Annotated in this window: 50 protein-coding genes and 1 pseudogene (1 of these 51 running past the window's edge); 27 read left to right on the top strand and 24 right to left on the bottom strand. The window is 33.8% G+C overall.

Going from position 1 to position 57,671, the window contains the following annotated elements; translation table 11 throughout:
* Together metK and FOL89_RS13535 are read right to left on the bottom strand one after the other, a co-directional pair.
* On the bottom strand, positions 1-946 hold the 5' portion of the coding sequence (gene metK / locus FOL89_RS13540) for a methionine adenosyltransferase (RefSeq protein WP_144283336.1). Its footprint begins 335 nt before the window's first position; only the first 946 of its 1,281 coding nucleotides appear in the window; the start codon lies at positions 944-946; the stop codon falls past the left edge of the window.
* A gap of 221 nt (positions 947-1,167) precedes the next feature.
* The gene (locus tag FOL89_RS13535; RefSeq protein WP_144283335.1) at positions 1,168-2,118 is read right to left on the bottom strand and encodes a LysR substrate-binding domain-containing protein; all 951 of its coding nucleotides are present in this window, start codon (positions 2,116-2,118) and stop codon (positions 1,168-1,170) included.
* Between the two features lie 106 nt (positions 2,119-2,224).
* Here FOL89_RS13535 and FOL89_RS13530 point away from each other — a divergent pair, with 106 nt between their 5' ends.
* The 5 genes from FOL89_RS13530 (at position 2,225) to FOL89_RS13510 (ending at position 6,491) form a co-directional block, all read left to right on the top strand.
* Positions 2,225-3,712: a catalase gene (locus FOL89_RS13530; RefSeq protein ID WP_144283334.1), complete on the top strand. Its 1,488-nt coding sequence runs from the start codon at positions 2,225-2,227 to the stop codon at positions 3,710-3,712.
* A gap of 103 nt (positions 3,713-3,815) precedes the next feature.
* Complete coding sequence (locus FOL89_RS13525) at positions 3,816-4,583, top strand: enoyl-CoA hydratase-related protein (protein ID WP_144283333.1); 768 nt, start codon at positions 3,816-3,818, stop codon at positions 4,581-4,583.
* A gap of 32 nt (positions 4,584-4,615) precedes the next feature.
* Positions 4,616-5,041: a deoxycytidylate deaminase gene (locus FOL89_RS13520; protein ID WP_144283332.1), complete on the top strand. Its 426-nt coding sequence runs from the start codon at positions 4,616-4,618 to the stop codon at positions 5,039-5,041.
* A gap of 20 nt (positions 5,042-5,061) precedes the next feature.
* A complete protein-coding gene (gene xerD, locus FOL89_RS13515; RefSeq protein WP_144283331.1) occupies positions 5,062-5,976 on the top strand; it encodes a site-specific tyrosine recombinase XerD in 915 nt (304 codons plus the stop codon).
* Entirely contained in the window at positions 5,973-6,491 is a 519-nt protein-coding gene (locus tag FOL89_RS13510) for an NUDIX hydrolase (RefSeq protein WP_144283330.1), read from the top strand. The genes xerD and FOL89_RS13510 overlap by 4 nt, the downstream gene beginning before the upstream one ends.
* Here the strand turns inward: FOL89_RS13510 and FOL89_RS13505 are convergent.
* The 16 genes from FOL89_RS13505 to FOL89_RS13430 all read right to left on the bottom strand — a co-directional run bounded on the left by FOL89_RS13505 (position 6,488) and on the right by FOL89_RS13430 (position 18,129).
* Positions 6,488-6,946, bottom strand: a complete 459-nt coding sequence (locus FOL89_RS13505) for a heme-binding domain-containing protein (RefSeq protein WP_144283329.1) — start codon at positions 6,944-6,946, stop codon at positions 6,488-6,490. The two genes, FOL89_RS13510 and FOL89_RS13505, sit on opposite strands and share 4 nt — an antisense overlap.
* Positions 6,946-8,721: an Ig-like domain-containing protein gene (locus FOL89_RS13500; RefSeq protein WP_144283328.1), complete on the bottom strand. Its 1,776-nt coding sequence runs from the start codon at positions 8,719-8,721 to the stop codon at positions 6,946-6,948. Before FOL89_RS13500 ends, FOL89_RS13505 begins: the two co-directional genes overlap by 1 nt.
* A 25-nt stretch (positions 8,722-8,746) precedes the next feature.
* Positions 8,747-10,006 (bottom strand): serine hydrolase domain-containing protein, encoded by a 1,260-nt coding sequence (locus tag FOL89_RS13495; protein ID WP_144283327.1) that lies wholly within the window; start codon positions 10,004-10,006, stop codon positions 8,747-8,749.
* A gap of 119 nt (positions 10,007-10,125) precedes the next feature.
* Positions 10,126-11,076 (bottom strand): 2-hydroxyacid dehydrogenase, encoded by a 951-nt coding sequence (locus tag FOL89_RS13490; protein WP_144283326.1) that lies wholly within the window; start codon positions 11,074-11,076, stop codon positions 10,126-10,128.
* 38 nt (positions 11,077-11,114) lie between these two features.
* Complete coding sequence (locus FOL89_RS13485; protein ID WP_144283325.1) at positions 11,115-11,372, bottom strand: phosphopantetheine-binding protein; 258 nt, start codon at positions 11,370-11,372, stop codon at positions 11,115-11,117.
* Between the two features lie 131 nt (positions 11,373-11,503).
* Positions 11,504-12,043: a 3-oxoacyl-ACP synthase gene (locus FOL89_RS13480; RefSeq protein WP_144283324.1), complete on the bottom strand. Its 540-nt coding sequence runs from the start codon at positions 12,041-12,043 to the stop codon at positions 11,504-11,506.
* 18 nt (positions 12,044-12,061) lie between these two features.
* Positions 12,062-12,346, bottom strand: a complete 285-nt coding sequence (locus FOL89_RS13475) for a type II toxin-antitoxin system RelE/ParE family toxin (protein WP_144283323.1) — start codon at positions 12,344-12,346, stop codon at positions 12,062-12,064.
* Positions 12,343-12,582, bottom strand: coding sequence for an addiction module protein (locus FOL89_RS13470; protein ID WP_144283322.1), 240 nt, complete (start codon positions 12,580-12,582; stop codon positions 12,343-12,345). Before FOL89_RS13470 ends, FOL89_RS13475 begins: the two co-directional genes overlap by 4 nt.
* 39 nt (positions 12,583-12,621) lie before the next feature.
* Positions 12,622-13,755: a beta-ketoacyl synthase N-terminal-like domain-containing protein gene (locus FOL89_RS13465; protein WP_144283321.1), complete on the bottom strand. Its 1,134-nt coding sequence runs from the start codon at positions 13,753-13,755 to the stop codon at positions 12,622-12,624.
* A complete protein-coding gene (locus tag FOL89_RS13460; RefSeq protein WP_144283320.1) occupies positions 13,752-14,174 on the bottom strand; it encodes an acyl-CoA thioesterase in 423 nt (140 codons plus the stop codon). Before FOL89_RS13460 ends, FOL89_RS13465 begins: the two co-directional genes overlap by 4 nt.
* On the bottom strand, positions 14,164-15,423 hold the full coding sequence (locus tag FOL89_RS13455) for an ABC transporter permease (protein WP_144283319.1): 1,260 nt from the start codon (positions 15,421-15,423) through the stop codon (positions 14,164-14,166). The genes FOL89_RS13460 and FOL89_RS13455 overlap by 11 nt, the downstream gene beginning before the upstream one ends.
* Positions 15,413-16,168 carry an ABC transporter ATP-binding protein gene (locus FOL89_RS13450; protein ID WP_144283318.1) on the bottom strand — a complete coding sequence of 252 codons (756 nt, stop codon included), beginning with the start codon at positions 16,166-16,168 and terminating at the stop codon, positions 15,413-15,415. Before FOL89_RS13450 ends, FOL89_RS13455 begins: the two co-directional genes overlap by 11 nt.
* Before the next feature lie 37 nt (positions 16,169-16,205).
* On the bottom strand, positions 16,206-16,487 hold the full coding sequence (locus FOL89_RS13445; RefSeq protein WP_144283317.1) for a Txe/YoeB family addiction module toxin: 282 nt from the start codon (positions 16,485-16,487) through the stop codon (positions 16,206-16,208).
* Positions 16,469-16,678: a DUF2683 family protein gene (locus tag FOL89_RS13440; protein ID WP_144283316.1), complete on the bottom strand. Its 210-nt coding sequence runs from the start codon at positions 16,676-16,678 to the stop codon at positions 16,469-16,471. The genes FOL89_RS13445 and FOL89_RS13440 overlap by 19 nt, the downstream gene beginning before the upstream one ends.
* 48 nt (positions 16,679-16,726) lie before the next feature.
* On the bottom strand, positions 16,727-17,722 hold the full coding sequence (locus FOL89_RS13435) for a BtrH N-terminal domain-containing protein (RefSeq protein ID WP_144283315.1): 996 nt from the start codon (positions 17,720-17,722) through the stop codon (positions 16,727-16,729).
* 2 nt (positions 17,723-17,724) lie between these two features.
* Entirely contained in the window at positions 17,725-18,129 is a 405-nt protein-coding gene (locus tag FOL89_RS13430) for a hypothetical protein (RefSeq protein WP_144283314.1), read from the bottom strand.
* 129 nt (positions 18,130-18,258) lie between these two features.
* On the opposite strand from FOL89_RS13430, the gene FOL89_RS13425 reads away from it, so the two are divergent.
* Positions 18,259-21,171: a M16 family metallopeptidase gene (locus FOL89_RS13425; protein ID WP_144283313.1), complete on the top strand. Its 2,913-nt coding sequence runs from the start codon at positions 18,259-18,261 to the stop codon at positions 21,169-21,171.
* A gap of 127 nt (positions 21,172-21,298) precedes the next feature.
* Here FOL89_RS13425 and FOL89_RS13420 read toward each other — a convergent pair whose 3' ends face one another.
* The 5 genes from FOL89_RS13420 to FOL89_RS13400 form a co-directional block, all read right to left on the bottom strand.
* The gene (locus tag FOL89_RS13420) at positions 21,299-21,739 is read right to left on the bottom strand and encodes an ABC transporter permease (protein WP_144283312.1); all 441 of its coding nucleotides are present in this window, start codon (positions 21,737-21,739) and stop codon (positions 21,299-21,301) included.
* 131 nt (positions 21,740-21,870) lie between these two features.
* Positions 21,871-22,302 (bottom strand): hypothetical protein, encoded by a 432-nt coding sequence (locus FOL89_RS13415; RefSeq protein ID WP_144283311.1) that lies wholly within the window; start codon positions 22,300-22,302, stop codon positions 21,871-21,873.
* Entirely contained in the window at positions 22,302-23,441 is a 1,140-nt protein-coding gene (locus tag FOL89_RS13410; protein ID WP_144283310.1) for a beta-ketoacyl-ACP synthase III, read from the bottom strand. The genes FOL89_RS13415 and FOL89_RS13410 overlap by 1 nt, the downstream gene beginning before the upstream one ends.
* A 1-nt stretch (position 23,442) precedes the next feature.
* Complete coding sequence (locus FOL89_RS13405) at positions 23,443-24,357, bottom strand: dialkylrecorsinol condensing enzyme DarA (RefSeq protein WP_144283309.1); 915 nt, start codon at positions 24,355-24,357, stop codon at positions 23,443-23,445.
* Positions 24,358-24,396: 39 nt separating this feature from the next.
* Positions 24,397-28,053 (bottom strand): MMPL family transporter, encoded by a 3,657-nt coding sequence (locus FOL89_RS13400; protein WP_144283308.1) that lies wholly within the window; start codon positions 28,051-28,053, stop codon positions 24,397-24,399.
* Positions 28,054-28,237: 184 nt separating this feature from the next.
* Between FOL89_RS13400 and FOL89_RS13395 the strand changes: the two genes are divergently transcribed.
* The 21 genes from FOL89_RS13395 (at position 28,238) to FOL89_RS13295 (ending at position 56,935) form a co-directional block, all read left to right on the top strand.
* On the top strand, positions 28,238-29,233 hold the full coding sequence (locus tag FOL89_RS13395) for a hypothetical protein (protein WP_144283307.1): 996 nt from the start codon (positions 28,238-28,240) through the stop codon (positions 29,231-29,233).
* Entirely contained in the window at positions 29,230-30,369 is a 1,140-nt protein-coding gene (locus FOL89_RS13390) for an EpsG family protein (RefSeq protein WP_144283306.1), read from the top strand. Before FOL89_RS13395 ends, FOL89_RS13390 begins: the two co-directional genes overlap by 4 nt.
* 249 nt (positions 30,370-30,618) lie before the next feature.
* Positions 30,619-34,047 carry a T9SS type A sorting domain-containing protein gene (locus tag FOL89_RS13385; RefSeq protein WP_144283305.1) on the top strand — a complete coding sequence of 1,143 codons (3,429 nt, stop codon included), beginning with the start codon at positions 30,619-30,621 and terminating at the stop codon, positions 34,045-34,047.
* A gap of 185 nt (positions 34,048-34,232) precedes the next feature.
* Positions 34,233-35,378 carry a hypothetical protein gene (locus FOL89_RS13380; RefSeq protein WP_144283304.1) on the top strand — a complete coding sequence of 382 codons (1,146 nt, stop codon included), beginning with the start codon at positions 34,233-34,235 and terminating at the stop codon, positions 35,376-35,378.
* Positions 35,379-35,425: 47 nt separating this feature from the next.
* A complete protein-coding gene (topA, locus tag FOL89_RS13375; protein WP_144283303.1) occupies positions 35,426-37,996 on the top strand; it encodes a type I DNA topoisomerase in 2,571 nt (856 codons plus the stop codon).
* Positions 37,997-38,147: 151 nt separating this feature from the next.
* Positions 38,148-39,212, top strand: coding sequence for a formimidoylglutamase (locus FOL89_RS13370; RefSeq protein ID WP_144283302.1), 1,065 nt, complete (start codon positions 38,148-38,150; stop codon positions 39,210-39,212).
* A gap of 14 nt (positions 39,213-39,226) precedes the next feature.
* A complete protein-coding gene (locus tag FOL89_RS13365) occupies positions 39,227-40,003 on the top strand; it encodes an SGNH/GDSL hydrolase family protein (protein ID WP_144283301.1) in 777 nt (258 codons plus the stop codon).
* Positions 40,000-40,986 carry a glycosyltransferase family 2 protein gene (locus FOL89_RS13360; RefSeq protein WP_144283300.1) on the top strand — a complete coding sequence of 329 codons (987 nt, stop codon included), beginning with the start codon at positions 40,000-40,002 and terminating at the stop codon, positions 40,984-40,986. The genes FOL89_RS13365 and FOL89_RS13360 overlap by 4 nt, the downstream gene beginning before the upstream one ends.
* A 94-nt stretch (positions 40,987-41,080) precedes the next feature.
* Entirely contained in the window at positions 41,081-42,211 is a 1,131-nt protein-coding gene (locus FOL89_RS13355; RefSeq protein ID WP_144283299.1) for a glycosyltransferase family 4 protein, read from the top strand.
* A 33-nt stretch (positions 42,212-42,244) separates the two neighbouring features.
* Positions 42,245-43,090 carry a polysaccharide biosynthesis/export family protein gene (locus tag FOL89_RS13350; protein ID WP_144283298.1) on the top strand — a complete coding sequence of 282 codons (846 nt, stop codon included), beginning with the start codon at positions 42,245-42,247 and terminating at the stop codon, positions 43,088-43,090.
* 3 nt (positions 43,091-43,093) lie between these two features.
* Positions 43,094-45,574, top strand: coding sequence for an exopolysaccharide transport family protein (locus FOL89_RS13345; protein ID WP_144283297.1), 2,481 nt, complete (start codon positions 43,094-43,096; stop codon positions 45,572-45,574).
* A 210-nt stretch (positions 45,575-45,784) separates the two neighbouring features.
* Positions 45,785-46,678 carry a type IX secretion system protein PorG gene (gene porG / locus FOL89_RS13340; RefSeq protein ID WP_144283296.1) on the top strand — a complete coding sequence of 298 codons (894 nt, stop codon included), beginning with the start codon at positions 45,785-45,787 and terminating at the stop codon, positions 46,676-46,678.
* A gap of 7 nt (positions 46,679-46,685) precedes the next feature.
* The gene (locus FOL89_RS13335; RefSeq protein ID WP_144283295.1) at positions 46,686-47,435 is read left to right on the top strand and encodes an isoprenyl transferase; all 750 of its coding nucleotides are present in this window, start codon (positions 46,686-46,688) and stop codon (positions 47,433-47,435) included.
* A gap of 29 nt (positions 47,436-47,464) precedes the next feature.
* On the top strand, positions 47,465-50,002 hold the full coding sequence (gene bamA / locus FOL89_RS13330) for an outer membrane protein assembly factor BamA (protein ID WP_144283294.1): 2,538 nt from the start codon (positions 47,465-47,467) through the stop codon (positions 50,000-50,002).
* Positions 50,003-50,006: 4 nt separating this feature from the next.
* Positions 50,007-50,555, top strand: coding sequence for an OmpH family outer membrane protein (locus FOL89_RS13325; protein ID WP_144283293.1), 549 nt, complete (start codon positions 50,007-50,009; stop codon positions 50,553-50,555).
* A 74-nt stretch (positions 50,556-50,629) separates the two neighbouring features.
* Positions 50,630-51,133 (top strand): OmpH family outer membrane protein, encoded by a 504-nt coding sequence (locus tag FOL89_RS13320; protein ID WP_144283292.1) that lies wholly within the window; start codon positions 50,630-50,632, stop codon positions 51,131-51,133.
* A gap of 65 nt (positions 51,134-51,198) precedes the next feature.
* On the top strand, positions 51,199-51,684 hold the full coding sequence (locus FOL89_RS13315; protein WP_144283291.1) for an acyl-CoA thioesterase: 486 nt from the start codon (positions 51,199-51,201) through the stop codon (positions 51,682-51,684).
* Positions 51,685-51,687: 3 nt separating this feature from the next.
* The gene (gene rfbD, locus FOL89_RS13310; protein ID WP_144283290.1) at positions 51,688-52,551 is read left to right on the top strand and encodes a dTDP-4-dehydrorhamnose reductase; all 864 of its coding nucleotides are present in this window, start codon (positions 51,688-51,690) and stop codon (positions 52,549-52,551) included.
* A 2-nt stretch (positions 52,552-52,553) separates the two neighbouring features.
* Positions 52,554-53,240, top strand: a complete 687-nt coding sequence (locus FOL89_RS13305) for a hypothetical protein (protein WP_144283289.1) — start codon at positions 52,554-52,556, stop codon at positions 53,238-53,240.
* A gap of 929 nt (positions 53,241-54,169) precedes the next feature.
* Positions 54,170-54,853 carry a hypothetical protein gene (locus tag FOL89_RS13300; RefSeq protein WP_144283288.1) on the top strand — a complete coding sequence of 228 codons (684 nt, stop codon included), beginning with the start codon at positions 54,170-54,172 and terminating at the stop codon, positions 54,851-54,853.
* A 168-nt stretch (positions 54,854-55,021) separates the two neighbouring features.
* On the top strand, positions 55,022-56,935 hold the full coding sequence (locus FOL89_RS13295) for a S8 family serine peptidase (RefSeq protein ID WP_144283287.1): 1,914 nt from the start codon (positions 55,022-55,024) through the stop codon (positions 56,933-56,935).
* Positions 56,936-57,157: 222 nt separating this feature from the next.
* Here FOL89_RS13295 and FOL89_RS17820 read toward each other — a convergent pair.
* Positions 57,158-57,671, bottom strand: a pseudogene (locus FOL89_RS17820) (IS982 family transposase); the annotation flags it as partial.

Raw genomic sequence — 57,671 nt, 5'->3', positions numbered from 1 at the left:
CCAAGACTTCGTCAGCAACACCTGCAGCAACAAGATTTTTAGCAATGTGTCTTGTAGCATACGCTGCACTTCTGTCTACTTTTGAAGGGTCTTTCCCGGAGAAAGCACCACCACCGTGAGCACCTTTACCACCGTAAGTATCTACAATGATTTTTCTTCCTGTAAGACCTGTATCTCCGTGAGGTCCTCCAATTACGAATTTTCCTGTAGGATTGATGTGATATTTGATCTGGTCATTAAATAAGGCTTTAATCTCTTCAGTCTGTAAAGCTACTACTCTGGGAATCAATATATTCTTGATGTCTTCTCTTATTTTGGTCAGCATTTCTTCCTCAGATCCAAAATCATCGTGTTGAGTAGAAACCACAATAGAATCAATTCGTATCGGTCTGTGATCATCAGAATACTCAATAGTAACCTGAGATTTTGCATCAGGACGAAGATAAGTAATCTCAGAATTCTCTCTTCTGATTGCTGAAAGTTCTTTAAGAATAGTGTGAGCTAAATCTAAAGCCAAAGGCATATAATTGGCCGTTTCGTTGGTTGCATAGCCAAACATCATTCCCTGATCTCCTGCTCCCTGAGCATTTGCTTTAGCTTCAAAAGATTCATCATTTACCGTTCTGTCAACTCCCTGGTTAATGTCCGGAGATTGCTCGTGAATGGCAGAAATAACTCCGCAAGAGTCGCCATTAAACATATATTCACCTTTTGTGTAACCAATTCCGTTGATTACTTCTCTCGCAATGGTCTGCACATCAAGATAGGCATCAGATTTTACTTCACCTGCCAACACAACCTGTCCTGTTGTAACGAGTGTTTCACAAGCTACTTTAGACGTTTTGTCGTATGCTAAAAAGTTGTCAATTAACGCATCGGAAATCTGATCGGCAATTTTATCAGGATGTCCTTCTGAAACTGATTCAGATGTAAATAAATAAGACATATTATTCTTTGTATTTTTATTAATATGTGAAGAAAAAAGTGAATAATTGCCCGTAAATAGCTAAAAAGAATTACTGTTTTAGCATTTTTTTAGAGAGGTTGCAATCAGGTCAAATTTTTCCTCGTTAATAATCGAACGCAAATTTAAGTACTATTTTTTTAATACTCAAAAGTTTTGGAGGATTATTATAAATTTCTTTAAATTAATGATTTAAATCATTTTTATTGTGGTTTGATGCTTACAAACTCCTTTGGGTTTTGATTAAAATTAAGTTTGGAATTTAATGATGCTTTAATGAAAGCTCCTAGTTCATCAATAATTTTTTGTTTAAATGTAGGCTTATAATAAATGATGCTGATTTCTCTGTAAGGAAACGGTTTTTTAAATCGGAAAACCTTGTTTTTCTGCTCTTCTGAAAGCTGGTTGAGAGCAAGTTCTGGTAAAATACTTATTCCTCCCACTTTATCAACCATGTATATTAATGTCTGAATATTTGAAGCTAAAAAATCAAGATTCTTAGGTTTAAGCGTATTCTCTTTCAGGTGACAGATATTTTCAAACTGATTTCTGAGACAATTTCCTTCCTCCAAAAGCCAAACTTTTTCTACATTAAGCTCATCGGGGACGATGAATGTATTTTTTTTATTATCTTCAGTTTCAGAACTGTAAATCATCAATTCTTCATTGAACAGGAAATCATGATAAAACTCAGAGGCATTGTCATAAGGTGTAGAGATAATTCCTGCGTCTAATTCACCGGTTTTCAAAGCTTTGATAATGTTATCCGTAGTCATTTCTTTTACATTCATCTGAATCTTTGGATTATCCTTCAGAAAATGAAAAATTTCAGTAGGTAGAATAAAAGATGAGACTGTCGGAATAATTCCGAGGTTAATGGTTCCACCTAAAATATTATTAAGAAGGTTGGCTTTGTTTTTCAGCTCATTTACAGACTCTATAATTACTTTTGCTTGGTCTATAATTTGCACACCTACATCTGTTGTCCGGATAGGGTGGGTAGTTCTGTCAAAAACTTTGACATCCAGTTCGTCTTCAAACTTTTGTATCATTGCGCTCAAAGTTGGCTGGGTAATAAAACAAGCCTGAGCCGCTTTTCCGAAATGTTTGTACTTATCTACGGCGATAAGATATTCCAATTGCTGAATGTTCATTTGATTAATATTATCTATGACAAAGATATGACGTTTTTGGCAGAAGCAATTAAAAATTCAAGTAAATTTGAAAGTTTAAAGTATAAATAAACTCAAATCATAATATATGGATAATAAAAAACTTACAGCGAGCAATGGAGCTCCATATTATGAGCATCAGGATTCTCAGACAGTAGGAGCAAGGGGACCGATTTTGTTGCAGGATTTTATCTTACAGGAAAATTTGGCTCATTTTGTAAGGGAAAGGATTCCTGAAAGAGTTGTACACGCAAAAGGAACAGGTGCTTATGGTACTTTTACTGTGACTCATGATATTTCAAAGTACACCAAAGCAAAATTATTTTCAAAAGTGGGAAATTCATGCAGAATGTTTGCCAGGTTTTCTACGGTTGGCGGGGAAAAAGGCAGTGCTGACACAGCGAGAGATCCAAGAGGGTTTGCTCTCAAGTTTTACACAGAAGACGGAAACTGGGATTTGGTTGGGAATAATACGCCTGTATTTTTTATAAAAGACGCAAAAAAATTTCCTGACTTTATTCATACTCAAAAGCGTGTGCCCAAAACCAATTTAAAAAGTGCAACCATGATGTGGGATTTCTGGAGCCATAATCCGGAATCGCTTCATCAGGTTTTGATATTGATGTCAGACAGAGGCACGCCTCACGGTTACAGACATATGCATGGCTTCGGATCTCACACATTTTCAATGATTAATGATGCAAATGAAAGAGTTTGGGTTAAGTTTCATTTTAAAACAAAACAGGGAATTAAAAATTTTACAGATCCTGAAGCGGTGAAAATGGCAGGTGAAAATCCTGATTTTGCTCAGGAAGATCTTTGTAATGCTATTGAAAATGGTGATTTCCCAAAGTGGACAATGTACATCCAGGTAATGACGGAGGAGCAGGCAAAAGAATTTCGCTGGAATCCATTTGATATTACTAAAGTTTGGTTTCAAAGTGATTTTCCTTTAATCGAAGTTGGAGAGATGCAACTGAATGAGATCCCTGTAAATTATTTTGCTCATGTTGAACAGTCTGTTTTTTCACCAAGTCACTTAATTAACGGAATCAGTTTTTCCCCGGATAAAATGCTTCAGGGAAGATTGTTTTCTTATCCGGATGCCCATCGGTATAGAGTAGGAGTCAATGCACATTATCTTGAAGTTAACAGGTGTCCTTTTGAAATTAACAATTATCAGAGAGATGGTTTTATGGCAGACTCAAGTCATTATCAGGATAAGCCGAACTATTATCCGAACAGTTTTGATGACACGAAACCTGATCCGGCGTACAAGAATTTTGAATATGAATTAGACAGCAATCAGGTGGCTAATTTCAGCAGAAATGAGAATGATGATGATCATTATACTCAGCCTGGGCTTCTTTACACAAAAGCGATGAATCAGCAGGATAGAGAAAATCTGGTTAATAATATTATCGGAAGTATGAAAGGAATTGACGGACCCAAAAGAGATGAAATCATCAATCGCCAGCTTTGCCATTTTTTCAGAGCAAATATAGAGCTGGGAATGAAGGTTGCGATGGGTTTAAATATAAATATAGACTCAAATATGATGAATCATTCGAAGTAAATAGTTAAATAATAAATGCTTATAAAAGGAAAAAATGTATATTTTTTCCTTTTTATTTATAATTTTTTTTTAATTTGCAGTTTATTTTAGATTAAAGTATATAATGAGTTACGAAAATATTCTCATCAACAAGGAAGAAAAAACCGCTGTAATTACCATCAACAGACCTGAAAGCCTCAATGCTTTGAACGCTCTAACTATCAGTGAAATCAGTACTGCATTGGATGAATTACAGGATGATCATGAGGTAAGAGTCGTTATTTTAACAGGAAGTGGAGAAAAATCTTTTGTTGCAGGTGCAGATATAAAAGAATTTAGTAACTTTAATCAAGCAAAAGCGGAGGAATTAGCAAGAACTGGTCAAAATAGTCTTTTTGATAAAATCGAAAACTTGAATAAACCTGTAATTGCTGCCGTAAACGGATTTGCGCTAGGAGGTGGTTTGGAACTTGCAATGTCTTGCCATATACGATATGCATCAGAAAATGCTAAATTAGGGTTGCCTGAAGTAACCTTAGGATTAATTCCAGGTTACGGAGGAACTCAAAGACTGCCTAAGCTTGTGGGGAAAGGTATTGCAAATGAAATGATTTTTTCGGCAAAAATGATTTCTGCCCAAAAGGCAAAAGAAATTGGCTTAGTAAACGAAGTTTTTTCTGTTGAAGAGCTTCTTGGGAAAACGAAAGAATTAGCTGCCATGATTGCAAAAAACTCACCAATGGCAATTGCTAAAGCAATCAAGGCAACCAACTTGTCAGACACTGATCAAGGTTTTGAAACTGAAATTAAATCTTTTGGAGAACTTTTTGATATGGACGACAAAAAAGAAGGGGTTTCTGCATTTCTTGAAAAAAGAAAGCCGAACTTTTGATTATACAAACGCAGATTATTTCGTAAACACCGATGCAGATGTATAGTAAGTTTGATAAAGCTTATCTGAAAATGGCTCAGGAATGGGCAAAACTTTCCTACTGTGAAAGAAAACAGGTAGGAGCGCTTATCGTAAAAGATAGGATGATTATTTCGGATGGTTATAATGGTACACCATCAGGATCTGAAAATTGCTGCGAAGATGAAAATGGTAAAACCCATTGGTACGTTCTTCACGCAGAGGCAAATGCAATTCTGAAATTAGCAGGCTCTACACAATCTGCAAGAGGAGCAACGCTTTATTTAACATTGTCTCCATGCAAAGAATGCAGTAAGCTGATTTTGCAGGCAGGAATTTCGAGAGTCGTCTATATCAATGCCTATTCAGATAACGAAGGCATAGATTTTTTAAAAAGCCACCATATTGAAATAATACAAGTGTCAGAAAATGAATTATAAATAATTAAAAACAAAACACAATGACTTGGGATGAAAAAATTAAAGATTTCGAAATTTTTTTAAGATTCGAAAGAAATTTCTCAGAAAATACACTGGATGCTTACATTCGTGACATCAAAAAGCTAAAAGATTATGCGGTAGAAGAACTCGATGGACTTGGTCCTGAGGTGATTACGTATGACAATCTTCAAGAGTATATTTTCAAATTATCCAAACAAAAATTCAGCGAACGATCTCAGGCAAGATGGATTTCTTCCATTAAGGCTTTTTTCAAATATCTGGTTGAGGAAGAAGTAAGAGATGATAATCCTTCTTCGCTGCTAGAAGGACCTAAGCTTGGATTGTATCTTCCGGATACTCTATCCCTTACTGATATTGAGAAAATTATTGATGCAATTGAGAAAAATTCAGATCTGGGTAAAAGAAATCATTGCATTATCGAAGTATTGTATGGATGCGGGCTTCGCGTTTCAGAATTGATTGATATTAAAATCTCTAATATCAATTTTAAGGAAAGATACATAAAAGTAACAGGTAAAGGTAATAAAATGCGTTTGGTGCCTTTGGCTCAATACACTGCAAAGCTGTTGAAAGAATATATCAACGAAGTGCGCTCAAAGGTTAAAGTAAATAAAAAACATGAAGATATTCTCTTTCTTAACAGCAGAGGAACTTCAATGTCAAGAGTAATTGTCTTTATTATTATTAAAGAACTTACAGATAAGGCAGGAGTAAGTAAAAAAATATCCCCACATACATTCAGACACTCTTTTGCTACCCATTTATTGCAAAACGGAGCAGATTTGCGTTTCATTCAGGAAATGCTGGGGCATTCCAGTATTACAACTACTGGTATTTATACGCATTTAAAAACAGAAGAACTTCGTGATGTGATATTGAATTTTCACCCGCGAAATGCTAACTTTGCTGGATGAAAGTATTAAAATTTTGTCCAAACTGTGGAAAACAGACCCTTCGCTGGGATCAGGAAAAAAAGTGGAGCTGTCCGGAATGCAGCTTCACTTTATATAATAATGTAGCAGGAGCTGTTGCAGTAGTCATAAGATATAAAGATGAAGTTTTTCTAACAAGAAGAAATCAGGAGCCTAAAAAAGGAAAGCTGGATTTAGCCGGAGGATTTGTAGATCCTAAAGAAATGGCAGAAAACACCTGTAAAAGAGAGCTGTTTGAAGAGCTGAAATTAGATATTAATATGGATGAACTTAAATATCTTACAAGCTTACCAAATATATATACATATAAAGAAATAGACTACAACACGATTGATCTATTCTATGAATATCAAGTTTCGGATAAGTTTGAAGTTGATATGGAACTTTCTGAAATTTCTGAAGCAATATGGATTCCCTTAAAAGAACTGAATCTTGAACACATTGCTTTTGATTCACAGAAAAAATTCTTCGAAAAATATCTTAAAAATTTTATCTAATAACTTCCTGAATTTAAAAGTTCCTGAAAATAGTTTTTCAGTATAGTTTTTTCGGCATCAGATAGATTTGCTTCATTATGATAAATGATGTAAGCGGGCATTGGCATTGTCTTGTTTTCAATAGTCTGAATTGACTTGTCAAGCATCCCTTTTTTTAAATAATCATTGTAAGTATTCCAGACAGAGAAGTTAAGGTGTTCTCTGCCTTCGTTGATGTGACTTTTTACAGACCAAGAGAAAGGAGCAATGTAAGCATAACTCGGATATTTGGTTTCATTAGAATGGCAGTCATAGCATGCATTCTTCAGTAGGGATGTAATCTTTTGCGGAGTTTTTTGTATATCTGTGAAATTTTCACTTTTTTTCACCGGCAAATTTTCTTTATCGACAGGTATTAGCTGAATCAAAATAAAGCACAGAATAACCCAGAAAACTACCTTTACAAACTTTTTCATTATCTGGTAGTTTGCAAATTGCGACCTCTTGTAGCACCTCCAGGAACTGTATTTTGAAACGGAGTATTATTTTGAGGCATATTATTTTGCGGATTGTTGTCCTTTTTATCCTGATTTGGTTTGTTGGTGTTATTATTTATGAGTTTGCTTGCATCTAAAACTCTTGTATCTTTCAAATCCCAATCTTCATTTGACTGCCACAAAGGTCTTGTAACTACCGTTTTGTAATAAATATAAGAGTCTTCTGCAAAAATTCCGTTCTCAAAATCTGCTTCGTCCCAAAACCTGTTTTCGTTGTTATCAACCAGAATTCTTACAATATATTCTGCAGGTTTTACAATGTCAAAACTAACCTTGTTTCCGTTGGTGTACTTTTGATAAACTGGTTTTTCTGATGAATCTAGAAGCTGAATCCAGTATTTTGTAGCGGGTGCATTTGTCAGGTTAAAAGTCAACTCTCCATAATTTTCAATTTTATCCACTTCAAAATCAAATCTTTTTGATTCAGGATTTTTATCGTAATAAGAAGATACAGTCGTTTTTGGAACGGTAAGCTGATATTTTTTACCTTCAGCAAAGTCAGAACTGATTAATATCTCATAAGGATTGGTCTGCGAAATTTTTGCAGTAAATGGCTGAGCTGTAAGACTGTCAATTTTAAGAGTCCATTTCTCAGTATTAAGTTTATCAATCACATAATTAGAAACCAGTCTGAAATCAGATTTTGGAGCTAACGTTCCGCCGCCGCTATCCAAAGTCATGGCATTTTTCTTATTGTATTTATAAAAAATGGTTGCAGTATCTTTTTTAGCCTCAGTTTCGTAAGCAAACTGAAGTTTTTCGTTTGCGGTTTGTCCTAAATCAGCCTTTACAGCATCAAACCATATTTTTACCGTGTCAGATTTTTTATTGTGAGTTATTTTAATATCATTCAACTTTTCGCCGATGGGAGACACTTTCACCTCTTCGGGATTTCCTTCAAAAAGCATCAGAATTCCACCCGGTATTTCTTTCAATTCGGGCTTTTTAAAAGGTTTTTTGGAAGGGTAAAGCTTTAAATTTAAACCAGAAATAGATTTCTCAATGGTTACCGTATCTTTCTGAAAAGCTATTTTTTCTTTCCCGGGATTGAAAGTTGAGTTTTCATTTTCATCATCAAAAGCAATGATTTTATATTTTCCCGGTGCAAGATAATTCAGTTCATAATATCCGTCATCATCTACTTTGGTGATGTAATATGGCTTTTTCTTATAATCAATACTGTCTTTCAGCTGATAAAGACCAACCACCATTTTGTTTTGAGCGTTAGTTTGTTTTTTTATTGCCATTGCATCTTTTACTTCTCCGCTGATGTAAAGATCATCAAGCTTTTCGCCGGTTGAGAAGGCAAAATTATAATATCGGAGAGGATTGCCTTCGCTGTTATCCACGATTGCATTACCAAAATTAAAATTGTAGGTGGTGTTTGCCTGTAAAGTATCGGTCCATTGAATAACCAGGAACTTGTTGGCAATATTAGAAGGCAAAATTCTTTTAATATTATTAATTGGAGGCGATATATTCAGATTTTTGTTGATGTCTTTCAAAGTAATGTATTCATCAAAATCTATTCTAAGTTCTCTGATGTCTCTTCTTACATTCACTCGTGAAGTATCTATATTGGATCCTACAACACTTGGAGCCAACGTATCTTTTGCGCCACCAATAGGAGAACCTACTCTTGCACAGGAGTGTACGAGCATAGAGATAATGAATAGAAGAAATAATCTTTTCATGAAAATATTTCGACAAAAATAAACATTATTCTCCAAAAACTTCAGTTCCTGCTTTTAAAGTATCTTCACTATCTTTCATCACATTGTGAAGTTTATCTTTCTGAGTCGGAAAATCTTCAAATAATCCGGATAAAGCGAGTGCAGAATATACTCTCCCGGAATATTTATTACCAATAGCAACGATCGTTACCTTTGATTTCAGAAGGTGGGCAAAAACCGAATTGCTTCCATGCCACCAACCGTTATGATAGGTAAGTTTTTCACCATTATCAAATATTTTCATTCTGAATCCTAGCCCATAATTGTTTTGTCCTGCTTTTTCGTTGCTGTAAGGTGTGAATACCATTTCCATCAGTTCTGGTTTCAGAAAATCTTTTGAAAACATCGCTTTAGAAAAATTAAGGAGATCTCTTGGAGTGGTATACACATTCTTATCACCGTAAATTAAATCTAGACGATCTAATGGGTATAAACGGTTTCCGCCAAAATAAAAAGACTGAGAAGCAGTCGGAATGTCTTTTTCCTGAAATATGAAAGTGTTTTTCATTTTCAGAGGCGTGAATACCATTTCTTTCATTGTCTGCGGAAAAGGTTTAGCGGTGATTTTTTCTATTAATAACGCTAAAAGAGCATAATTGGTATTGCAGTACATAAATCCGGTGTCGGTTTCTCTTGAAAGATCAGGTTTATATTTAATAATCATGTTCAGAATGTCCTGATTGGTTAAATATGCTTTTGAAAGCTCTGCAGGAACCGGCTGAATTTTTGTGATAAAATATTCATATTTAGGCAGACCGCTTCTCTGATCCAGAAGACTTTGAACGGTTACATTCGGATAAGGAAACTGCGGAAAAAACTGAGTGAGGTTATCTGAAAGTTTTATTTTACCTGCTTCTACCAGTTTCATCATCGCCATTGCTGTTAATGTTTTGGAAACCGAAGCTACATGAAGCGGAGTATTTTTGTCAATAGGTTTTTGGTTGTTTTCTCTTGCAAAACCTCTGTAATTTTCATAAATAATCTGATCTCCCTGTGCAACGAGAACGCTTCCGCTCAGATTACCCTGCTCCCAGATTTTTTTGTAATACTGGTCAATGTATCCCGAAAGAAATTTTTTATTGGAAATCTGAATGTTATCATTTTCAAAAACTTTATTCAGATCTACATTCCCAAAATTGGGCAGATTGGTTGCAGGCTCCTCAGTAGCAGATTCCTGTTTATCTTTTTTGCACGAAATGAAAAATATAAAAAGAACAGAAAGGAGTAGGATGGTAAGCTTCTTCATGAGTTTCAAAAATGAGTGGCAATTTAATAAAACTCAAAATAAAAGATAAAAATTGGCAGTGAATTAAGAATAATTTAACATAATGACAGGTTTTTGAAAATATTTTAAAGTATTTAAACTCATGAAAAAGATGAAAGAATTTTATCTACAATGAACTGCGCCAGTTTTTCTTTGCTTTGGTGCGTCCAGCCTGCGATATGAGGTGTTACGATTACTTTTTCGGAATTTAAAAGATATTGTAAATCATTATATTCTTCATTGTTGAGCGAAGCAGAACTGTCCAGGTTTTCAAATGATGATTTTTCGTATTCCAGAACATCAAGACAGGCACCCTTTACTTTTCCGGTTTTTAAGGCTTCTACCAGACTTTTGGTGTGTACATTTTTACCTCTTGCCGTATTAACGAAATAAAAATTATTTTTCATTTCATTAATAAATTCAGCATTGATAAGATAATGAGTATCGGATGTAAGGGGAATATGAAGACTGAGAATTTCTGCTGTTTTTTTCAATTCATCCAAACTTACCTGTTGGGCAAATTCATCAGAAAGATTCGGCAAAATATCATGGAAAATCACTTTACAGCCAAAACCCGAAAGTCTTTTTGCTGTTGCTTTTCCCATGTTTCCGTAGCCAATCAGACCGACAGTTTTTCCTAAAAGCTCATCGCCGCGGTTTTCTTCACGAAGCCAGATTCCGTTTTTTACTTCGTTGGAGGCAATAAACAATCGGTTCATGAGAATTAAAAGCATTCCGACTACATGTTCTGCAACAGAATCCCGGTTTCCTTCGGGAGAATTGATAAGCTGGATTCTCAATTTCCCAGCTGTAGAAACATCAATATTTTCCATTCCGGCACCGACTCTTGCAATAAATTTCAGATTTTTTGCTTTTTCTAAAAAGTTTTGGTCTAAAGGAATTCTGCTTCGGATGATAATCCCATCATAACGGTCAATTTTTTTGAGGACATCTTCGTAAGATGAATAAAAGTCTTCTTCAAGAATGAAATTTTTAGTCAAAAGCTGCTCGGTAATGAGCGGGTGGTTTTTATCTAATAGTAAAATACGCATATTCTGTTCTCAAAAAAGACTTTTAAATTGAAAATTAGTTATTTCGTTCTGTTTTCTTCAATATACTTTGCCATGGTTTCGATGGAAGAGAAAATTTCCTTTCCTTTTTTCGGATCTGCCAGTTTGATTCCGTATTCCTTATCCAAAAGAACGATCAATTCAAGTGCGTCAATAGAATCCAATCCAAGACCTCCCCCGAATAACGGGTCTGAATCTTTAATTTCTTCTACTGCAACATCTTCAAGGTTAAGTACTTCAATGATTTTGTTTTTTAATTCTTCTTTCAGGTTTTCCATAAAATTAATTTGAAAATATGTTAATGAGATAATTTGAAAATGGATACGTTATATCAGATATTAAATTAAAAAATTTCTGTTAATAATCGCTGTACTTACAGATAACATCTTACGTTTTCAAATTATCAAATTTATAATGTCAGCAAATATACAAAAGCTTGATAACTTTCCTGATATAGTTCTATCCAGCCACATAAGACTTTTTCCGCTTTCTCTGATTGCAGAATCTGTGCCGCATACGAGTTTAAAAATTCTTCATCAAATTCATCTAAAACAAAAAAGGCATTTTCGGTCTGCATCTTATGTCTGATGCTGATTTCGCCAACACAAATATTGGGTAAAGTGTACACAAAGACAGCTGGACTCGGGAAATAATTTTCCTGAGAATTGATGCTCTCCTGATATTTGAAATCGGTATCTAAACTTGATGATTTATTCGAAAAAACCAAAGCGGTTCTGCTGTGGTCTTCATTCTTTAAAATCATTTCGGAAGCGAGAAAAGCGAGTTTGCTTAAGTTATCCATTTTATGAAATTTCGGATAATTCAGTTCTAAACTTTTATAAGCTTTTTTTGCGAAATCTGAAAAGTTTTCAGTTGGAGTTTCAAAAATAATTTTGTTGTTGAGAATTATTTTTGAGTTTTTTATGATGCAAATGTCTGTTTTCTTCATTAATGAATTTCAAAAAGATTAAGGCTTTTTTGTTGGGTTTTGATGAGTGTTGAAAACAGAAAGTATAATAATTTTGTAATCAATAATGTCAAAAACTATGAGATATGGAAACTTTTGAATAAAAGCTTCTCGGTAATTTTTCTTAAGCCGAAAATGTTTTGGATTGTTTTGGATTCTACGGAAATATTTTTCCAGTTGTTTCATAAATTTTTCTCCCAAACCCTTTTGTACATCTTCATAATAAATGTATGATTCAAGAATTTCCAAACTTGCTTCTTCCTGTAAAATTAATTCGTAAGTCATTTTAAAGCAGATTTTGCCTTCTCTTTGACTTCTTCCCAAGTGTAAGATTTGCTTTCTCCGCTTAAATATTTTTCTCGTCTTTCATTTATTTCATCGTAATGCCAATCAGGAATTGTCGGATATTCTTCTACCTGTTCTTCAGCATTAATAATTCCGTTGATGATTCGCAAAATCCTTTCATCCGCAATGTCGATGAATTCGTGAATTCTTTTTCTGATGTCTATAGTAGATTCCATTTCCTAAAACTTTAATTTTATAAAATTACAAAATTATTTTCAGCATTTTTCCAAAACGATTGCCACATTGCACCCTCCAAAACCTGAAGCTGTCTTCAAAATATATTTGATTTCTGCAGATTGGTTTTCTTTGATAATATTCAAAGGTTGTGACGTTCCGGTTTCTTTAAAGTTTTTTGATAGAATTAATATGTTTTGCAAAGCAGATTCCATTGAAATGATACTTTCTAATAATCCTGCTGCACCCAAACAATGTCCGTAATAAGCTTTCAAACTGTTCAAAGGAACATTTTCCAGATTCATTCTGTTGAAAGCGATGGCTTCCATTTCGTCGTTATAAATTGTTGCTGTTCCGTGTGCCGAAATCAAATCAATTTGTTGTGCTGAAACATTAGCTTCTCTCATTGCGTTTTTAATGCTCGCAAATAATCCGTCACCTGTTCTTGATGGTCCTGAAATATGGTTGGCGTCATTGATGGCAGAATCTCCCAATACTTTAAAACTAGATTTTTCGTTTTGAGTTGGTTCTGAAGTAATATAAACTGCTGCTGCTGCTTCACCAATATTGATTCCGTCACGGTTTTTGTCGTAAGGTTTGCAAATTTCCGTTCCAATCGCCTGAAAAGAATTGAAACCCGAAATCACAAATTCCGAAATTTCATCTCCGGCAACTACAAAAGCATCTTTATATTTTCCTGTATGGATCATATTTTTGGCAACAGCAATTGCCATAACCCCGGAAACGCATGCATTGGAAACAACAATCGGTTTTGTTTTAAATCCGAAAAAGGCAGCGATTTTCTTAGCCATTTTTGAAAGGAAAACATCTTCCGGTAAAGTCGTCTGATTTTTTAATAAACTGATATTTCCTTTTGTTGTCGATAAGATAAAAGCGGTTTTGTCTGAAAACTGATGTTTTTCAACCAAAGATTTTAAACTTAACAAAAACATTTTTTCCAACCTTGTGAAATCCTGATTATCGAAGTTTTTTTGAAATTCTTCATTTAATTTCTCAGAATCAATCATTGAGGCGTAAAAAGGCTTCTGGTTTTCTACGATTTTATGTAAAGCTACGCCAGATTTTCCTTCTAGAAGAGCATTCCAATTCGAAGAAACATCAAAACCTAAAGGTGTGACGCAGTTATAATCTGTGATGTAAATTTCCTTCTTCACGATAATCCTACTTTATCTTTCCAAGCCTGAAAAAACTCGGGATTATACAAGCATAAATTGTTCTCAGAATCCAGAAAAACCTGAATGGTTTCTCCTGAACAAACCAATTTATTCTCTTCGTTAAAAAGTTCGTATCTGTAAATCAACTTCGCAGAATTTGAATTGACGAAAGTCGTTACGATTTTGAAAGTTTCGCCATATTTCAATGGAAGAAAATGTTCGCAGGTACTTTTTACGATTGGCGTGACGTAGCCTGCTTTCTGAATGTCAAGATAGGTCAGACCGTGCTGTCTTCCAAAGGCTTCTCTTCCGTCTTCAAAATACACGATATAATGACCGTGCCACACAATTCCCAACGGATCTGTTTCATTGAATCTTACACGTACTTCTTCGGTACAAGTTAAATCTTTAGACTGCATTCTGTTTTCTTTCGTAAAATAATGCAATGGCAACCATCGCTACATAAAATAAAAATAAGAAAATCAATTCTTTGGCAATTTCTCCAATCCCGCTGTTTCGTAAAATAATGTCATAATAAGCATTTAAACCCCAATTCATCGGAGAAAATTTAGCAATAGTCTGCATAAATTCAGGCATCAGAAAAACCGGAACCCAGATTCCGCCGACCGCTGCTAAAACCACGACCGAAGTTGCCCCAAATGGAGCAGATTGCTCCTGAGTATCGGCGATAGTTCCCAATAAAACTCCGAATCCGATGGCTGCTAATCCTGCAAACAAAGTGACGATGATGAGATTCAACATCTTTCCGGTCATGTCAAATTGCGGCAAATCCATTAATGGGAAAAGCCAGATTCCTACTGCGACCATCAATAAAAACTGGATGACGCAGATGATCAGATACGTAAATGTTTTTCCTAAAATATGAATGTAATAAGGAGTGGGACTGACACGGACTCTCACGCTCGTTCCCTGACTTTTTTCTTTAACCAAATTAATAGACAATGGCACAACAATAAAGAAAATGGCAAACAACGCCCAAGCCGGAACATTATGCTGCACCGAGTTGGGTTTGGCTTCTAAAGCTGATTTCGGAATGATTTCTTTGAAAGTAATCAAACTTTGATTGTCCAGATTTTCTGTTGTTCCAAGCTGATCCTGGAATGCTTTGTAGATTTTTTTATTCTCAATTTCAAAAACCATTTTGTTGATGGCATTCATTACTGAATTTTTGAAACCTGCATTAGTTGCGGGATCGAAATAGAGATGTATGTCTTTGGCTTTTGCGGCTACAGTTTTTACTGTAGCTGAATCTACTTCCAAACCGAAGGAGCTTACAACGGTCTGAACTTTAGAATCAATATTTGAATTGATGTCTTTCGTTAAATTTTTAGGAATGACGATCGCCATTTGATAGTCGCCGGAAAATACAGCTTTTTTAGCCGAGCTTTCGTTGTAATCAGTCAGTAACTGAAAACTTTTGCTTGCTTTTAATTCTGATTCGATTCTTTTTGAAATTTCAGAATGGTCGTTGTCGATGAAAATAATCGGAATTTTTGAACCTTCGAGATTTTTAAAAGTCGAATCCTGAATCAATGTAATGGTAATAATCAGCAACAAAGGCATTAGAAATATAATGACAATTCCTCCGATATCGCGCTTTAGTAAAAGGATCTCCTTAAAAAAACTTCTCCACAGTTTATACAACATCTCTCAGTTCTTTTCCGGTTAATGATATGAAAACGTCTTCCAGGTTTTCTGCGTTGGTCACTCTTTGTATCAGTTCTTCAGGAGTTCCTGTTGCGTGGATTTTTCCGTGGTCGATGATGGCGATTTGGGTACAAAATTCTTCCGCTTCAGATAAATGATGCGAAGTATAAATAATGCATGTTCCTTTTTTATTTAAATCTAAAAGATAATCAATAATGGCCTTCTTAGACTGAACATCAACGCCAACCGTCGGTTCGTCCAGAAACAAAACTTTAGGATTATGAAGCGTTCCTGCAATCAGGTTGCAACGACGTTTCATTCCTCCTGAAAACTGGTCGACTTTTTTATCTGCGAATTTTGATAAACCCATTAATTCTAAAGATTCATCAATTGTATTCTTTAAATTTTTATGATTTAAACCGTACAAACTTCCGAAAAACATCAGATTTTCTTTGGCTGTTAAAGTTGGGTAGAGCGCATATTCCTGCGGAACAACACCAACGATTTGTTTCAGTTTTGTGCCGTTTTTCTGAGGTGAAAATCCGTTGATCGTAAAACTTCCTGATGTTGGCTTAATTAAACCTGAAAGCATAGAAATCAAAGTGGTTTTTCCGGCTCCGTTGGGACCGAGAATTCCGTAAATTTCATTTTTATCAATATTCAACGAGATATCATTTACAGAAAAGTCTTCTGCATTTTTGTATTTCTTGTAAAGATTTTTTATTTCGATGATGAAATTTGACATTGTTAGTTCTGACTTTTATGAATAAATTTTGTAGAAATCAGTTATCGCTGTAATGTACTAAAGAACTTACTACGATTACATTTTTATCTTCTTCATAAATTTCATAAACAAATCTGTCTTTTTTATTGATTCGTCTGCTCCAAATTTCTCCATCAAAATACTTTAATTGTTCTGGATGTCCATTTCCCGTTCTTGGATGTTCTTCTATTTCTTTAAAGAAAATTTCCACTTTCTTAATGTCGGATTTATTGCCAGACTTTAAAATTTTAGCAAGGTCTTTTTCCGCTTCTTTTGTACGGACTATTTGATACCTTCCCATATGTTTTTTGTGTTAACAGCAACAACATCTCCTTCTGAATAAGCTTTTCTTGCTCTTTTTACCTTTTCAGCAAAATCCTTCGAAGGAGTTTCATCTTCCTGTATTTTTAAATCAGCAACACCTAAAGCTTTTAAAATGGCTTTAATTTTTTTACTCTCGCTGGAATCTATTTTAAAACTGAATGTTGTCATAAGTGATTGCATTTTAGTACAAATTTAGATAAATTAATCTACTGACGGTTAAATCGCTTTTCTCAGTTTCTTATAAAAATCCTCTTCCAAATCAGCAATATGTAGCATTGATTTCGATAGTTGATTATAAATATCGCTTTTCAAGTTTCTGTTTTTGTAAACTCTTGCAATATCCACCGCAAAATCTCTCCAAAGATCACCAATGGCGGTAATTTCTTTAGAAAGTTCTCTCAACTGCTCATTTTTAAGAATTTCTGCCGCTTCTTGAAGAAAGGCTCCGTAAATAAAACGGAAACCTCCACCGCCGGTTCCGATTTCTTCCTGCATTCTGATCAATTGCCCGAGATAATGATTGGTCACTTTTGTTCCTTTTTTCTCTGCCCATTTCGGGATGCTTTTCGCGACCCATCTCATAGCTTTTACCCCGATAATCGGAACGGGAGCCAACATATTTTTGCAGGTATCTTTGATTCCTTTTTTGATGGCTTCTTCCAGATTTACAGTTTCCGGAATATAGGTAGGGAAATACATATGACCTTTCGGCGGAAGAGCACCTTTTGCGTAACGAACTTTTTCAAGTTCGGCTTCGGAAAGGGAAGTAGCGAAATCCATTACAGGGTCGCTGATTAAAAATCTTCCGTTTTCTTTGCCGTAAACAACAAGATTATGAGCATTGAAGTGGAATTTATATTCTTCAGGAAAATAAGTCAGGTTGAAAACGCCAACTTGTAAACCTGTCGGGATATTTTGTTCTAAATTTTTCTCTAAAGCGGTTTGCGCATCTTTTGGATTGGAGAATTTTTGTCTTTTGATTTTGATTCCCAGTCTTTTTGCGGCTTTGCTGAAAATTGCACCCGGCATCGGACGGTAGCTGAATCCCGGCGCAAAATTCACTTTTAAGAAAGGTAAATACACGAAAAACAATCCGGAACCGATTCCGAAAATCATTGGTTCGCTAAGTTTTAAACCTTTGTTAAGTAATAGATTGGAGGCAACACCGTTTTCGCAATGTGCGGTCTGATGGTGTTCAAAGTTGATCTTCATTATTATTTACCGTCGAAGTTTTTTAATTCGTCTACCGAAATTCCGAATGCATCGGCATATTTTTTCAGGGTAGAATCGCTGAGTTTTTTGAAAATTTTTGGTTTTGTATGTCTTTTCACGGTCCACTGCCATTTGTCAACATACGCTGCAAGAACCTGCAAATCCATTTTATTAAGCTCCATAAAATAGATAATTGGACTCACCAAATTATCTGCCACTTTTTGTTTTGCTTCTGCAATTCTCTCATTGATGAGTGAAAGCGACTCTTCGAGAGCGGCTTTTTTAGCATCCCAGCCAATACTGTTGGCGGTGGTATAATTATCATTTTCATCAGTAACGTATAACACTTCGGTCATATTTGCTGATTTCAGATTACTTTCGTCTTGTGGCAGATCTTGTTTTTTCACAAAAAATCTATTAAATAATTGTGTTATTAATTGGCTAAAATAAGAAAATTTACTTAAAATAACTTTCTGATATAATGTAACAATGCAATTATTATGAATACTAATCTGTTTTGAAATTTTAAATTCAATATGAAGAAATTTTTTATCTCAGTTTCTCTTTTCTGTACCATTATTGCAATGGCTCAAAAGTTTGAAACGCAAAAACAAACTGATCCACAAGGTTACAGCTACGAAACCGTAAAAAATGATCTTGCCGGAGTAAGAGTGTATACTTTGAAAAATGGACTTAAAGTGTATCTGGCTAAAAATGATGATGCACCAAGAATTCAAACCTATATTCCGGTAAGAACGGGATCTAATAATGATCCTTCAGATAACACAGGTCTCGCTCATTATCTGGAGCACATGGTTTTTAAAGGGACTTCTCATCTAGGAACTTCTGACTGGACAAAAGAAAAAGCTTTATTGGCTCAGATTTCAGATCTTTATGAGCAACACAAGGCAGAAAAAGACCCTGAAAAAAAGAAAGCTTTATACAAAAAGATAGATGAGGTTTCTCAGGAAGCATCAAAATATGCTATCGCCAATGAATATGATAAGGCTATCTCATCTTTGGGAGCAACCGGAACCAATGCTCATACGTGGCTGGATGAAACAGTTTATAAAAACAATATCCCATCAAACGAGCTTGAAAAATGGCTTAAAGTTGAAAAAGAACGTTTTTCTGAACTGGTTTTGAGACTTTTCCATACTGAGTTGGAAGCAGTTTATGAAGAATTCAACAGAGCGCAGGATAATGACGGACGTTTGGTAAACTATGCATTAATGGATGCGCTCTTTCCGAAACATCCGAATGGTCAGCAAACAACAATCGGAACTTCTGAGCATTTAAAAAGTCCTTCAATGAAGGCAATCCATAAATATTTTGATACGTATTATGTGCCTAATAATATGGCGGTAGTTTTGGTTGGGGATTTAGATTTCGACAAAACGATAAAATTAGTCGACCAATATTTCGGCACATTTAAGTATAAGGAATTGCCGATGAAGAAAATGGTTTCCGAAGAGCCTATGACCAAGATTGTAGAAAGAACGGTAAAAAGTCCGTCAACACAAAGAATGACGATGGCTTGGCGTACAGATTCTTACGGAACCCAAGAGGCAAGACTTGCGAATATGGTTGCAGAAATTTTAAGCAATAATGGGGATGCGGGTTTAATTGATCTGAATGTCAATCAAAAACAAAAAACATTAGGAGCAGGAGCCTACACAAACCCCTTGAAGACTTATGGTTCTTTCAATTTATCGGTTACTCCTAAAGAAGGGCAGAGCTTTGATGAGGCTAAAAAACTTCTTTTAGCACAGATAGATCTTGTAAAGAAAGGTGAGTTCCCGGACTGGATGATGAAAGCGATCGTAAATGACATGAAAGTTCAGCGTATGAAATCTTGGGAAACAGCAGATGGATTGGCAACAGAGCTTTATGGAAATTATATTAACGAAAGAACCTGGGAACAGGAGCTTGATGAGATCAACAAGTATGAGAAAATTACAAAAGCTGATGTCGTAAAATTTGCTAATGATTTCTTTAAAGATAATTATGTAGTTATTTACAAAGAAAAAGGAGTAAATGATAAACTGGTTCGTGTAGAAAACCCGGGAATTACTCCGATTAAAATCAACAGAGAGGCACAGACACCATTTTTGAAAGAGGTTTTAGGAATTAAACCTGCAGAAATAAAGCCTCAGTTTGTTGACTATAAATCTGCAATCTCAACCAATCAGATCAAAGACAAAAAGGTAAGTTTTGTAAAGAATAAATATAATAAAGTTGCGCAGGTAAGCTATATTTTCCCTTTCGGAACTGATAATGATAAAGAACTTTCTTTAGGAGTGAGCGTTCTGCAATATTTAGGGACAGACAAATATACTCCGGAGCAATTGAAAGAAGAATTTTATAAACTTGGAATTTCTAATAGTTTCAGAACTTCAAATGACCAAACTTTCATTACTTTGACGGGGCTTGAAGCGAATATGAAAAAAGGGGTTGAGCTTCTGAATCACTGGATGACTAATGTGAAAGCAGATCAGGCTATTTATGATCAAACCGTAAAAACCATTTTACAATCTCGTGAAGCTGCCAAAAAAGACAAAAACAGAATCATGGCTGCGCTTTCCAACTATGCTAAATACGGGAAAGAATCCAGAATGACCGATATTATTTCCAAAGAACGTCTGCAAAGCATTAATGTGAATGAACTGATGTCTAAAATAAAGACAATGAATAAATATCCTTATGAAGTGTTTTTGTATGGAGACAGCCAATCAGATCTGGAAAAATCGGTAAAGCCATTTATTTACAATTCATCTTTACAGCCTTCAAAAGCAAAGATTTATCCTGAACCTGCAACACAAGGAAAGGTTTATTTTACCAATTACGATATGGTGCAAATGGAAATGTCTAAAGTGGCTAAAGGAAGTGATGTAAACATTTCAGATTTCGGAAAGGTGAATGTTTTTAATGAATATTTTGGAAGAGGCTTATCATCTATCGTTTTTCAGGAAATCAGAGAAAGCAAGTCTTTGGCATATTCGGCTTACGTTTCTTTTGCAAATGCATCAGAAAAAGGGAAGCCCAATTATGTAACCAATTATATCGGAACTCAGTCCAATAAATTGCCTTTAGCTGTGAATGCAATGAATGATTTGATGGCAGATTTTCCACAGATTCCGGCTCAGTTTGAGAACTCAAAAGGTTCGGCTTTGAAGCAGATTGCATCCAATAGAATCAACAGAACAAATATCTTCTTTAATCAAATGGCTCTAAAAAAATTAGGCGTAGATTATGATATCAGAAAAGATATTTATGCTGAAATTCAGACACTGACTTTGCCTCAACTGACCAATTTCTACAACGCAGAGATAAAACCTTTGAAGTACAACACTGCCATCATCGGAAAGAGAGAAAATCTGAATATGGAGTCAATTAATAAAATGGGAGAATTTAAAGAAGTGACTTTAGAAGAAATCTTCGGATATTAATTTCATTAATATAAATTGTTTGAAGTGAGGCAGAAATGTCTCACTTTTTTGTGTTTTGAATTTCCTGATATAATTCAGGCAAAAACAAAAAATGTTATAAAAATGGATTTTAATGATACTATTTTATCTATTCAATTTCCTGAATAAACAAACTCATTTCCGTACGGATTAATAATTTTTCGCCTAAAAAAGTTTCACAAAAAACCTGGCAGATATTTTCATATTTTGAGATTAAAGAAGCTTTGGAAATAATCTTTTCCCCAACTTTTGGAAGTTCAAAAATCTCAATTTTTTTAATGTTGGTAATAAATCCGATGACTTTGGTTGGGGTATCAGGATTTCCAAAAAAACTTTGTCCGAAAATTGAAGAAGATGTTTGTGCTGAATGTTCAATCAGGCCAGCTTCTAGCAACTTGTTGTTCTGAACAAAAATATTTTCTGGTTTAATCTCAAAAGAAGTAGCTACTTTTTCGGGAGTAAGTTCAAGAATAAAATCTACCATCAGCATCGGCTCACGATGCGGTAAAAAATGATGGATATTGATCAGGTTTTCTTCTTTTAACTCCATTTTTTATTTTATTAAAATCTAACGGATTCAGAAAACCCGTTAGATTTATTTATTGTGACTTAATAAAAAGCTGATTATGCAACCCATTGGTTAATTTCTTTGCAGTATCATCAATTTAAATCTTTTCTCCTTTATTTTACTACTGTTTTCATCTGCGATTTTGCGATCATTTTGCCGTTGATTTTGGTTGTAATTTCTACCAAAGTTACCCCAAGCATTTCGTTGAGAATATGCACTTCTGTTTTCAGAAGATCGCCCACTTTAGGTAAGTCTTCTGCTTCAAAAGATTTGATAGCACCAATGTAACCAGTTGGTGCATCTTTTCCCAAAAGGTAAAACTGGTATCCGGTGTGAAGCGCAACGCTTTGAGCCTGATGTTCGATTAATCCTGAAGCCTGAAAAACGCCGTTATTTACAAAAATGTTGTTTTCTTGAATTGTAAAACCTGAAACCAAATGATTTTCAGAATATTCTGTAATTCCGCTCACCATTACAAAAGGAAATTTCTGAGGAATAAGACTTTCCACAAAATTTTTATCGGATGAAGGCAGCTGGGTTATCATTAAACAACTGTTAATAAAGAGCATGAATAGGCAAATCTTCCGCTTTCAGGAATGCAAAGCAGCACTTTTTCGCCCTTTTTAAGCTTGCCTGAATTCATCAGTTGTTCCAGCGCAATAAAAATAGAACCTGCACCTATATTTCCTACTTCAGAAAGGTTATAAAACCATTTTTCCCAAGGAAAATCAAGACCAACATTGGCAAATTCCTCTTTCAGTCCTTCTTTGAAGTAACCGGAAGAAATATGAGCCAATACATGATCAATAGAATCAGGGTCAAGCTCATGCTTATCAAAAGAGGCCCTTAAACTTTCTGCCCCTTTTACCAAAATATACTGGTCTAAAAGTTTTGTATCTTGTTTTAATGCAAAAATAGACTGGTTAAGCCATTCTTCTGCAGGATATTCTGCCCATGATTTTAAACTTCCGTCTTCCTGTTTTTCACAACCGGAATACATACAAGCTTCAATCTGATGAGCGTAGGAGTAAAAATCAATCCATTCTACTCTTAAAGAAGTGCTGTTTTCTCTTGGCTTATTTTCAAGCAAAAAAGCACCTGCTCCGTCAGAAAGCATCCATCTCAAAAACTCTCTTTTGAAAGCGACAATTGGTTTTTCTTCTAAAAGTTTTAGATTTTCCGCCTCATGGTTGAATTTGTCGGCAGTCATCCATGCAGAAAACCTTTCGGAACCTACACAGATTGCGTTGTTTTTCACCCCGGCTTTTACATTCAGAAAAGCATAGTTGAAAGCATTCATCCCGGAATTACATAATCCTGTCGAAGTATTGATTTCTACTGATTTTCCAATGTTTAGCTCACCGTGCACCATGGATGCGTGAGAAGGCTGGATTTGATCTGCAGAAGTGGTTCCGCAAGAAAGAAGTTCCATATCTTCTTTTTTGAAATGCTCATCAAAAAGACCTTCCACAGCTTTTGCAGTAATTTGTGCATTGGTATGTGTAGGTTTTCCGTTTTTATCTAAAGCGTAGTATCTCGTAGTAATCTTATTATTTCTAAGAATTAAAGCACGTGCTTTAGAAGGTGTATTATTGACCAGGCCAAGATAGCTTTCCATTTCATCATTTGAAATCGGCTCATTTGGCAAGTATGTAGATGCCTTGGTTATAAATACTTCGTTCATTTTATTGTTTTAAATTTATACCTTGTAAATATTCTTTTTGTTTTTGTCTCTTTCTCCACAAGACAGGAGCGAGAAGTATGTGAAATATAAGAACGATCGGAGAGATAATCCAAATCGCTGCCATCAAATATACCTTAAAGAATTTAATCAGCAAAGAGCGTTTTTCTTTTTTCTTCATAATAAGATGAGACCACACTGTAAAGATTTTATTTCCTACTTTTTCTACTCTTACCAAAAAAGGACGTATTTCCACAGCTCCGTTTTTTACAAGTTCGGGCTGTAAATCTGCAAACTTATTTTTGAAATGCCTTTCAATGATTCTTCCATATTTTACAGAGCCTTGTATTTCTTCATCAGAAACTCCTGCAGCAGGAAGCATTCCTGATTTTTCTTTTTTTCCGGTAGTCATCCATCGCAGGATTGTCAGAACACTGGTATAGTTATCATGTCTGTCCACCAAAGCGATATTTCCTACCAGTTTTGCATTCAGGGTTTTCAGATGAACTTTTAGTTTTTCCTGAGAAAGCATCCACATATTTCTGGTTCCGGAAATGGTTATTACGGGAACGTCTTTCATAATATTTTCAGCAAAACCGCTTTTCAGAAAAGAAATCGTCGGAATGGAAGGAGTAAGATACCAAACCTGATACCCAAAAAGAATCAGATCAAATTTTGTATGGAGTACTTCCTGCGGAGGAGGAAGAATTTCGCTCGGGATCTGCAGGTAAGACTCAGGAAATGTGTTGAAAAAAACATCACTTGGCCACGGAAAAGGAAAATCTTTTTTAAGCCGGATAGAATAGTACGTTACCTTATATTCGTCTTTTTTTTCTTCAAAAGGACGGGCAATATTCTTTACAATATCTTCCAGCTGACCGGTTTGTGTATAATAGATGACAAGTATGTTCTTTTGCATTAAAATATTTTAATAATTACAAAAATAAGATTTTCAAATTTATTTTTTCACGCGGAAAATGCTAACAAATTCAGAGCCATATTCTTTGGTATAGTTTAAATTTTCAAAATTTTTATTTTTAATGTTGAATAAAATGATAAGAGGATAATTGTCATTAATTTCATCAAAATCAAAAGATGAGTCTGAAACTAAAAGAACATCAGGTTTTTTTAATATTTCAGAAGGGTTTTTAATGTAGAAAAGATGTCTTTTTTTAACAAAATAGTTGTTTGCGGCAATTTTTCTTTTTTCTTCATTGCGAATCCAGGAAAAAACTTTTCTTTTTGCCTGCTGAAGTGAAAGAATGATGTCTTTCTGCCCAAAATCATCTGCCACATGGAAAATAACGGCATCTTTCGGAATCAGTTGATTAAGCTCAAAATAAACAGATTTATTTTGGTTAAAATCTTCTTTCACTGCCTTTACTACTTCCTTTTCTTTATATAAATAGGTTAAAAATAGTTTGTCTTTAAAATAATTCTCATCTTCAAGCTCGTTTCTGAGTTTCGAAAACTCTTCACGGAAATAGGCATTGATTTTTTTTGTTCTTTCCGAATAATTTTTTCCAAAAGATTCGTTGTGAAGAGAAATTCTTTCTCCAACTTTTACTGTAATTTTCCCATTATAAATAATAAAATCTCCTTTCGGCAAAACTTCCGAGTTTCCGTGGATGTAGAGTGGTAAAATATCAAGCTGCAGCTGTTCGGCAAGGTAAAATGCGCCTTTATGGAAACGTTTTACATCGTTATCATACGATCTTTCTGCTTCAGGAAATACGATGAGAGAATATCCCTGCTCTGCTTTTTCCCGAAGTTTTTCCAGTCCGTTCTCAATTCCTTGAGAAACAGGATAGAAGCCTAAAGCTCTTACCATTTTTCCGAAAACTGGAGAATTGTACACCCAGTCATTCACCAAAAAAACAATTTTAGGCGTAACCAAAGCTACTGCTAAAGTATCCAGAAACGAAGTGTGATTGGCAATAATCACAGCGGGTCTGCTGAAATCTTCTTCCGGATTTCTGATGATTTTTTTCTTTACAAAAAAATTAGTGTACAAAACAGATCCCAAAAATTTTGCAACGAGCAATTTAATGATGTATAAAGATTTTCCTTTGGAGTTTTTAGCAAAAAAACTTCCGAAAACCGAAATAATAAAACCGAATAATCCGTAATATAAAAACGATGCAACAGAATGTAAAAAAAGTCTTAGTGTAATAGGGGAGAGTCCTTTTTTTGTACGGTTAATAATTAAAAACCTAAACCAGAAAGGATATAAAGTGGAGGTGATAACAATTACGGAAAACATTCCGATTAAGGCAACCAAAGCCAGTGAATGCAATGCAGGATGCTTCGCAAAAATCAATGATCCGATGGATAAAACCGTTGTAAAAACCGCCAGAATAATTGAAATTCTATATGTGGGAAGCTCGTTTTTGCCAGTTGTATGCTCTTTTTGCATTGCCTTTGTAAGAAAAATGCTGAAATCGTCTCCCACACCAAAAACTAAAGTGCAGACTACTGTGCTGAAAATATTAAGTTCAAGCCCTGAAAAATAAAGAAGTCCTGCTGTAACAATTCCTGTCAAAACAATAGGAAACATCGTGAGAAGGGAAAGCTCAAAGTTTCTGAAGAAAAGAATGATGGTAAGAACAATAGCAAGAAGAGAATAATTGATCAGCGTATTAAAATCGTCTTTCAGTAACCCCAAAAAGTTTTCGTTCATTTGCTGCCGGTCAATTGCTAAAGCGTTTTGATTATTTTTAACATCCTGTATAAAAGCATCTCTTTTGTTTTCATTTACTTTTACAATATTGGATATGGTGTAAAAGCCATTTTCACTGCTGAGAAATTCTTTAATCTGTACTGCTTTTATTTTGGAATAATCCTGAAGTGTTAAAATAGAATAATCTTTGCTTAAAGTTTCATTAAACTGAGTGAATGCAGAAGAATTAAATCCAAAAATATTTCCGTTTGTAACCAATTGATTGATGGTTTCTGTCTTGCGTTTTGAGTTCCAGAATCGGTTCCATTGTTCTATTTTTTCACGTTGAGTTTTTTCAGATAAAACAATATTTCCGATGGAGGTATAGTTCAGTATTTTACCGGCTTTTTTTTCTTTTTCTAAGAACCGGGAAAGTTTTGAATTTTGCTCCAAAGCTTCCTGCTCAGAATTCCCATAAGAAATGGTATAAACAGATTTGGAAGTGATGTCTGAAAGTTTCTGAATTTTAGCTTCACTGATTTTTAAGTCGTTCGGAATATAATTTAAGTCTCCAATGTTTTTGTTGAAGCCAACATGTCTGAAACCAAAAAGACAGGCAATAATGATCATTGTACAAACGATAACAAGCGTCTTGTTTTTTTCGTACGGATAGTTTCCGATAACGTCAATAAAATTAGTTTTAGAATTTTGACTTTCAGTTTTTGGATGATAAAGCTGCGGAACAATGAGAAGTGCAGCAATTGAAGAAATAAAGACCGTCATTGCTGCAAAAAGCCCAAGATCTCTGAGTGCTTCTGATTTTACAAAAACAAGACATAAAAAAGAAACCGCTGTTGTAATACTGCTTAAAATAACAGGTTGTGTAATCTCTTTATACAGTTCCTCAATATTGTTGTTGTGCTTGTAATGGGTGAGAATGTGCAGTGCGTAATCAATGGTGATTCCGATCAGAATAGCACCGATTCCCAGTGAAATGGCAGAAATTTTATCTTTTATAAAATAAAGAATCATCAGCGATACAAAAACGGAAACAACAGTGGGTAAAAATACAATCAGAGGCGTAAAAAAGTTTCTGAAATAATACATTAGCAAAATCAAAAGTACCGTCATCGAAATAATGACCGTATTCTGAATGTCTTTTTTAATTTGCTGTGCATTAGCAACCGCTATCACTGGCGAACCGAAATAACTGATTTCGGTTTTTCCTTTGAAATTCTGATTGAGGGTTTCTTTAATTTTATTCAGTTCATCAACAAAAAATTCGTTGTTTTTGGTTTCGCTGCCTTTGTTTTTAGGATTGATAAAAAGCAGAAGGTTTTTCCCGTCTTTAGAAACAATGTAATTATCTTCAAGTTTAAAATCTTTGCTGATATTGAGTGTATTGAGTTTTTTTAAGCCTAAAAAAGTAATTGCCAAAGGATCTTTTTTGATAAACTCTTTGGTCACTAAACTTGTAGGAGAAACCAAAGAAATATAATTGCTTTCTACTTGTTTTGCAATACTGTCTTTATTGAGTTTACGCTCAATTTCGATATAATCTTTTGGGTCTAAAAAAAGTGGCAGATTTTGATTAAGGAAATCAAATGTTTCAGAAATCTGGTTTTCATCAACTTTTCCTTCAATCGCATCAATGTAATTTTGCAGGGGTTTAATTTTATTTAAAAACGTATCTGCAGTTTCCGAAAGCCGGAAATCGTTGTTTTTTGATTTGTTTTCAATAATAACAACAATTTTGTCTGAAAAGTTGAGCTGTTTGAGAACTTTTGCCGTGAGATCAGATTTTTCGTTTTTGGGAATAATCTGGCTGATGTCTTCTTCGAAATTTATTTTTGAAGCGAAAAGTCCGCAAACGAAAAGAAGTCCCAGTGTTAAAACTGCGTACAGGAGACGGTTTTTGGAAATCAAATAATATAAATAAATGAAAATGCAATGCATTGTCTGGGAAAATCAAGTTGCAAATTTAATTTTTTAAGAGTTAGATTAAACTATATGTGAGGAAGTTTTAACTGAAAATCAGTAAAATATTCATTATAAAAAGAAAAAAACTTATACTTTTGCAGAAGTTCCCTTTTTGACAGTAAATAAAAAAACAAATTCATCTTAAAAAGATGCTGATCGTATGTTGAAAACGATTGATGAAAAATTTTCCGGATTTCTGTTTGTAGTAATTTTCCCATTTCTGCTGTTTTTCATGTCGTATTACGGCTTTGAATCTACTTATGTGGGCTTAAAAATAATGAAGGAAGCTCCAGACTTTATGTTTTCCTCTGTTTATGCCTACCGTGTTATCCCGAATTTTGTGATGGTTGAAGTTTTTGAAGGCGTAAATTATTTAATAAAAAATTATTTTGTATCACAGGAAAGTTTTATTCTAAAAAACGGAACTGTTTTCTATCACAGTATTTTTTTGATCAACGCTTTCTTTTTCGTTCTTTCTTCAATTATTTTAAATAAGATTCTAAACTATCATCCATCAGATCTGTTTAAGGGAAAGGTGAATCGGATTTTTCATTTGCTTGCCATTTTCTTTATCGTTATTGTGCAGTATGTTCCTACTAATTGTGATTTGATTGCCGTGTTTTTTTATCTTCTTGGGATTTTGTTTACTTTGCGTTATTACCGCCATCAAAGAACAGCTGATTTAATACTGCTTTGTACAACTATTTTGGTATCAACCTTTGTAAGAGAAACATCATGCCTTAATATTGCATTTTTTGCGGCTATGTTTTTAGATTTAAAGAATCTGAGGCAGACTCGAATTTTAAAAGAAACTGTTTTTCTGATCATTTCATTTGTACTGCCATATTTTGCATTGAAGATGATGATTCCTCAGGAGGCTTCTTTTTTTGAAGGAATTTATATAAAGAATAATTTTACGAGTCCTTTTAATCTGGCGGGATTAATGTTTGGGATTTTAGGATATTATTTTATGCTTCAATTGGGAAACTCTGAGCATAAAATCATAATGAAAAAATATTTATTTTTCTCAATGCCTTATCTGCTTATGATTACTTTTGTCGGACTTTTCTGGGAAAGCCGATTGTTTTTGCCTTTGATTCTGACTGCATTGATAATTGCTTCTCATCAACTTAAAATCTTCGTACAACCTAAATGAATTTATTACATCCATATTACATCATTGCGATTGTCATTATGATATTCTTCAGTTTTCAGGAAGTTTATGGAAGACGAGTTGAGAAAAAATGGCTTTGGTTTTTAGGTGGATATCTTATTATTCTTGCCGGGCTTAGGGATAATGTAGGTCCTGATTATGGTAGTTATGTAGGTATTTATAATTATTCCGATACTAAGCTTTATATCAGTATTATTTTCAAGGCTTTGTATCTTGAAGGACCACAACCGGTAGAACTTGAGTGGCTGTTTGTTCTTATTAATAAAATATTGCTTAATATTTTTGATGCTCCTTTTTATATGCTGACTCTGGTTATTGCAACAATAACAATCATATTAAAAGTAGAGTACATTGATGATAATACATTTTATCCTTTTACGTTTATCCTTTTCATGTTTATTCCAGGTTTTTTTATTGGTGAAAGTGGTCAGATTAGACAATGTTTGGGATCTTTTGTTGTTTACTATGCTATAAAATATATTAAGCAGGAAAATCTGCTGATGTATCTTTTATGTATTTATCTGGGAGCAGGAATTCACAATGTCTGCTATATTTTTCTTCCTATGTATTGGGTAGCAAGAATTCCGATCAATAAATTTTGGATGCTTGTTTTTATTATTGCATCTATTTTTGCTTCACCTTTTGAGGTTTATCGTGTATTTGGAAGTTTTATGGATTCCGTGGCAGGAGATGCAATGATTGTAGAAGGCTTTAATGGCTATATAGATGAATCAGTAGAACGTCTCAATGGAGGATTTGGTATACCTGAAGGAATGATGACAATTCTTACATTCTTTTTGTTTTATTTTGATACTCCGATGAAAGAAAAGTATCCTTATTATGAATATCATAGAAATTATGCGGTTATAGGAATATGCTTTTACTTTATATTCAGAAACAATCCTATTTTCTCATCCAGACTTGCCGGTGCCTTTATCGGGTTTTCCTATATAATTATTCCTAACGCTATGTATGTGGTTTCATATGGCACAAAGAGGCTTATTCACACATTTTTAATTGTTTTATTTATATTTAACTTTATTGTTTTTGCCAGCTTTAAAAATATTCTTAAGGGTAGATTCACTGTTGAAATGTATAAGAACCATGTGCTTCCATAACGCATTTTGCTCTTCTTTTAATGTCGAGTAATTTTTATTAAATCTTAATAAAGATTTGCTTTGTCCTATTATATTTTTTCCGACAATGTTGTAGTTTTGTATTGACCAAATCGAAATTAAATTTATTCCTATAAAAATTTATTGCAAGTAATTTTTTATTAATACATGTTTTTTATTGGTTTGATAATAATTCTTGTGGTATTTTTTTTAGAAATTGATAAATTTTAAAAATCACAAAATTATTACATTATGAAAAAGCATTACTTGTTTTGTATTGCAACGGCTTTATCACTTTATTCTGCAGATGCTTCTGCACATAATCTACTCAATAGTAAAACTGAATCTGAAAAAGACAGTATAGAAAATCAGGGTCATGAATTGGAAATCCTCAATGCCCGAAGAAAAGTTGGCAAAGACTGGATGAAAGCTCCTAATAGCTATATATTTGATCCATCACAATCAGAAGACGGACTGTATATTCCGGTAAAGAAAGCTTATGCAATGTGGCTTGGCTATAAATATCTTGGGTATTCAAGTATTCCTTCAGGAACGGTTACGGCTGATGTTCTCTGGGAAGATAGCCACGGATTGATCAAGTCGGGAGCTAACTATGCATTAGAAATTGTAGGTGCAGGAGAAGATGCTAAAATTAAAGTTCCTATCAATAAAGTAAAGGAAGGAAATGCGGTCATTGCCTATAAAGTAAATGGGGAGATTTTCTGGTCGTGGCATATTTGGGTAACAGATAACCCTGCCAATGGCTCTTCTTATAAAAGTTTTAGTCAAGTTAAAAGACAAAAGATTGACGGAACTGTAGAAGTAATCCCGGATACAGAATGGAAATGGATGGATCGTAATTTAGGTGCTCTCAGCAATTCAAATAGCGCCGATGCCTGGATCAAAAACGGAGGTTTGCTTTATCAATGGGGTAGGAAAGATCCTATCCCGCCACTGGTCTATAAAGGGAACGACTTTTACGAAGTTTCTGGTTCTGTAGGGAGAATCCGTCACAGAGGTGCAAAGAATTTTACCAATGCAACTAATTTTGATAATTTAAGGAGGTTTGTACTGTTATCTAATGCCACCCTTGACCATAATATACGCCTTTCTGTACGAAATCCGTTGAGTCTTATTTATGTTAATAAAGATGATAATTCAGGCCTTGCTTTTTACAACAATAATCCTAATTTGATGATCAATTGGTTTGGAAGATCAGTAAGTTTGGCAGACAGTCGCCTTACAGAGCTCAATCTTTGGTCAGATAATTCACGTGGAAGACTTGGAACTGATTATACAAATGATGCAGCGGCGGCTCCTTATAAAGATAAATCAGGTTTTGATCCTTGTCCTAACGGTTGGAGGCTTCCCTCAATGTTGGTAGCGCATCAGGCTTCTGCAAACTATATTGACGATATAAGGATTGATTTTTCTCCGTTTGGAGTGAAAACTAATCTGGGCAGGAATACTTTTGAATCTAATGGCTATCATATTATCAAACCTAATGACAATAATGTTCCGTCTTTTATGACTGGCTTTAAATTATATCCTAATTTAGGATTTGACTTATCAAATGTCGGAGGACATAATATGGGAGTTTTCCCCGGAACCGGACAATTGGCTGTCAATTCGCAAGGAGGTCAATATACTGACCAGCATCAGGTTGGATTATGGACCGCAACAATGACAAGATTGTATGATACAACTCCAGCTGTCGGAGCAAGAATATTATTTATGGTTCCGGATCAGTATCAACCGGACACTCCGAATTCTTCTAATCCCAATATCAAAGGAAGATATTGGTACAAACCTCTTTCCGTGGCTAAAACTTCGGATGCAAATGCATGCCGTTGCATAAAAGATCCGCTTTATATACTAAATAATTATGATTTTCCGACAGAATTTATTTCCTCTTCCAATAGCTTTACGGAGGGATTAAATAATCCTAATACATATCAGGTAGTGAAAAGCACCGGGACTACGGTAATAGAAATTCCTGTTACGAAAGCTTTTTCTGCTCAAAGCCAATTGCTCAATAATCCAGATATTTTAAATCCATCAAGTTTCAATGATTTAAAAGTAAATGTTCTATGGTCTACCAATACAGCATTGATCACTGCAATCAATATCATTAATCCTTCTCCGGGATCTGCTTCAGCATTATCAAATTCAAAGATTATTGTCAACATTGCCCCCAACCAAAATGGAAATGCCGTTATTACGCTCCATAATGGAAGTATTACCAATCCTGTTTACTGGTCTTGGCATATCTGGGTAACCGATACTGCTATCGGAACTTATAATTACACTACCGAAATACCAAATCCTGCAGCTCCTAATTACATCAACTATGTAGGGAAAGGAGATGTTTTGAAAACAGAGTTTATGGATCGTAATCTGGGTGCTACAGATGCTTTTCCGATTGTTGCTAATCCTCTCACGCCTACTGCTGCAGAATATGCAAAAATAAGAGCTTCTACAGGTTTGCAGTATCAGTGGGGAAGAAAGGATCCGATTCCTGGTTTTCAGTATGCAGATACACGAGCTTCCTACAACATTTTTTTAGGAGCAGTCAATTCATCGGGATCTGTTGCATATACTATGCTTACTCCGGCAGTATATAACAATTTGTCAGGAAATTATATCATACCTTATAATACCTATACTAATTCTGCAAATGCTAATGTTTTAGCAACTGATAAAGTAAACGAAAAATTAGCCAAAGTTTTAACATACTCGGTTAGAAATCCTTTAGTTTATATGATTCCGAGCTCATTAGCACCATATAATTCAGCTGCACCCAATTACACCAATGGTACAGACTGGCTGGCAAATGAGCCTAATCTGGCTCCGGACAGATGGGGTAGAGGAGGAGAGAAATCGCCATTTGATCCTTGTCCTGAAGGTTGGAGAATTCCTGATCTTACTGGTGTGGCTATTACTACAAATAAAGATTACGGAATTTCTCCTTGGTATAAAAAAGATAAAAAAGTGGCAACAAGTTACAGTGTAATTACTGACTATGCAGGGGTAAGAGTAAGAAATACCACTACCACAACAATTGGTTATATGTTTAATGATCCCACATATTCTGTAGGAAATTACCCCAATTCAGGTTCGCGCGGATTCAGAAGCGTTACCGCAAATCAAACGGCAGCAGGAACATTCAATTCCAATAATTATCAGTTTCCGGGAGTATGGACTGCAGTTTTAAATTCAAATTATATTGGTAGACCGGTAAATATTCTTTTTAATGCAGCTTCTACGGCTAATCAGTTTATAGCATTTCACGATAACAATGATCCTTATTTCGGAATGAGTTGCCGTTGTGTAAAAGTAAAAACCAATCAGGATGGTTTTGAGGAAGGTCCTGTTCCTGCAATACCTGTCTCTCCGGGAATTTCTTCTGTAAAAGCTCCAAATGTTTTTACTGAAAAAGAAATTGAAACCAAAGTAAGAGAAAATCAGATTGTTTTGTTTCCTAATCCTGTGAAAGATGTTCTATATGTGAAAGCAACTGAAGATAAAGATTATTACTATCAGATTTACAATGCTTCAGGACAACTGATAAAATCAGGGAAATTTGAAAGCAAAAAAACAGATGTTTCTTCACTTGTGCAAGGAGCCTATCTGGTAAGAATCAACAATTCTGAAAGTATTGTAAAAATAATTAAAAGGTAGCATTTATTTCCTCTTGGGTAGCCATTGTTTTTTGTTAAAAAATAGTAATTGAGCTAAATGTAGCTACATTCTCTATAAAATAGCTTTCAAGTACGGCAAATTTCATAATTTTGGAAACTTAATATGAGATTGTCCGGATTTGAGAGCTATTTCTTTTTTGAGACAAACTTAAAAAAACACAAGGCTTGAAGAATATTCTGTCCTACATAAATATTAAAATTTTAATCTATCTTATCATTATTGCAACAGCTTTGTTTGCAATCGTATTTACGTATATTCATAATATTAATTCAGACGGCTATATTTTAGGTGACTGGCTTATCAATTATCAGGACGGCGGTTTCAAAAGAAGGGGGCTTTCCGGTAGTTTTTTCTTTTTTCTTCAGGATCTCACAGGTTTGAAACTGCAGTATTTAGTCTACGGTTTTCAACTCATTATTATTACCTCTTTTTTTTATTTTTATTTTAAAAGTATTCAGTATAAAGAAACAACATTTCTTTATCTCTCTCTGCTTTTGTCTTCGATTGGTTTTATAGGAATTTTCAACTGTGTAGATTATGTTGGAAAAAAAGAATTTATAGTATTTTTTCTTTTTGCTTATTTTGTTTATCATCTCAACAAAAATTCATTATCACGATTACAAGAAAATGCTGTAGTTGCGGGTCTTTTTATTGCCATGTTTTTCCATGAGATTACACTTTTTTTTGTTCCTTATTTTTTGATTGCATTGTATCTGAAAACTCAGAAGCCTGAGTGGAAAAGATATATAAAATATATTTTAGCAGTTTTTATTCCTGCAGTACTCATTGTTGTGTTTGGAAAAGAAATCAATGAAGGGCAGTCTTTACAGATTCTCCAACACCGGGGCGTGATTCTTACCAAAGGAATTTTCTTTTGGGATATTAATGAAAGGCAATACATCAAAGAGCATTTCGATGAATACCGATTGTATTTTCTGAGTTTGCTGATCAGTGTTTTTCATATGGGATATTATTTAAAAAATCAAACTCACCAAAAGTATCTGTCTATTTTATTGACAGGAGCTTTTTTGTTTTCATTGCCACTATTCTATCTCGCCATTGATTGGGGGAGATGGATGTACATCCATATGATATTCCTCATCGTGCTTTTGCCTTTATTACTAAGAGATTCGGCAAATTCATCAACTTCTGAAAAGCTGATCGCCAATAGAAAATTCTGGGTAACATTTTGCATTATTTTTTTCTCATTAATGTACCGGGTGGAGATGTCGGGAAGAGGGTTTACTTTTGAAGGATTCTTCTACAGAACACTCTTTGCGCCCCTTGAATTGTTAAATAAAATGATTTGACAAAACCCATCTAATAAAAAAGCTTTACTTTTGCAAAAATTTTCAGTATGTCGAAAAATTTAGTAATCGTTGAGTCTCCGGCAAAAGCAAAAACTATTCAGAAATATTTAGGAAAGGATTTTGAAGTAAAATCCAGTTTCGGTCACATCCGTGATCTTCCTAAAAAAGGAATGGGGATTGATTTGTCAACATTTAGTCCCGATTACGAAGTTTCAGCCGACAAAAAGAAATTGGTTACAGAATTGAAAGCAGCGGTGAAGAAAGCTGATGTGGTTTGGCTGGCTTCCGATGAAGACCGTGAAGGAGAAGCTATTGCGTGGCATTTGGCAGAGGAATTAAAACTGAAGCCGGAAAATAGAAAACGGATTGTTTTCCACGAGATTACTAAAAATGCGATTCTGAAAGCTATTGAAAATCCTAGAGATATAGATCAGAACTTAGTTAATGCACAACAGGCAAGAAGGGTTCTCGACAGGATTGTTGGTTTTGAAATGTCTCCTGTTCTCTGGAAAAAAGTAAAACCGGGACTTTCTGCGGGAAGAGTACAGTCGGTTGCAGTGCGTTTAGTCGTTGAAAGAGAAAAAGAAATTCGCAGTTTTGTACCGAAAGCAAGTTTCAAGCTTGATGCTGTTTTTTTAAATAAAGCAAGTCAGGAAATATCAGCAAAACTTAAAAAGGATTTTGATAAAGAATCAGAAGCTGAAAACTTCTTAGAATTAGCCAAAAATACAGAGTTTAAAGTACTCAATGTTGAAACCAAACCAGGAAGCCGTTCTGCATCTGCTCCTTTTACAACTTCTACTTTACAACAGGAAGCGTCTTCAAGATTGGGCTATAACGTAACCAATACAATGCGTCTTGCCCAACGTCTGTATGAGGAAGGTCACATTACTTACATGAGAACCGACTCGGTAAACCTCTCCCAAGAGGCAATTGAAGGTGCTAAAAATCAGATTATTTCAGAATACGGATCAGAATATTCTTCTCCTAGAAATTATACCACAAAATCTTCGTCTGCACAGGAAGCTCACGAAGCAATACGACCTACAGATTTTTCGGTAAAAACGATTGGTGATGCCCAGTTGAGCAAATTATATCAGCTGATTTACAGAAGAACGCTGGCTTCTCAGATGGCAAATGCTAAAATAGAGAAAACAGTAATAGAAATCGGAAATGCAAAACTTCCGCAGCATTTTGAAGCTCAGGGTGAAGTGATTATTTTCGATGGTTTTCTCAAAGCTTACGGAATCGTAAAGACAGAAGAAGATGATGAAGAAAACAACGAAAAACTGTTGCCAAAAGTGACGGTTGGTGAAGTTTTAAACTATAAAAAAATCACCGCTACAGAAAAGTTTACCAGACCAAGTGCCAGATACACCGAAGCAGGATTGGTAAGAAAACTGGAAGAATTAGGAATTGGGCGTCCTTCTACATATGCACCTACCATTCAGACCATTCAGAACAGAGAATATGTGGATAAAAGAGAGATTGAACCACAGATAAGAGAGGTCGTAAAGATTTCTTTAGCCAACGATACAATCAAAAAAGAAGTCCTTGACGAAAAATTCGGGGGCGACAAAAATAAATTTGTTCCTACAGATATTGGTGAAGTGGTGAATGATTTTCTTACCGATAACTTTACGGAAATTCTTGATTACGGATTTACCGCAAGAGTAGAAGAAAGTTTTGATGAAATTGCCAATGGTGGACAAAAATGGAAAGAAATGATGACCGATTTCTACACTCAGTTCCATCCTAAAATTGAAGATGTAGAAGAAAATGCTGACCGTGCAACCGGAGAGAGGCTTTTGGGAGTTGATCCTAAAACCGGGAAAAACGTCAATGCACGAATTGGAAGATTCGGACCAATGATTCAGATTGGTGAAACGGATGATGAAGAAAAACCAACTTTTGCATCACTGATGGTAGGACAAAATATTGCAACCATTACTTTGGAAGAAGCTTTGGAACTTTTTAAACTTCCTTTCGATCTGAAAGAAGTTGACGGAAATCCTGTGTCGGTGGGGGTAGGAAGATTCGGACCTTATGTGAAATGGGGCGAAACGTATATCAGTATTCCTAAAGGTGAAGATCCCCTTTCTGTGGATCAAAATCGGGCAGAAGAAATTATTGCCGAAAAGAAAAAAGCTGATGCTCCGATTGCAACTTACAAAGGCGAACCGGTAACTAAAGGAAGTGGAAGATTTGGTCCGTTTATTAAGTATAAAGATATTTTTGTGAATGTTCCGAAGCGTTATGATTTTGAGAATCTTTCGCAAAGTGATATTAACGAATTGATTGATGCTAAACTTGAAAAAGAAGCTAACCGTTACATACAGCAATGGGAAAGTGAAAAAATTTCCCTTGAAAACGGAAGATGGGGACCTTTCATCAAATTCGGAAAAGCGATGTTCAAAATTCCGAAAAAAGCTGATGATACAAAGTATGAAAGCGATGAGCTGAAAGAAGTTTCTTTAGAAGAAGTTAAAAAATGGATTACTGCACAAGACCCCAAAGCATTTGCTGAAAAGAAAAAAACAGCTGCCAAAAAAGCTCCGGCTAAAAAAACAGCAACAGCGAAAAAGCCTGCTGCCAAGAAACCTTCAGCGAAGAAATAGTAAACTGAAACATATCTTGTCAAGGTTTTTTATATAGAAATGGATAACTTGGTAAGATTAAACATAACAAAGCACAGATCTTGATCTGTGTTTTTTAATTATATACTCATTTAATTTTAATATTTTTGACGATCAATAAGCACTTATAGACATGAATTTTGAAGATTTCATCATTCCACCGCGGAATTTCAGGACAGAAAATTGGCAAATAGGTTATAAAATAACCAAAGAAATCAAAGAAGACAGCATTGTTCTGCTTTTTGTTTCCGATTACAGAGGAGCCAATGGTGATGCAGAAGTTCAGGATTTTACATCCGTCAGAAAAGAGTTTTATAAGCTTTCTCAGCTGGATTTTGAAATTCCGGTAGTTGATTTGGGAGACCTGGTTTCCGGAAAGTCGGTGGAAGACTCTCATTATATTTTGCAGGAAGTTTTGTCTGTATGTCATTATAAAAGAGCAATTCCCGTAATTATTGGTGGATCTAATGACTTTGCATTTTCTATGTTTTCAGCACTTCATTTCCATCAGAAAAATATTAGTTATACCCAGATCAGCAATGTTATTTCTTTAAAACAGGGTGAAAATATTAATGAAAATACTTTTTTAAGTAAAATTTTAGGTTCAAAAAACCTTCAGATCAAAAATTATCATCATTTAGGATATCAAAAACATTTGAACGAGACCGATTCTGTAAAGCTGATCAAAGAAGTGGAATTTGATATTGTCCGTTTAGCAGAAATGATGAACTCTACCGAAAAGACCGAACCTTTTTTCAGAAAAGCAGATTTGGTAACCGTTAACTGTGATGCAGTGGAAAGTTTCAGCGATGCATTTTCGATAAATCCACAAGTGAATGGTCTCAACCGAAGAGAAATTTGTGCTTACATGAAAGAAATCGGGTTAAGTGAAAATTTGAAATCTGTCGGTATTTTTAATTATAATATTTATTCTGAAAATCAGCTCAATCATCAGCTTTTGGCGCAAATGATCTGGTATCTTATTGAAGGAATCAATATACAGCATTCGCATCCGAAAGAAAGAAAATACGAAATATTTTATGTGTTGATTGAGGACAGGCAATATGCTTTTAAACGTGATACATTCAGCAATCTCTGGTATTTTGGTGATGATGATGACATTGAGAACTGCATTCCTTGTTCCAGAAAAGATTTTGATGATGCCAAAAAAGGCTGGCTGAGTCCAAGACTAACTTAATTAATATAATACAGATGAAAAAAAAGATTATTTTAAGTATTGTCCTTTTAATTGGAATATCTTGTTTCGGTTATTTTTGGAATAAATATGCTTATGCAAAAGAAAAAAAATATTTTTTGTCCGCTACAAAACCGGAAAAAGGATTGCAGATTGGTATCATTGGCGATAGCTGGTTGGTAAGGCAAAAACTTGATTCTCTCATAACAAAGAAAATCTCCGATCGGGGAGTTCAGGCGAAAATCTATTCGTACGGAAATCCCGGAGCAACAACCAGAACAATCTTTGAAAATCTTTTTAAAAATAAGGATGAGAAATTTTCTTCTAAAGAAGTTATTGAAAAAAAACCTGATTACTGCATTATAGTTGCCGGCGTTAATGATGCAGCCACTCATGTAGGACCAGATTTTTATGCTCATCATATGATGATGATGATTAAAGCGATGCTTCATTATAATATACAGCCAGTTGTAGTCACTCTTCCGGAGTTTGGAATAGAAGAAGACTTTAAAAATAAGAATATCATAAGTGAAATAAGTAACAGGGGTGGTGAACTCATACTAAACAAAGGCATTCCATTTAAAATACAGGATTATAGAAAGGCTTTGAGTGAAAATCTAAAAAACACGGGGTTGGAGAAAAAGGTAATTATCTTAAATTTTGATGAGGTAACTGCTGATTTTGATAAAGATAGAAATTTATTTGCTGATCCACTTCATTTAAATAAGTCAGGATATCAGAAGTTCAGCGAATTTTTGGTCAATGGTATCCTTAATCTGCAAAGCAAAGAATGAAGGTTTCGATAATAGTTCCGGTTTATAATGTTGAAAATTATTTGGCTAAATGTCTTGATTCTTTAGTCAATCAGGCATTGCAGAATATCGAAATTATCGTAGTGAATGATGGAAGTACAGATGCTTCGGAAAACATCATTCAGCAATATTATTCAACATATCCTGATAAAATTAAACCTTTTACTAAAAATAACGGAGGTTTGAGTGATGCAAGAAATTTTGGAATTGATAAAGCAACGGGAGATTATTTAGGATTTGTAGACAGTGATGACTTTGTCTCTGAAACCATGTTTGAAGAAATGCTAAGTCTGGCTGAGAAATATGATGCGGAAATGGTCATCTGCAACATTCAGAAAGTTGATGAGCATGGAAATGTTACCCAGAAACTCACACAGATTCCTAATATGCCCGAAAAAATCAAATTAGAATCTAATTTTTCAGTGTTTTCAGACTTAAGCTATTTTGCCTGTAATAAATTGTTCAGAAAAGAATTATTTAAGCATAAAAGATTCAAAAAAGGAGTTCATTTTGAAGATATTCAGCTCATTCCGCAGCTTTTATTGGAGTGTGAAACTTTAGCTCAGACTCAAAAATTTCATTATCAGTATCTTGAAAGAAGTAATTCTATTACAAAAACCCATAACGAAAGCGGGTTGGATATTCTGAAGGCAGTAGAAGATGTAGAGGTGGCTTTTCTCCAGTCAAAATATTCTGATAAGCAAAAAGAGCTGAAGGGGTTTCAGATTCTGGAAGGAATTTATACTTACCTTGCATACCTTGCTTTTGTGAAAAATGATGATTTATTTTACAAAATGTCTCAGGAATTGACTGATTTCATACAAAAAAAAGGCATTAAATTGAAATATATATTGACTTACAGTCGTTTCGGTAAGAATTATATTTTATCTTTGCCACTGAAAAAAAAAGTTTTCTATCTTCTGTTTTTTGCGGGGCAGAAAAAACTGATAAGAAAACTGATTTAACACAAACTGAAGTCTCATTGTTTTACAAATGAAATAATGACTTTTTTAATCTTTACTTTCCCAATCTAGTAAAGAAATTAATAAAAAGACAACGATGAAAAATTTTGAATTGTTCTTAACCCAAACAGGTGTTTCTATTTTTTATGTGAAAGTAGGGTTAGGTTTTTTGTTCTCATTTTTAATTACTTTTTTCTCAATCCCTACGATTATTAAGATTTCAAGAAGAAAAAACCTGATGGATGAACCCGGGGTAAGGAGTTCTCATCTCAGGAAAATACCCAATTTGGGAGGAATTGCGATCTTTTATTCAATCGGAATATGTACATCTATTTTCGCTTACGAAATTTTTGATTTATATAAATTTCTTTTTGCATCACTTATCATTCTTCTCTATGTTGGAATTATGGACGATATTGTAGTCATGCGTGCTTATAAAAAGCTGATTGCACAGATTGTTGTTTCTGCATTAATTGTTATTGGCTCAGATGTGAGAATAAGAAGTTTATTCGGGATTTTTGGTATTTTTGAAATTAATTACTGGCTCAGTGTATTTTTTTCAATAATTACTTTTATTATACTTATCAATGCATTTAATCTTATTGATGGGATTGACGGACTTGCAGGAGGATATTCTATTATTTGCAGTGCAATTTTCGGTATCAGCTATTACAGATTGGGCGAGTACAATTATCCTCTTGTTGTACTTTCCTTGGTGCTGATTGGTTCTGTACTGGCATTTTTATATTATAATTTATCCAATTACAGAGCAACAAAAATATTTATGGGTGATACAGGATCTATGCTTTTGGGCTTTTTGCTTGCATTTACCTGTATTTGCTTCATAGATATATTTATAGATAAAAATCGTGCAGATGTTCCCAGATATCATCTGAAATCTGCACCGGTAATTGCCGTTGCTATTCTTATTCTTCCTATTATTGATACTTTGAATGTAATTATTGTTAGGCTTTGGAACAGGAAGTCTCCATTTGAAGCCGATAAAAATCATATTCATCATAAATTATTAAAACTAAATTTAACTCATAGAAGATCAACTTTTTATATTACAATTTATTATTTGTTTATTATCGCCGTAACCTACTTTCTGCGTCACTCCAATGTTAATATTTTACTTTTTACAGTAATATTTTTGGGATTTGTCGGGGCATATATACCGGATGCTGTGTCTGCATTACAAAATAATAAACAAAAAAGTATCAATTAAATTTCTATTTTTGCAAACTACATTTTATTTACGATGAAAATTTATAAAAATTTATTATTTCTCATAATGCCGTTTTTCCTTACTTCTTGTTTAACATCAAAGGACGTAAAACTTTTGCAGCCTAATGAGAGTTTGGTTATAAACGAAGAGGGTTTGATTCCTTATAATATTCCTGTTTACAGAGTGACAAAGAATGACATTTTAAAGCTGGATATTGTTACGACTCCTAAAGGAGATGCTGCTCAGTTTTATTCTTCATTAAATGCTGCAAATGAAAATAATATTGCTGTTACAGGAAGCAGTGCAAATGTTTCAGGTGGAAACGGCGGAAATAGGATTATCTATTTTAATGGTTTGAAGGTAGATGCTCATGGGGATATTAATATTTTCGGAATAGGATTCATAAAAGCTGAAGGAAGAACATTAGAAGAGATTTCTCAGGATATACAATTGAAGGTTAATGAAAATTTTCAGGAAGGAAAATCTGAGGTTCGCCTCAATATTGATGGTATTACCTATTATATTTTAGGTGATTTAGAAACAACGGGAATGACCGGAGAAAAGAAAGCTCACAAAAATACACTTACATTGACGGAGGCTATTGCAATGAATGGTGGCTTTAATAGGACAATAGACAGAAAGAATATTACAATTTACAGAAAATTGCCTGAAGGCTTAAAAAAAGCAAAAATTGACCTTACGCGTGAGGATGTAATGAATTCTCCATATTTCTATATTCAAAATGGTGATGAAATTTTACTTACCACAAACAAAAGAAGTTTGAACGGATTTGGAAAAGATCCCGTTCAGACAATTATAAGTGGAGTGTCTGTTCTTACAACAGCATTATCAATCTATTTACTCATCAAAAATCTTTAAGCTATGATTCCCGGAAAGCAAAATGCAACGAGTAAAACAGAGGAACAAAAAGATAAATATGGGTCTTTTGCATTATTTGATATTGAACATTTTTTAAGAAGAGTTTTAAGGAATTGGTATTGGTTTTTGCTTATGTTTTTCATAGGATACGCTGTTGCGTGGTTTTATGGTAAATATTATGCGCAAAACATATATTCTTCCAACCTTTCTTTGAGTATTTCTAATAGTACTTCAAGTTATTTTTCTCCTAATCAGTCCATAAACTTTATTTGGGGACAATCTGGCAATCAAAATGGTGTCTATCTGAAAAAAATGCTGTTATCAAGATCGCATAATGAGTTTTTGGTACAAGAATTAGGGTTGTTTACTAATTATGAAACCAAAGGTGTAATAAAATCAACATATCTTGATAAAAATGATTCTCCTGTTTTTTTAGAAATTGATAAAAAACACCTTCAACAGGTAAATTATCCTATTGTGCTGACTCCTAAAGGTGATGCTTATGAAGTAAGTTTGCCAGAAGAAGAGTCCTCCAATTTATATTCTTTTGAATTTGAAGGATTTCAAAATGTTGGTAATTATTCCAAACCGAAAAATAAAGTTATTAAAGTTAATGAGTGGTATAATTCTCCTAATTTGAGGTTTAGACTGATACCCAATCCAAAAACTCCCAGAATAAGGTTAGAGAATATTGTTGTAAGGCTCACTACTGTAAATGATGCTGTAAAAAGCATTGTAAGTACAATAAATGTTGACTTTGATAAAGAAATAAATTCTATAATGATTATATCTAAGTCTGGATATAATTTAAATGAGACAGTAGACTTTCTTAATAAATCTGTTGCAGAGTTGCAAAAGAAAAGATTTATGGATAAGAATATTGTTGACAAGCGAACAGAAATTTATCTAAAAGGAAGTTTAGATTCTGTAAGAAAAAAGCTGGATTCGAGCGCTGCATATCTCAATTATCTTAAAGTTTCCGAAAAACTTTATGACATTAATAACAGAGATGAAAAGTCACTGGAAAGAATAAAAAATCTTGAATCTAAAAAAGCGGATATTCTAAGTAAATTAAACTCACTAAGAACTATTAGAAATTCTGTTGAAAGTCAGAACTTTGATAAAATGATCAGCCCTTCGGCAGCAGGTTTTGATGACGGACTTTTCACAGCCTCAGTATCAGAATTAAAAGCACTTTATCTTAAAAAAAGAGAACTTTCTACAATCTATACGCCCACTTCGGAACCAATCAAAGAAATTAACCGCCTTATTAGTGAAGCAAAAGCAAATTCTTCTGGGTCTTTAAGGAATGTATATACTGTTTACTCTACTGAAATTAATAAGATTAATCAGGATATAGCAGAGGCAAGTTCAGACCTTTCATCATATCCGGAAAAACAAAGAAAGTATCTTGATGCAGAAAGAGGATACAATATGATAGAGGCAACTTATAATAGTTTACTTACGAGACAGAATGAGAGTCAAATGAGACTTGCCACTAATCAGTCGGATATCAGTGTGATAGATCCTGCAAAAAACTTGGGACAAAAACCAATCGGACCTAATATAGAAGGAACTAAGGTAGCTATCGTAGGTGGTCTTTTATCACTGCCGCTTGTATTTATATTGATAGGAAGTTTATTGGATAGTAAAATAAGAAACATTAAAGAACTTCTTTCAGCGACTAAAATTCCTTTACTTGGGGTTATTGGTAACAATAATAACGATAATATGCTTACCGTTATGGAGTCTCCCAAATCTTCTGTTGCAGAAGCTTTTAGAGGAGTTCGTGCCAACATAAGATTTTTATCAGGTGAGGATCATAAAAGCAAAGTGATTTTGATCACGTCTTCAGTAGGGGGCGAAGGAAAAACATATGTGTCTATCAACTTAGCTTCTGTTTTAGGTTTGAGTGATAAAAAAACGATATTGTTGGGTATGGATCTAAGGAAGCCTAAGATTTTCGGAGATTTCAATATTGATAATAAATTTGGTATATCCAATTATCTTACAGGTGAAACAAGTATCGAACAGATTATCAATAAAACCAATATTCCTAATCTGGATGTTGCTACGTCAGGACCTATTCCTCCCAATCCGTCGGAATTGCTTATGAGTGAAAGAAATATTCAGTTTATAGAAGAGCTTAAAAAAATCTATGATTTTATTATTATAGATTCACCTCCAGTAGGATTAGTTGCAGACTCTTATGAATTGATGAAGCATTCTGATGCCAATTTATATATCGTTCGTCATGAATATACTGAGAAATATATGCTTAAAATGATCACTGAGAAATATCATAATGGTGAGATTAAACATTTAGGCTTAATTTATAATGATTACGTAGTAAAACAAGGTTATGGCTACGGTTATGGCTATGGTTACGGCTATGGTTATGGGTATTTTGATGAAGATAAAAATTATAATGAACCATTTCTTATCAAAGTAAGAAATAAGATTAAAGCAATTTTTAACAGATAAATATGTAAACCCTGTTCAGCGGGGTTTATTTTTTTATTTTTTTAGGCATAAGTATTAAAAAAAGAATAAATTTGCTACTTTGTCGTTTACTTTATAACAAATTATATTTTTTTGTTTATTTTTAACTAAACATTAAGAATATCATTAATATAAAAATGTTTTATATTTGCAAAAATTAAATTTTAAAATAACCATAAATCCGTATTCTTTATGAATAAAAAATTATTGTTTAGCTTTCTTACCCTTTTAGGAACGGTGGTAAGTATGAAAGCACAAAGAAATGAATTGGGAATTCGATTAGGGATGAGTAATCTTGTGGGAGATATAGGTAAAACCAATTACATTTTACAGCAGCCTCTGGATTTGGACAGAGTTTCAGATTTAGGCTTTCCTTTTTATGGTGGTATTTTATATAGATTTAATTTTAATCCTCATCAGACTGTAAGATTAGATCTGGGATACAATCAGGTTCAGTTTAGTGATAAAGCGGCTAAAGAGGAATACAGAAGAAACCGAAACTCGTTTGGCAAGAATAATATTTATGAGGCAAGTTTGGTTTTTGAATATAATTTCTTTCCGGTAAACAATGAGCAGATGAGTATGGTGAGTCCATATATTTTCGGGGGTATAGGCGGAGTGATGTTTGATGCTCCGAAAGCTACAATAAGTCATGATTTCAGAAGAAATGCTGATGGAGTTGCACAAGCTCCTGTTGATGAATTGGATTTTGTGACCACAACAGAGTACTCATTAGGAAAGAAAACGGTAGCTCAAATTCCTTTTGGAGTGGGTTTAAAATATAAATTCAATCATGGATGGGCAATATTTGCAGAAGCTACTTTCCGGTATGCTTTAACGGATCAGCTGGATCACAGCAAAGTATTGTCCAAAGATGTTGTTTCAAATTATAATGGAGATATTTTGAGTCCAAATACAGGGGGATCATTATTAGAAACAGGGAACTATTACATTGTGTCTAAAGAAAGAGAAGCTTCAATTATCAGCAAGAGAGCTTTAGGTGATACAGAATCCAGAGACTGGATGAATACATTCAGTGTAGGACTTACGTATTCTTTCGGAAGACCACCATGTTATTGTGATTAAGAAAAAGATGTCATTGATAAAAGAAAAGATTAATTCTGAGAATTTGCCAAAACATGTGGCTATTATCATGGATGGTAATGGGAGATGGGCAAAATCAAGAGGTGAAGAAAGGACTTTCGGTCATAAAAATGCGATAGATGCAGTAAGAAATGCAATCAACGCATGCAACGAAATCAATATCCCTTATCTTACGCTTTACACATTTTCTTCGGAAAACTGGAAAAGACCTAAAGATGAAGTAAATACACTGATGGCTTTGCTTACAGAAACCTTGTTACTGGAAGCAGAGGAGATTTTCAGTAAAGGATTAAGGATGCACGTGATCGGTAATTTAGATAAATTGCCTTCATTGGTAAAAGATCAACTGCTGAAAGTAGTAGATCTTACAAAAGAAAACACAAAAGGAAACTTGGTCTTAGCGATAAGCTACGGATCTCAAAACGAAATACTTAATGCTGTGAAAAATATCAGTAAAGATGTTAAGGAAGGCAGAGTAGAAATAGAAAAAATTGATGAAAAACTTTTTGAAGATTATCTTTATACAAAAGATTTTCCTCCTGTTGATTTGCTGATAAGAACAAGCGGCGAGATAAGAATCAGCAATTTTCTCCTTTGGCAGATAGCTTATGCAGAACTACAGTTTTTAAATGTTCTGTGGCCGGATTTTACCAAAGATATTTTCTTTCAATGTATTGTAGATTATCAAAACAAGGAAAGAAGATACGGTCTTACCGGTGATCAAGTTCAAATCCAATAAATTTTTAAGAAAAGAAAGATTACGATAAAATGAAGTTTAGACTATTACCCATCATTATGTTTGCGGCTTCTGCACATTTTTATGGACAGGTAACTCCACAGGACAGCACTAAGGTAAATACAGCTGCCGTTCTTGCAGAAAACCAAACAGGAACATATATTCTTAAAGATATTGTTGTAGATGGGGTGAAAAAATACTCAACCGCACAAATTTTAAGATTTACAGGGCTTCTAAAAGGAGAAGAGGTAGATATTCCGGGACAGAAGATCAGCAATGCGATTAAAAAGCTTTGGGATTCTCAGTCTTTTTCGGAGGTTGAAGTGTATGTTGAAAGCATTGAAGGGCAAACGGTTGTTCTAAGGTTTTATCTTCAGGATCTGAAAGAGCTTGGTGAAGTAAAATTTGTAGGGAAAGGAATCGGTAAATCTAAAAACGAAAAACTTACAAAGGATAATAATCTGAAACCGGGTACAAAAATTACCCAGAATTTAGTTTCCAGTCTTAAAACGAATATCCCTAAAGATTATGTGAAGAAAGGTTTTGCTGATGCTAAGATTACGATTGAAGATAAAATCAATGCAAGTGATCCTAATCTTGTGGACTGGACTATTAATGTTGATAAGGGAAAGAGAATTAAAATCAGCCACATTGAGTTTGAAGGGAATGAAAACATCAGCGATTCCAAACTAAGAAAGAAAGCCTTTAAAGAAACTAAACAAAAGAGATTTGGAATTGGTGGTATTTTAAAATCTTCAAAGTTTATTGAAGAAAAATATCAGGAAGACAAACGTAACTTAATTAATTATTACAATTCATTAGGATACAGAGATGCTAAAATTGTATCTGATTCTGTCTGGAGAAACAAGAAAGATAATTTCGAAATCAACGTAAAGCTTGAAGAAGGTAAAAAATATTACATAGGAGATATTACTTTCGTGGGCAATACAGTTTATCCTACCGAATATCTTCAGCGTTTGCTGGGATACAAAAAAGGTGACATCTATGATGCTGTTGGTTTTAATAAAAAAGTAGGGGAAGATGGGGGTAAGGAAGATGATTCCGACCTTAGATCTTTATACATGAATAATGGTTATTTATTTTCCAATGTTGTTCCTGTAGAAAAATCCGTCAATGGTGATGCTATTAATCTTGAAATCAGAATTACAGAAGGAGAACAAGCAACATGGAATAAAGTAACCTGGTCTGGTAATACGACTACTCATGATCACGTAATTTTGAGAGCATTAAGAACCAAACCGGGAGAATTATTCAAGAAAACAGAAATCAAAAGAACATACTTTGATTTGGCATCAATGTCATTCTTCGATCCACAACAGATTGGCCAGGATATTCAGCCAAATCCACAGGATAATACCGTAGATATCGGCTGGAAATTAGTTGAGAAGGGGTCTTCTCAGGTACAGCTCCAGGCGGGTTATGGTGGTAACAGCTTCATCGGAACTTTAGGTCTTACATTTAATAATTTTTCATTGAAAAATTTCCTTAAGTTTAAAGATTTCAGACCAGTACCGCAAGGTGATGGGCAAACTTTATCTATTCAGGCTCAGGCAGGACAATATTTCCAGAATTATGGGGTCTCCTTTACAGAACCATGGTTATTCGGAACCAGACCGACTGCATTGTCTGTAAGCTTAAATAACTCAAGAGTAAATTATAGCCAAGTTTCAGGACCAGATCAGAGATTGAATATATTTTCTGCAACTGTAGGTTTAAACAGGTGGTTGAGATGGCCGGATGATTACTTCTCTCTATACACAGGAATTCAGTATCAGAAATATAACTTTAGCAATTATCCGTTCGAATTTGGTGACTCTACAGAGTTATACGGTAACGCAAACAACTTAAGTTTGAATATTGGATTAAGCAGAAACTCTGCCGGTATAGATCCTATTTTCCCTACGGTGGGTTCTAATATAGAATTATCAGGAAAATTTACGCCTCCATATTCTTTATTTAGCAATAAAAACTATTCTACTATGACTCCGGTAGACAAGTATAAGTGGATGGAGTTTTATAAAATTAAATTCAAGGCAGATGTCTACAATGAAGTAATAGGAAAATTAGTGCTGCGTTCTTCCGCAGAAATGGGCTTTATGGATGGCTACAACAAAGATTTGGGAGCTCCGCCTTTTGAAAGATTTTATGTAGGTGGAACTGGTCTTTTCGGTGGTAGATTTGACGGTAGAGAGTTGATTCCGTTGAGAGGTTACGAAAATGCTTCTACTTACGGAGGTCAGGCTGAAGATATTACTCAAAGAGGAGGAGGTACTATTTATAACAGATTTACGTTAGAGTTAAGATATCCTATTTCATTAAATCAGACTGCGAAGATTTACGGACTTACTTTTGCGGAAGGGGGGAACGTTTGGAACTCATGGAATAAATATAATCCTTTCCAGCTTAAAAGATCTGTTGGTGTGGGGGTGAGAGTTTATATGGGGGCATTTGGTTTAATAGGATTTGATTTCGCATACGGATTTGATAAAACAATTGACGGAAATGTGTCCGGTAACAAAACACACTTCCTGATGAACCAATCTTTATAACGACATGAAAAATTTTAAAACATTCTTTGCTATTTTTGCTTTTTTATTATTCAGCTTCACCAATGCTCAAAAAATAGGTGTGGTAGATACTGAATATATTTTAAACAAAATGCCGGAATATCAGGAAGCAGCAGCAAGACTTAATGCTCAGATTGATACATGGGAGCAGGATTTGCAAAGATTGCAGGCTGAATATGACCAAAAAAGATCAGCTTTTGAAAATGAAAGAGTTTTGTTGATCGGCGATCAGCTTAAGCTGAGAGAGAAAGAAGTTTTAGATTTGGATAAAAGCATTAAAACCACAACCAGTCTAAGATTTGGTAAAAATGGTGAAATTACTCAGTTGAGAACTAATCTCGTACAACCATTTCAGGATCAGATTTGGACAGCAATTAAAGAAATGTCAGAGAAAAATGGCTTGGGTATCGTTTTTGATAAAAGCAATGATGTAAACGTAATATTTCTTCAAAAAAGATATGACTATACAGATAAAGTATTAGACATTTTATTAAAAGGAACTAAAGACAAAGAGAAAAAATCAAACAAAAAATAGTAAAAGTTTTTTTCGGAACTTAACTTTTACTTAAATTTAAAATCTAAAAACAAATTAATTATTTATTACCCGTTATGAAAAAATTAAGTGTATTATTTGCAGCAGTAATGATGGTTGTTTCTGTAGGTATGGCAAAAGCTCAAAAAATTGCTACTTTGGATGTTGCAGCGATTCTTAATGCAATGCCGGAAAAGAAAAAAGCAGATACAGAGTTGAAAACTTTTGCAGATACTAAAGAGGCTGAAATCAAAAAGAAAGCAGATGCTGCTCAATCAAAATTTCAGCAATATCAAACTGAGGCTGCTAAAAAAACAGCTGAAGAAAATGCTGCAAGAGAAGCAGAAATGAAAAAATTAGGAGAAGAGATTCAACAAATGCAGGATAGAGCGCAGAAAGATTTTTTAGCAAAACAAACAGCTGCTTATGATCCAATTGAAAAGAAACTTAATGCAGCTATCGAAAAAGTAGCTAAAGCAAACAGTTATGAATATGTGATGGATTCAAATTCTACAGGTATTTTATACAAAGCTGGTCCGGATGCTACTCCTGCTGTTAAAAAAGAATTAAACATACAATAATATCATTGTAAAAAAGATTTTTATAACCACCTTCTTTTTAGAGGTGGTTTTTTTATTTTTGCATTATGAATAAAGAAGTTTCTACAACCGTAAAAGTAAGATTCAGTGATTGTGATCCTATCGGTCATCTTAACAATGTCAAATATCTTGAATATATGTTCAATGCAAGAGAAGACCATGTAGAAGAATTTTATGGATTTACTTACGAAGAATATACTCAGAAAACCGGCTGTACATGGATCGCCATTCAGAATGAAATAGCTTATCTTAAAGAAGTTAGATACAATGATCAGGTACTAATCAGCAGTAAAACAATTGACGTAGGAGACAGAACGGCGAAGGTTGAAATTTTGATGAAAAGTCAGGATGAAAAAACAATTCATGCTGTACTCTGGGTGACGGTAATTTATTTCAATGTTAAAACAAGAAAATCTGAAGTGCACCCAAAAGAAATCAAAGAAACATTTGGGAAATTTTTTGTTGATTTAGATCAAAAAGATTTTCAGTCCAGATCAAAATTTTTAAGAATACAAAACGCCAAAAATTCATAAGCCATGCAAAAGAAAATACTTGTTGTAGGAGCAAACGGTCAGCTCGGAAAGTGTATCAGAAAAATCGCACCTGATTTTGAATTGGAATACGATTTTATTTTTGCTGATTCTCAGACTTTAGATGTGACTGACGAAGGAAAAGTGAATGATTTTTTTGAAGAGCATAAACCAGACTTTTGCGTTAATGCATCTGCATATACAGCTGTAGATCTGGCAGAGAAAGAAGAAGAAAAAGCTTTTGCTGTCAATTCGTACGGCGTTGCTAACCTTGCTGCCTCATGTGCTGAATACAATACGACTTTCATTCATATATCTACAGATTATGTTTTTGACGGAGAAACCAATTTAGATTATTCTGAAGATGATTTTACAAATCCTGTAGGAGTATACGGAAAATCCAAACTTCTGGGCGAAGAGCTAGCTTTAGAAAATAATGTGGAAACAGTTATTTTGAGAACATCATGGCTGTATTCAGAGTTCAATAAAAACTTTGTAAAAACAATGCTCAATTTATTTTCCCAGCGTGATGAACTTGGAATTGTTTCAGATCAGTTTGGTCAGCCCACCAATGCCAATGATTTAGCCGAGGCGATTATGAATATTATTGTACATTCAGATAAAACTTTTGGTATTTTCCATTTCTCAAATTATCCCGAAACTAATTGGTTTGATTTCGCAAATAAAATTGCAGAACTTTCCCATTCAAAAGTAAAGTTGAATCCGCTGAAGACAGAAGAATATCCTACTCCGGCTAAAAGACCTAAAAGAAGTACAATGAATTTAGATAAAATTGAAAAAATATATCAAATTGAGCCTAAGCACTGGGAGAATAGTCTTGAGGATTGTGTTAAATTATTAATAAAGTAAATATGAATTTGAAAAATATTGCGGTTTGTATATTTTTTTTGTCAGGATTATTCTTAGATGCACAGAATATTTATCTTTCAAAAGTTGAAAAGACAAATGACAATAATGATCAATATTTATTTCAGATAGAAAAAGATATTACAAATGCAGAATATCTTGGAGAAATTGATGTGATAGGATTCTCAGATAATGATTTTGCGGTTTTCTCGAATGTTTATAAGAAAGCAAAGGATATTGGTGCTAATTCATTTGCTTATCAACCGATAGAAACTATTGATGGGAAAAGTCAGCCTTTTAATCCGGCTAATTATAAAATTAAACTCTATTACTCTCCTAAAGAAGAACTCTCAAAATCTTCAGATCTGATTTATTTATTTTCCTCATCTTCAAAACCACAGAAGATAAGCGTTAATAAGCAGGAGTATACTCTGCAGCCAAGATCATTTATGTCAATTAAAACCATTCCCGGAGAAACCTATGTAATTTCCACTAAAAAATTATTAGGATCTACCATTAGAGTTTCCGGGCAACCAGGATCTTCTGCTCAATATTTTCAGGTTTCTTCACTTAAAGTTCGTTCAAATACTTATGGCGAGCCTGGAATTAATCTTAAATCCGGAGATATCACCGTTTTGGATCGCTCTTATGGGGATTTTCTGAGAATGATTTATTTGGAAAATACAAAATAACAATGGCTACTGATTGTTGTTTCAAATTGTAGAATTAATTTTACATATGCTTGAATAATCAGTTTATGTTTAGTAGGTTAATAATTCATTAAAGATTTCACAAAATTAATTATTATTTGTGATATAAATGTTATTAAGTTAAAGGTTTTATAATCAAAAATAGTTGATAAATCCGTTGTAGTATTGATTGTTGCTGGTGATATAAAGATAATTTTTATGGCTGAAAATTTTTAAAAAAAGTTTTAAGAGTTAGAAAATTCTGGAGGTCATTTCTTAGATGAATCAAATATCAAGCGGCATTTTAAATGTGAACAGTTAATATTTATTTCACCTATGAAAATTTAGAAAGAAGGAATTTGGTTAAAAAAGGATAGGCAAGAGCTTACTTACAGGGTTGATATTTAGTTAGTCTCTTCAAACAAATTTTAATATATAAAATAATTGAAAATTTTCACTCCAATCTATAGGCTAAGTAAGAAAGTATATCAGCTCATGAGTTAACTTGTTTTCAATGAAATTTGTGTCGTAATTTCAGGTTTGATATATTTAAACAAACTAAATTTACAGAATTACTAATGGAAGATATTATTGAGAAGAAAAAGGGTTAGGAGAACATACAGGAATTCAGGAATAAATAATCTGTGAAGAATATAGATTTTTGCTTTTAAGACAATCATCATTAATATTAAATTGGGTCGTAGAAAAAAATAATAATGAAATATTATTATTTTTTATAAGTAACTATAGTAATGAAAGAATACTCAAAATAAAAATGGTAAATTTCTCGAAAAATTAAAATTTAAACATAATTCACTCAAAAATTATCATGTAAATTTTAAAAAAAACATAAAAAGAATAAGTATCTCTGATATAATAGATTAAATTTGTATTTTTGATACTTTAATATAAATAAAAATATAAAATAAAAAATGAAAATAGCAATCTTTAGTATTTTATTAATATCATCTAATATTAGTTTTGCTCAAAATGGAATGATTCTTTCTAGGGCAGACTTTGCCGAAGGAAGTACTTTTTCTAGACTTATTACCTCGAAAAATTCAGGAAGAGCACTAAATTATGACGAAATTGTAGGTTCTCCATATTTGAATGTGAATTTTTCAATGGCAAATGTTGCTTATAATTATGAAAAAATACCTGTTAGATATAATTCGTATACAGATCAAATAGAATTTCAAAAAGATGAGAAGGTTATGGTTCTTCCAAATGAGTCCAAATTCCAAAGAATAGAGATTATATCACCAAGACAAACATTGATTTTTTTAGAGACAAATGATAATTTAAGTGGATATTTTTTTGAGTTATATAACGGAAAGAATGTTTCTCTTTATAAAAAGGTTCAAACTAAATTTATTGATGTCATTCCTGCATCGAATACTTATTCTAGTGATAAACCTGCTATGTTTAAAACTCAAGATCCTATTTTCTACATCAAAACTGAAAATGGATATATTAAAAAGCCTAAAAACATTAAAGATATTATTGAAGAATTCCCTGCCAAAAAACAACAACTGAATACTTTCTTTAAAGAGAATAAAATTAAATTTCATAATGAAGATGAACTAAAGAAACTTATGAAATTCTTAGATAATTAAATAAAACTCAATAAATAATTTTTTTAACCTAATTTATTGGGTTTTGAAAATAAAGTATTTTATTTTACATTATTTCTTAATATTTTAGTGTAGTATCAAGAAATATTTATAAAAAAAACGACTTGAATAATGTTTTAAAAAAAATGTACTTTTGTAAAAAATATAATAATGAATTGTAAATATTACTTTATAGGTTTGTTAATGGTGCCAAATTTTTTTCTTTCACAATCTTTAGAAGAAAAAACTAAAATAGCTTCTTCATCTGATCAAAAAGCTAATCAAGAACTTGTTGATAAGTTATTTTATAACGAGAAAGAATCAAAGATTAGGTTAGAGGATTTCTTGATAAATAATCCAAACTTTAAAAGAATTGAAATTTTAAAAAATAGCAGCGCTAAAAGAGAAATTGTTGGTGTTAATCCTAACGGGGAATTAATATATGCTCAAACACATAATGTAGGAGCTGCAACTACAGCCAGAGCAAATAGGCTTTACAGTGGAGGCTCTTTAGGCATTAGTATTCAAGGTCAGAATATGATAGCGGGCGTGTGGGATGGAGGAAGTGTTAGATCTACTCATCAAGAATTTGTATTAGGCAGTTTTCCTAAAGTTAATATCTTGGATGGCGGAACCGGGGATGATCATGCAACACATGTTGCTGGAACTATTGCAGCACAGGGAATTAATGCCTTAGTAAGAGGTGTTGCTTTTAACTCAAGTATAAATTCTTATAACTGGAATAATGACTTATTAGAGATGACGAATGAAGCATCAACTGGCTTATTGACATCTAATCATTCTTATGGTTTCGGTTCATTGAACTCTTTGTGGTTTTATGGAGCTTATGATAGTAGAGCAAGACAAATAGATCAAATTTGTTTTCAAAATCCATATTATTTGCCAGTTTTTTCTGCTGGAAATGATCGTAATGAAACTACTCCACCAGGATCAACTCAAATTTCTCAAAAAAATGGTTATGATATGATATTTGGTCATGGTAATGCAAAGAATATTATAACTGTTGCTGCCGTAGAACAAGTGAGTAATTATGTAGGACCTTCAAGTGTGGTGATGTCTAGTTTCAGTAGCTGGGGCCCAACTGATGATGGAAGAATAAAGCCGGATATTTCAACAAAAGGTGTGCAGGTTAGGTCTACACTTAATAGTTCAGATACTGCTACAGGCTTTATGAGTGGAACTTCAATGGCCTCACCTGGAATCACTGGAGTGGTCTTGTTGCTCCAACAGTTTCATAATCAATTGTATAGTGGGTTTATGAGATCGGCTACAGTGAAAGGATTAATACTTCATACAGCTGATGAAGCGGGAAGTACGGTTGGACCAGATTATTCTTATGGTTGGGGATTGGTTAATGCGGAAAAAGCAGCGATTACTATTCGTGATAAAAATAATACAAGTGGTTCAAAAAGTATAATAGAAGAGTTAACATTGCAAAATGGTCAAACTTATAGTAAAACTATTACAGCAAGCGGGACTCAACCACTAAAGGTTTCAATATCTTGGACTGATCCAGCTTCATCATCTCAAAATAATGGGACAATAGATCCTTCAGATATATATTTAGTAAATGATTTAGATATTAAAGTTACTAAAAATATGTCTACATTTTATCCTTGGAAACTGCAAGGTATGTCTGCTCCAAATTCACCTGCAACACGTAATTCTACTAATAATGTTGATAATTTTGAAAGAGTAGATATAGATAATCCGTCTGGGGATTATGTAATCACCGTTAGTCATAAAGGGAATCTATTAAATAATTCACAGAAATATACGCTAATCGTTACTTCTGACAATTTATCCATGTTGTCAACAAAGGATATTTCACAGAAAAAGGTTGATATTAATTTCTATCCAAATCCTGTAAAAGACTATATATATATAAGTGAAATTCGTAACAATACAGAAGTTGTTATATATGATATCTCAGGTAAATTAGTTTTATCTTCTAAACTTATTAATGGTAAACTGGATGTTAGCAATTTAAAAAGTGGAAATTATATTGCGAACATTAAAGATGGAAATGATACACCAAGTAGTTTTAAATTTATTAAAGAATAGCTTTTAATAATGCATATTAATAAAAAAATAATAAGTCGCTGTATAATTCGACTTTGATTAGTTAAAGGATGGCTTAACCATCCTTTTTTTGTTGGTTATTTGAAAGCTCAATAATTTAAGTATTAGTATATACTTAAAAATAATTTGTATAATCTTGCTAAAGTCTTACTTGAAAAAAGCTTGTAAAACATTTTATAAAACTTAATTTAACGTGAGTTCGATTTAAGCCGCAATCAATCTATCTTCATCAATAATGTCGCCCTTGGTGTTTATTGATGATTTTTTATCAAAGAACGAATAAGCTGCTAAAGCCGACAAAATATTCAGAATAAAGTTATCAAAACTTCTGTGACGGGTATGTTCTATTTGACAAATATTCTTGAATTCATCGTTGACAGACTCTATCAAAGCTCTTTTTCTGAGCATAATTTTGTCTTGTAAAAGCATTAAAGAATTTTTCATATTCTTCTTTATTCATCATGATGAGATGAACTCTATCAATAAAAAGCTGTTCAAACAAATCCTTCCCAATATAACCTTTGTCACCAAATAGTTTTCCAAAAATACATTTATGCAAATCCATACTTTTCAGTGGTTCTCGGTCATCTACATTTCCTGTTGTTAGGATAAAATCTAAAACTTCACCTTTGTCATTAATAATCAAATGAAGTTTAAATCCATAAAACCACCCCAGAGAACATTGTCCTTTTTGGGCAATGTTTTTAAAGGTTTTATG

The sequence above is a fragment of the Chryseobacterium echinoideorum genome (assembly GCF_007474535.1).
In the GTDB taxonomy this organism is placed as follows: Bacteria; Bacteroidota; Bacteroidia; order Flavobacteriales; family Weeksellaceae; genus Chryseobacterium; species Chryseobacterium echinoideorum.
The sequence above is the reverse complement of the archived record's forward strand: the minus strand, read 5'-3'. Positions and strand labels throughout refer to the sequence as shown.

Excerpts from the sequence above, each read along its gene's own strand:
- FOL89_RS13365 (WP_144283301.1), top strand. The coding sequence starts at position 39,227 with ATGAAAAAAAAGATTATTTTAAGTATTGTCCTTTTAATTGGAATATCT.
- FOL89_RS13490 (WP_144283326.1), bottom strand. The coding sequence starts at position 11,076 with ATGCGTATTTTACTATTAGATAAAAACCACCCGCTCATTACCGAGCAG.
- FOL89_RS13435 (WP_144283315.1), bottom strand. The coding sequence starts at position 17,722 with ATGAAGATCAACTTTGAACACCATCAGACCGCACATTGCGAAAACGGT.
- FOL89_RS13315 (WP_144283291.1), top strand. The coding sequence starts at position 51,199 with ATGAATAAAGAAGTTTCTACAACCGTAAAAGTAAGATTCAGTGATTGT.
- FOL89_RS13495 (WP_144283327.1), bottom strand. The coding sequence starts at position 10,006 with ATGAAGAAGCTTACCATCCTACTCCTTTCTGTTCTTTTTATATTTTTC.
- FOL89_RS13410 (WP_144283310.1), bottom strand. The coding sequence starts at position 23,441 with ATGAACGAAGTATTTATAACCAAGGCATCTACATACTTGCCAAATGAG.
- xerD (WP_144283331.1), top strand. The coding sequence starts at position 5,062 with ATGACTTGGGATGAAAAAATTAAAGATTTCGAAATTTTTTTAAGATTC.
- FOL89_RS13295 (WP_144283287.1), top strand. The coding sequence starts at position 55,022 with ATGAATTGTAAATATTACTTTATAGGTTTGTTAATGGTGCCAAATTTT.
- FOL89_RS13440 (WP_144283316.1), bottom strand. The coding sequence starts at position 16,678 with ATGACAACATTCAGTTTTAAAATAGATTCCAGCGAGAGTAAAAAAATT.
- FOL89_RS13405 (WP_144283309.1), bottom strand. The coding sequence starts at position 24,357 with ATGCAAAAGAACATACTTGTCATCTATTATACACAAACCGGTCAGCTG.
- FOL89_RS13455 (WP_144283319.1), bottom strand. The coding sequence starts at position 15,423 with ATGTTGTATAAACTGTGGAGAAGTTTTTTTAAGGAGATCCTTTTACTA.
- FOL89_RS13345 (WP_144283297.1), top strand. The coding sequence starts at position 43,094 with ATGATTCCCGGAAAGCAAAATGCAACGAGTAAAACAGAGGAACAAAAA.
- FOL89_RS13535 (WP_144283335.1), bottom strand. The coding sequence starts at position 2,118 with ATGAACATTCAGCAATTGGAATATCTTATCGCCGTAGATAAGTACAAA.
- bamA (WP_144283294.1), top strand. The coding sequence starts at position 47,465 with ATGAAGTTTAGACTATTACCCATCATTATGTTTGCGGCTTCTGCACAT.
- rfbD (WP_144283290.1), top strand. The coding sequence starts at position 51,688 with ATGCAAAAGAAAATACTTGTTGTAGGAGCAAACGGTCAGCTCGGAAAG.
- FOL89_RS13385 (WP_144283305.1), top strand. The coding sequence starts at position 30,619 with ATGAAAAAGCATTACTTGTTTTGTATTGCAACGGCTTTATCACTTTAT.
- FOL89_RS13505 (WP_144283329.1), bottom strand. The coding sequence starts at position 6,946 with ATGAAAAAGTTTGTAAAGGTAGTTTTCTGGGTTATTCTGTGCTTTATT.
- FOL89_RS13485 (WP_144283325.1), bottom strand. The coding sequence starts at position 11,372 with ATGGAAAACCTGAAAGAAGAATTAAAAAACAAAATCATTGAAGTACTT.
- FOL89_RS13320 (WP_144283292.1), top strand. The coding sequence starts at position 50,630 with ATGAAAAAATTAAGTGTATTATTTGCAGCAGTAATGATGGTTGTTTCT.
- FOL89_RS13480 (WP_144283324.1), bottom strand. The coding sequence starts at position 12,043 with ATGAAGAAAACAGACATTTGCATCATAAAAAACTCAAAAATAATTCTC.
- FOL89_RS13460 (WP_144283320.1), bottom strand. The coding sequence starts at position 14,174 with ATGCAGTCTAAAGATTTAACTTGTACCGAAGAAGTACGTGTAAGATTC.
- FOL89_RS13510 (WP_144283330.1), top strand. The coding sequence starts at position 5,973 with ATGAAAGTATTAAAATTTTGTCCAAACTGTGGAAAACAGACCCTTCGC.
- FOL89_RS13400 (WP_144283308.1), bottom strand. The coding sequence starts at position 28,053 with ATGCATTGCATTTTCATTTATTTATATTATTTGATTTCCAAAAACCGT.
- FOL89_RS13420 (WP_144283312.1), bottom strand. The coding sequence starts at position 21,739 with ATGGAGTTAAAAGAAGAAAACCTGATCAATATCCATCATTTTTTACCG.
- FOL89_RS13305 (WP_144283289.1), top strand. The coding sequence starts at position 52,554 with ATGAATTTGAAAAATATTGCGGTTTGTATATTTTTTTTGTCAGGATTA.
- FOL89_RS13355 (WP_144283299.1), top strand. The coding sequence starts at position 41,081 with ATGAAAAATTTTGAATTGTTCTTAACCCAAACAGGTGTTTCTATTTTT.
- FOL89_RS13360 (WP_144283300.1), top strand. The coding sequence starts at position 40,000 with ATGAAGGTTTCGATAATAGTTCCGGTTTATAATGTTGAAAATTATTTG.
- FOL89_RS13370 (WP_144283302.1), top strand. The coding sequence starts at position 38,148 with ATGAATTTTGAAGATTTCATCATTCCACCGCGGAATTTCAGGACAGAA.
- FOL89_RS13300 (WP_144283288.1), top strand. The coding sequence starts at position 54,170 with ATGAAAATAGCAATCTTTAGTATTTTATTAATATCATCTAATATTAGT.
- FOL89_RS13500 (WP_144283328.1), bottom strand. The coding sequence starts at position 8,721 with ATGAAAAGATTATTTCTTCTATTCATTATCTCTATGCTCGTACACTCC.
- FOL89_RS13415 (WP_144283311.1), bottom strand. The coding sequence starts at position 22,302 with ATGATAACCCAGCTGCCTTCATCCGATAAAAATTTTGTGGAAAGTCTT.
- topA (WP_144283303.1), top strand. The coding sequence starts at position 35,426 with ATGTCGAAAAATTTAGTAATCGTTGAGTCTCCGGCAAAAGCAAAAACT.
- FOL89_RS13390 (WP_144283306.1), top strand. The coding sequence starts at position 29,230 with ATGAATTTATTACATCCATATTACATCATTGCGATTGTCATTATGATA.
- FOL89_RS13350 (WP_144283298.1), top strand. The coding sequence starts at position 42,245 with ATGAAAATTTATAAAAATTTATTATTTCTCATAATGCCGTTTTTCCTT.
- FOL89_RS13445 (WP_144283317.1), bottom strand. The coding sequence starts at position 16,487 with ATGGGAAGGTATCAAATAGTCCGTACAAAAGAAGCGGAAAAAGACCTT.
- FOL89_RS13530 (WP_144283334.1), top strand. The coding sequence starts at position 2,225 with ATGGATAATAAAAAACTTACAGCGAGCAATGGAGCTCCATATTATGAG.
- FOL89_RS13525 (WP_144283333.1), top strand. The coding sequence starts at position 3,816 with ATGAGTTACGAAAATATTCTCATCAACAAGGAAGAAAAAACCGCTGTA.
- FOL89_RS13325 (WP_144283293.1), top strand. The coding sequence starts at position 50,007 with ATGAAAAATTTTAAAACATTCTTTGCTATTTTTGCTTTTTTATTATTC.
- FOL89_RS13450 (WP_144283318.1), bottom strand. The coding sequence starts at position 16,168 with ATGTCAAATTTCATCATCGAAATAAAAAATCTTTACAAGAAATACAAA.
- porG (WP_144283296.1), top strand. The coding sequence starts at position 45,785 with ATGAATAAAAAATTATTGTTTAGCTTTCTTACCCTTTTAGGAACGGTG.
- FOL89_RS13425 (WP_144283313.1), top strand. The coding sequence starts at position 18,259 with ATGAAGAAATTTTTTATCTCAGTTTCTCTTTTCTGTACCATTATTGCA.
- FOL89_RS13520 (WP_144283332.1), top strand. The coding sequence starts at position 4,616 with ATGCAGATGTATAGTAAGTTTGATAAAGCTTATCTGAAAATGGCTCAG.
- FOL89_RS13470 (WP_144283322.1), bottom strand. The coding sequence starts at position 12,582 with ATGGAATCTACTATAGACATCAGAAAAAGAATTCACGAATTCATCGAC.
- FOL89_RS13395 (WP_144283307.1), top strand. The coding sequence starts at position 28,238 with ATGTTGAAAACGATTGATGAAAAATTTTCCGGATTTCTGTTTGTAGTA.
- FOL89_RS13335 (WP_144283295.1), top strand. The coding sequence starts at position 46,686 with ATGTCATTGATAAAAGAAAAGATTAATTCTGAGAATTTGCCAAAACAT.
- FOL89_RS13475 (WP_144283323.1), bottom strand. The coding sequence starts at position 12,346 with ATGACTTACGAATTAATTTTACAGGAAGAAGCAAGTTTGGAAATTCTT.